This window comes from Burkholderia gladioli (assembly GCF_000959725.1).
In the GTDB taxonomy this organism is placed as follows: Bacteria; Pseudomonadota; Gammaproteobacteria; order Burkholderiales; family Burkholderiaceae; genus Burkholderia; species Burkholderia gladioli.
Map to the genome: position 1 here is coordinate 1 of NZ_CP009320.1, position 57,671 is coordinate 57,671.

The window sequence follows — 57,671 nt, forward strand, 5'->3', positions numbered from 1 at the left end:
GCTGCCGTCTCTCCGAGGCAGTCTGCCGCGAGGCGTGCAGAGGCAGTTCCTGCGCCGCATCCAGATTCATGCTGGTGGCTATCGCTCGGGTGCCGACGTGTGGCGCAGAGAGTGGAGACTGCTCTGCGCCAGCTGGCGCCGGTCGTCGTGATTAATGGGCGTGTGGGCGAAGAACGACACGCAGAACCTTGATTCCAGCACTAGTCGGGGTATTCGTACTTCGATACTGGTGCCACTGCCGATCACAGACCCCGAACGGCTTTCCGTCTTCCTCGTACATGCCCATGTATCCAGACAGCCACGCGCGATGCCAAGCGCTTCCCGCGAGAAGCCTGCGGAGACGACGCGACAGGCAAACCCCCTTGTACCCCACAAAGTAAAGACGTTCTTCTAACGAACCTGCTTGCAGGACTTCACGTATCAACGAGAACATGCGTTCCCTCGCTTTCTGAATTTACTCGTCACCGCCGTCACCCGATAGTCCTTACCGTCTTCGCTCTTGGCTATGCATGTGTGTGACGTCGGGAACAGCGACGATCAACCTTCATGACGTTTTCCTTTGTTACTTTAGTGCAGCCTTACCGGTTTCGGTTGCCACGTAGCCTCCCGTGCCAGTGGCGACGATCCATCCCTTTTCCAGGAGCGGCCTGACGGTTCTCGAAGAGAAGCATCGAATACGATCAACCTCGCCGCGTCCCCGCAGGCGGTATGCGCCCTTTGCCGGTGTGTAGATGTGCCCGGCTGTTGCCGCCATCATCGCCGCCCTCTGGAGAGGTGTCATCGATCTGTTCTCCTAGCTCTGCCTAATCAGCGCGGCATGGAAGTTCGCCGCTTCAATGCGCTGCCGGCGCTGCTCCGCTGTCACATACACCGAGGTCGTCTGTAGCGAGGCATGACCGAGCAGCTGCTGCACCACGTCCAGATTCATGCCGGTGGCCACCGCGTGGGTGCCGAACGTATGTCGCAGGGAGTGAGGGCTTGTTTGCGCCAGTTGGCGACGCTCCGGTTCGCTGAGATCCGTCATCGTGACCTGCAGGCGCTCGAGCAGCCACGTCAGCAACCCGGCTGCGCCACGCACGGAGTAACCGGCTGACGCCGCGTGGCCAGGCTCGTCGCCGAATTTTGCCGCCGCGCGCGGCGTCGGGGGCAACACCAGCGGCGCCAGCAGCGCGCCGGCGGCCTGCTCCGCATCGAACGCGGCGCCGCGGTCGGTCCAGTGCGCACGCAGTGCGTCGACGCACTCGGCCGACAGCACCACGAAGCGTTCCTTTTTCCCTTTGCCGATCACCTGCAGCCACCAGCTGGCCGGGACCTCGCCATCGCCGGGCAACCAGCGCAGCTGCTCGCGCGTCGCCGCGGCGGCTTCTGACACGCGCAGGCCTGAGTCACCCATCAGGAGCAGCAGCGCGCGCGCTACGCGCCAGCGTGCGGCCTCCGGTGCCGGGCTCTCGCTCCAACTGGCGACCTCGGCCCGCACGCGGGTCCACAAGTCGAGCGGTAATGCGCGCTCGATGCGCATCAACGACAGCCGCTTGACTGGCCGAGGGTCCGGCACGGCGGCCCAGGGATTGCCGGCCAGGTATCGGACTTTCACGAGCCAATCGAACGCGGCCCGAATCGTGCGCACGGCATAGAGCTGGCTCTGTAGAGACAGCGGCACGTCGCTGAACGGGCGCCAGCGCGGCGAGGCCCGCTCGACACGCGGCCCACAGAACGCGGCCGATGGGCACACCAGAAACGCCTTGTAGGCCTCGCAATCCTCCACCCGCATCGAGGATAAGGCGGTGCCGAGCTCCACCACGCACCACAGCAGCAGGCGCTCGAGCTCGCGGCGATAGCTCCGCAGCGTGTTGGGCGAATCGGTGTAGCGGTTGAGGTAGGCCGTGATCGCGTCCAGGTCGTGGTTTGCGTGAACGAACGAAAACGCGGCGTGGCGGTTCAGACCGCCCTGCCCCGACAGCGCGGAGGGCATGGCGATGCGCTCGAGCGGCACCAGCTGCGCGCGCGAGGGCGCCAGGATCTCGGCGGCCGGCGCGAGCGGATTGGCGGCCTCGATGTCGTGGTCGACAGTGGCACCGATCGACGCAGCATGCCGGCGAAGCCAGGCGACGAGCACGCGTGCGCGCGTGAGACCGATACGCGGCACGGAGCGCCACCAGCTGCCGCCGCGGCGGTTGCAGAACGCGACGAGCTCGGCGAGCGTGCGGATGCCCTCCCCGGCCAGGCGCTCGGCGACGAGCGGCCGAAACCACCGCCCGATCTCGTGGGCGCCGGCGGGCTTGGCTGCGGCCCAGGCGCCGGCGGCCTGCTCGATCATGTGCAGCGAGACGGGCGAGAGACGCGGCTCGCCATGCTTGCGGATACTGTCCTGCAGGTACTGCTTCAGGACGCTGGAGCCCTCGCGCAGCGAAAGCGCCACCAGGTCATCGCGCATCGTGCGCAGCAGCGCGTCGAGCTCGTGCGGCGCGTCGACGTAGGGCGTCGTCTCGCGATCGAAGTACAGGCGCGCGATCGTCGCTGTCGGCAGGCCTTTGACGCGAGCGCGCAGCGCCGTGAATTCGGTCCGGCTGTAGGTGCGCGGCTCGGGTAGCGCCAGCTGCTGAACTTGGTTCGTCATATGGCTTGACGCGCGCGGCCGAACGCCAGCTTCCATTGCGCAGATGTCATGCGTTCACGCGCGCGAACGGTCACGGTCTGGCCGGCTGCGGCTTGACGCGGGCCGCTTGTCCGTCGGCGGCAGGCCGCGCAGCTGATCCCGGCTCGACGCGGAAGACTGCCGGTCGGCAAGCGGCGCAGCGACAGGTCGCGCAGCGCTTCAACCATTGGTGGGCGCCGCGGCGCGCAGCTGCTCGATGAGTAGGTTGAGATGTGCGGCGTCGTCCTCGCATTGCTGGATCAACGCGTCGGGTGCATGACAGACGCCGAGCGTTTTGAACAGCAAGACGGCGCCGACGGCGAGCGAGGGTGAGGCATTCGGCCCATCCATCAAGTGCTCCACGGCTCTCTTGGTGCTGGTCAGTAGCGCGTCGTAGGTCAGGAAGGGTTGGTTGGTCATTGTCGTCTCGGGCTATGCGAGGTGCGGCCGGCTGGGCCTGCCGGGCAAGGTGTAGATGGCACTATAGGCGTTTTGGACCATTAAACGCAATGCCGATAATACGAATTATCGGCATTGACGACGCGCCAGAAAAAGCCCGGTCGCAGCCGGGCTACCGCTTACACAACTAAAGTTGTGTCTAAATTTCAACTAAAGATGTGTCTATCGACGGCCAGCTGGTTCGATAACCGCGCCGGAGCGGCCCCAACGGGTTTCCCGAGGCCCAGTTTTGAGGTCAAACTGAGCTGTCAAGATAAGAAGGGTTATCTTATCGGCCCATGCGATTCCAACCTCCCCGCTGGCGTCCCCACGCGACCCACGGCGAATCGCCGGGCGGTTCGCCGCGCGATGCCTGGGTGCGCTGGTAGTAGCGAGCCGCGTCCGCCAGTACCGCAGCGTCCCGCCAAAACCCTTTCTGACAGCGGATGAGCGCCACGAAATACCGGTAGTCCGCCGTCAAGCGAGCGTCCATATGTTCAGGCGCCACCAACGGGATTGGTCGGGCGACGGGTAGGTCGACCTGACAGACCCGCCGGTAATCGCGCGCGTATCGCCGCAGCGATGCAATGGCCGCCGCCGGCGTCCCATCCAGCACCTGCAGGCGCGCCCGATCCCAGCGCGCGACGAACCGCCCATCCTCGGCGCGATAGAGCCAGCACCATGGCCGACCTTCCTTCACGCCCAGCAGGCGTCGCCGTCGCACGTCGTCATCCGCAGGGGCGATCGCGTCGATCACATGCCAGCCGGCTTCGTCCGACCAGCTCAGGCAGGCACCACGACAGGCCGCCCACATTGCCTCGAGCCGCGCCTGTCGACGTGCGGCGTATTGCATCTGGCGGGCCGCCTTGTCGGTGCATCGCATCGGCGTCCAATGCTTCGTCGCCGGCGCTGCAAAATGCAGTCCATCTGGCTGGACGCGCGCCAGCCAGACGCGCTCGCACCTTGTCGTATCTTCCGTGATCGTGTCCCACGCGGCGATGCCCGAACAGGCGGCCGCCGTTGCCCGGGTTTCGGCAGCCTGCCAGATGGTCGCCAGATTGACGCGCGCCGCATGCCCTTCCAGCCACGCGCGCACAGGAGCCGTCAAGCCTTGGCCCCCGAGTACCTGGCTGCCTGCGGCCACATGCGCGGTAAAGCACGCCACCTCACCGTACGGTGGCGGCCGGTCCGGCCAGCGACGTCGTTCAACCTCGACCTCGATCGTGTGCGCCCAGACCATATCGGCAAACGCCCGTCGCGCGCGGTCACATGCGCGTACCTGCTCGCCAACCAGGAGCGGATCGCCGGAGTCAATGAAACGGGCGACCCACCGATTGCCGCCGGGCGCCAGATGCCGGCGAACGTGACGCGCGAACGCCCTGTATACCGTGGTAGTCGGCGAGGCTCGCCAGTACGACAACCGCCCGTCTTCTGGGCGCAGCGGCGCTGGATTCAAGGCGCCACCACCCGGGCGTGTCCCGAGCTGAACCAGCACGACCGGGGTTGATGGTGCGACGGGGCGCAGGCACGGGGGATAGGTCACGCCGAGCGTGCGCGCGGTGGTGACCAGCCAGCGCACACTATCGGGATCTCGCCGTAGCAACGCATCATCGAGCCGCCCCGGCCGAATCAATGTCGACAGGGCTTCCAGCCAGGCCGCCACAGGATCGAACGCGTGCGTCATCTCCGGTGCCAAGGTCGGCCGGCGACACGTTTCACGCGTAAAGAAGTGCAGCCGACCGCATCGGCAGGCGCCGGCTGTGCCGAAGTCGGCAATGGAGCGCAGCGTCGTATGAAACGGTGCACCGCAGTAGCACCGATCAACCAGCGGCGAGCCATGAAGGGGGCATGTGCGGAGCAGGTCGATGGAAAACAGCGCGGAATGGTATCCCGCCGTCAGGCATGCCAGGCATAGGCGCGGCCGTGCCTGAACGAGCGCGGCGCGCAGTGGCGATGGTAGCGGATCGAGTGTTGCCCACCGAAAGGCCGCGGACGACTCGCCGAGCTGATCGGCGAATGCGTGGACGTCAAGGTTGCCGGCGTGATTGTCCAGGAGGTGCACGGCTCTGGGCGAGGGTGTTTGCGTCGATGGCAGGTCGCGCGGATGGAGCGCGTTGAGCGTACAGGCACGCAGGACCGTGTGCCAGAGCGATGCGTAGGGCAGGACGCTGCCCGCATGCCAGGTCAGGCTGGGCTCAGGCATGAGGGCCCTCCTCGCGCGCGTGGGCGCCGCGCAACATCGCCGTGGCGGAGATGAGCGCCATCAGTTCTCGGTGCCCGCTGTCGCGGACGATCGAGCACCACGCGGGCGCCGTCGTCACGGCGTCGACGTCGGCACCGCCCGCGATGCGCAGCAGCACGTGTCGGCACGCCTGGGCGACGGTTTTCATCGGGAAGTCGATCGGCCCCGCGTAGCGCGGCGGCAGCGTATCGAGCATCGCCTGCATCAGCGCGGCGGCCTGGTGCTCCATTCGGAACCCGCCGACCCATGGGCGTGGCGCCAAGCCTGCGGTGAATGACCGCCCCGAACCGGGCGGCCATTCACTGCCGTCGTCGTACCCCCGCATCACGTAGGCGAGCTCGTCGGTCGTCCGCACGCCGTGAAACGGCTCGGCGGCCAACATGAAGCGCGCTGCGACGTGAGCACTCCCCGCAAGCGCAAGGCCGAACGGTTCGTCGAAGAACTGCAGCGACGCGATGGAAAACACACACAGCCGAATGCGTTGCTTCTCAAGCAAGCTGTGCAATTCGACCAGCCATAGCCACTCGCGCTGGCTCATGCCCTGCGCTTCGTCGATCACCAGCACCAGGAAGCGTCCGCCGCCCTGCGCGGCGAGCTCGATCCAGCGCTCGACAAGCATGGTTTGCCGCTCCAGCGGGCTGCGCCGCGCCTGAGCAAGTCGGTGGCCGCTCGCATCGAGCAGGTGCGCGTAAAAGCTGCCGACGGCCTGGCTGCTGCCGGAATCCGTGTGACTCCAGATCACCAGCGGCACAAAACCGCCATGGCGCTCGGATAGCAGGCGCTGCAGCCAGTGGTCGACGGCACTCGACTTGCCGAAGCGCGACGGCCCGAAAATGGTCGCGCCATCGATCTGGTCGTCCAGCCAACAGCCGATGCGTTCGACCATGTCGTGAATCGCGATCGTGAACAGCGAGTAGTCGCGCGTCACGACCGGATGATCACGAGACACGTGAGCCGCCACGAGCGGGTCCGGGATTCCGGCGGACGTTACCATTGCTGAGCTCGACGCATTGGGGGCAAAGGTAGGCTGCTGCGCGCGGGCGCGGCGGATACCACCTCGACGTTCGCGACCGGTGCCTCCTGGTGCTTAGCCGCGCTGACCATCGACTGCCCGGTCGTCCGCTCTGCATGCTGCTGCAGGATGCGTCGCGCCTCGAGATAGGCAGGATGAATTGGCAATTTGCCCCCGGGAGACGCCTCGGCATACTGGATCAGGGCTTCGACCGCGTCGCCGTGGGTCGCCAGATGCAGAAGCCGGCGTTTTTCGAGCGCGCGGATCGCCGTGCGTACGTACAGCGAATGCGGCGACAGATGCCACGGGGGTGCAGCGCGGACCACGCCGAGAAACAGGCCCCGCTGCGTCGAGACCGTCGCGTAACGCGCATCGTCCTCGTTGTCGAGCTGCAACCAGAAGGCCTGTCCTAGCAGATCGGTGCGCAGGCACAGCCACTCGGCCGAATACCGTGCATTGGCAAAATGGAAATGCGGTCGGCGCCCCGTTTTGATCCCGCCCAGCAAGGTACACAGCTTGCGCACGCCGACCAGGTGGCGCACCGCGCCTGGATCGGCCAAGCGGGGTGTCCACGCGTCGGTTCCCATCAGCCATCTCAACTGCTCGAGCGGGCTTCGGTAGCCCAGTCCCGAGTGCGGTGTGGCGTTGTAGTTGGCGATCAGGGTGTCGAGCAACTCCTGCGCGTACTCGAACTGAAACTGCGTCGCCATGGCTGCGGCGTCGGGATCGGCGCCGCGCCTGTCAGTGGGCGAGCCCCCAGTCGTTGTCGCCAGCCGGTGAAATCCTCCGGCCGCCAAACGCCCGAAAAACGATTCAACGAACGGCCGGTCGTCCTTGCTGCGCCGGCTGCTGTAGCTCGCAGCATCCTGCGGCTTGACGATCCTGGCGTCGACCACGTCGCGCAGCACGGTTTCGACGCGCGCGCAGATGTTGGCCAGCGCTCCGTCGACGCTGAATTCGTTCCAGCATGCGCCGGCGAGCTGCGGCAAAACATGCGACGGCAGGCCGGCACCCGGTACGTACGCGGCGTCGCTGAACTGCAGGTCGCGCGGAGTCCACTGTGTGAGGGCACAGCGCACCGCCCGCAGCACGTCTTCGGCCGAGCATTCGCGCCGCAAGCTAAGGTGATAGCCCAGCACCGCGCGCGAAACGACCTCGACCAGCACCACGACCCACAGACGATGGATCATGCGCGGCTCGGTGCCGCCGTGTGGCGATGGGATTAGCACGACCATGCGTGCATCGAGCTTGTGCGCATCGCATTCGACGCGCTCGAACGGGGCCCGCGGCGGCCGACGGGTACCATCGCCGGCGCGCGCCTTGCGGACGGCATCTTGCCCACCGACCAGCTCGCGCGCCCGTGCCGGATGCTCGGCGAGGACGCGATCGATGTAGCGAGCCAGTGTCACGTAGCCGCGCTTCTCGACGTTGAACGGCCATTCGCCGCGGCGCTCGAGGCCGCGTGCGCGCAGTTCGGCAAGGAACCAGCGAAACACTGCAATGCGCGGTCGGCGCGACGCTTCGAGTTCGGAGCGTTTGCCGAGAATGCGTTCGCGCAACTTGTCCTCGAATCCTCGCCCAGCAGGCGACTCGAACACCCATTGCAGGGCGCCGACGGCCCCGCCACTCCACGCGTTGAGCGCAAGTGGCGCCGTCCGTTCGTAGGCTTTCATGCGGGCATGTGGCAACAGGCCACGCCAGCCACAGACGTGTCCGTCAGGATGCGGCTTGAGGCAGCGTTCGGTCAGCAGCCGGTAAACCTGCCCGCGCCCCATCCCGCATGCCGATTTGATCTGAATGTTGGTCGCGCCCTCAAGGTAAAGGCGGATCGCGCGCTCGCGCCGCAGATACAGCGCGCTGTGCTCAGCGGACAATGCCAGCGGGTCGACTGCTGGCCAGCTCTCCAGATCGACGTCATCCGTCAGCTTAGCCTCGCCGTCCTTCGCCGGATTGCTTGCCCGCAACCGTGAGCGCCGTGTCATCCTGAGCCTCCGCCATCGCGTCGACCATTACGACACAAGATTAGTTGAAATCGCGCATTGCGCTACAACTTTTGTTGACGAGACTGGACGTGATAGACACAACTTTAGTTGAAATGAGATCGGGCTTCTCAGCCTTTCAGAGCAAGGCTTACGAGGAATTGCTGCGACGCAGCATGATGATTACAACATTAGTTGTGCAGGCGGCTACCGCTTGCACAACTAAAGTTGTAGCTATGTTTCAACTCATGTTGTGTCTATCGCCGGCCGGCGAGATCCGCAGACGACGGCCACGCCGGCGGACCGCCTGCCTCACCTGCTGGCGCAGCCGCCTCAGATGGTCTTCTGACCTGAGTCTCGCGGATGAACCGTGCCAGCGTGATAAGACCTCTTATCTTGCTAGCGCCGACCGCCGCGGGCACTGGCGGCCCTGCCGATCGTCCATAGCGACACAAAATTAGTTGAAATCGCGCATCGAGATACAACTTTAGTTGACGGCACAGCTCCGATAGCTCCAACTTTAGTTGACACGACATTCAGCCTCTCAGCCTTGCATGACAAGGGTTTCCGAGGGATATCGAGCGCGTCGCGGATAGCTACAACTTTACTTGCGTGAGCGGCTACCTAGCCATCACGCGTCGTGCCACATCTTCACGGCGAGCGGCACCCAGAAGCCGATTAACATGGCGAGCCCCGGATGTCCGGCACCGAAGGGCGCCGGCATCCCCAGGTACACCAAGCCGGCGAACGCCAAAACCATCCCGATCAACGCCAGCGCGAGCAGCATCGCGCTCGTCAGATCCGTTCTCCGCCCGCCTGCCTTGAACGGCTTCGCCTTCAGGTTCATGGTTGAGATCCTTTGGATTCACACGGTGAATCAATGGTGCCCCGCTGGCGACGCCCCGTCAACACGGCGCTGGCGGAACGAGGACGGCCCAATGTCGATGCAATGCGGGCACGGCTGCGGGATTCTCGCATGCGAGAATCGCTTGAAATCGGGGGCGGCGGCCTGCTCTCCCCTGCTGGAGATTTCTCGCATGCGAGAACCGCCCTAAAAAGGGGCAAAAGAAGGTGAAGAACGGACGTGGCGGTAGTGAGTTTTTGATGACCGACGCTTGTGTAACGCCGTATGGAGATTTCTCGCATGCGAGAATTGTTTGTGTTGACAAAGTGTTTACCGGAAAATAAGATGAAAACAGTTCGGCCAATGCCGATTCTGTTCAACCTGATTTCGTAAGGCTGATCCCTATGCGAGCAAATCACGCAATCAAGAAGCTGGTGCAAGCTCTCATGCAGACCGTGACCGTTGGCAACCAGAAAGGCGGTGTCGGTAAAAGCACGTTCAGTGTCCATCTGGCATTTCGCGCGGCCGAACTTGGCTATCGCGTTCTGCTGATTGACATCGATGAGGGCGACATATCCGAGGTGTTCGCGGAAATAGATGAAGGTGACGACACCGACTATTTGAAAGCGAGTCATCTTTTCACTGGCGCGATCGACGGTCGCCGTCCGAGGCAAGTGCATGAGCGCATCGCCCTGATCGAGGCCGATGTTGACGTTCTGGACGTAGATGACATGCCGCTCGAAGTTATCGAACAGCCGCGCGCATCACTCGCAAAGCTGGCCGCCGACTACGATCTGTGCATTATCGATACTCCTCCGAATTTGCAGCGCCGCATGCTTGGTGCACTTACAGCGTCGGATGCGATCGTATCTCCGTTCAACATCTCGCCATTTTCATTCGCACGCATGCCGAAGCTGCAAGCCACGATCGCCGGCGTAAAGGCGCAATACAACCCGGAACTACGCCACCTCGGCTTTCTGCCAAACATGGTCAACAGCAAGTCGGTGAACGAAGTCGAGGCGTTACCGGAGTTGCGCGAGGCATACGGCGATCTGATCTTTGATGAAGCGATAATTGCTCGCGCGTGCGTTGCTACTGCGCTGGCGCAAGGGCATGCGGTATGGCATCAGGCTCGTAGCGGTAACCAACGAGCAGCGGGGAAGGAAATGCGGCAAGCATGCGATGCAGTACTGTCGCGCCTTGGCCTGAACTAAGGGGAATGACGTGAGCGCTTTCGGAAACAAAATTAGCAAGTTGTCGGAAATTCAGAAGCAGGGCGCTGCGGCTGCTTTGCCTGGCGAGAGGATCGAAGAGATCGATCCGGATCTGGTCGATTGCGTCAAGCAAATGCGCGGTAAGGACAATCCTGGCTTCACAATCGAGTCATTGACTGAGCTCGGCAATGACATGAAGCGAGATGGTCAGCACGAGCCAGCTGTGCTGCGGAAGAATCTCAAGAAACCAGGGCGCTACCTCATGGTGGCGGGTGAGCGACGTTGGCGCGGGTGCAAGATCGTAGGTATCAAGCTCAAAGCCGTCGTGCGGGATATGGACGACGAGCAGGCACGCCGAGTACAGCGTGCTGAGAACATCCAACGGGAGAATCTGACGCAACTCGAAATAGCTACTGCGCTGCGAGACGATAAGGTGAAACTCGGTACATTAGAGAAAGTCGCGGCGGAGTGGAACAAGGGACTGAATTGGGTAGCAGAGCGCATCAAGTTTCTCGAAGTTGTGGAAGCGGGGGGGAGAGCCAGTCAAGCCGTTGCAGAAGGGGTAACCGCCGATATCACGACGATCAACGACTTACATCGTCTCGAAAAAATTGATGCGGCAAGCGCACAAGCCGTGATCGAACAAGCGAAGACCGATTCTGGATCGAATGTCCGGAAGACCATTCGCAACAAGTTGAAAGCGGCAAAGCCGAGTACAAAGGAGGGTGAGGATGATTCTCGCATGCGAGAATCATCGCAAGCTCGTGGTGAACGGGCGGAAGCAAAGAAGCCCAACGACACAGCTGATGCTGTCGCGCTAGTTACTGAAACGGTGTCGCAGGTGCATGCTCTGCGCGAGCAAATAGGGATGTTGTCGAAACTGTTCCAAGAACGACGTGACGTGTTTAGCGGAATGTCCCTGGACGTCGAGCAAAGTGTTGTCCTTGCGCGAAGCGAGCTTGATCGAACACATCAAGCGCTGATGAAATTGGTGGAATCCAAGTAAACCTGATATCTACGATCGGCAGATCGATCGGAGATATTGCATAAGGGATCTACATGCAACAGTTGGCCGATATGTACCGCTTGCCCGAAGACGATTTCAGGAGAGTAGCGGATCAAACTCGGATGAAGGAGCGCAGCCTAGAGGTTGCACGAGAGGTTTTGGTTGAGGGCAGGGGACTTTCGGAGGTCGGAGAGCGGCATGGAATGAAGCGCCAGCAAGTGCTGGCTATTCGTAACCGTTTTTTCGCTGAATACCTCCAGTCGTCGATGTTTCCGCCAAAATGGGTTAGAGCAACAGTTTGTGCCCCGCAAGATTTACTCGAAAAGTTCATGTTCGAGGTCGAGCAAGAGCGAATCAAATATTTCTCGCAGAAAGGGGAGCGTTAATTCGCTAGATTTCTCGCATGCGGGAAATTAGATCGTGTCCGTCGTCGGTCAGAAGATGTCACGCCTGTAGGGCCGGTTAGGCATATGTTCGTCGGGCTATGTCGGGATGGGGTTATGGGCCTCGATTGAGGGAGCACATCATGGATAATGTTAAGAACCAAGGTCGCGAGGTTTTCAATCAATATAATGGAGCGCATGCGCCGGCTTATGTAAGAGCGGATGCAAGTCGCCAACTGCGGTTTGTTCCTTCGACACTTGCTTGCATACCAGCCATGTTTCAAACATGGCTGCTGCTATTGGTTCTCGCCGCGGGATACGTCCATCTTCATTCTGACCATTTGTCTCCGATTGGGTCGCTGGTGTCGCAGCCTGGGCACGTTCACAAGTTGAAGCCACAAAGGGTCAACACATTTCCCAATGTTCCGATCTGGTGTTTCTTTGCCGCTGCTGGTGGCTTGGCCCTCGGACGTTTCGGATGGGTCCTGCTGGCCGTCAAAAGCAGGAGCATCACTATCGAGCCCGCTAGGCTTACCTTTAGTAGAGGTGTTCTCAATAGGGATGTGCATAGCCTGGAAATAACGCGGATAAAGAACGTGTCATCACATCAACGGTGGTGGCAACGCCCGTTCGGTATTGGCACTGTTGCCATCGAGACGACGGATTGGTCACGCCGGATCTTTCTAATGGAAGGAATGCAATATCCGCACGACCTGAGGGAGCGAATCATTCGAGCGGGTGTCGCATCGAGGCAATGCTATGGAACGACCGAAACCTGGGTCAGTACGTTGTGATGTGAGCGGCAATGTGCGGGAAATGGCAATCAAGGAAAATGTACCGACTTGCCGGTGCCCCAGTTTGAGATGACGGTAAATGTTGCTTTGTCGCAACGTGGGAAGTGGTGATGAAGGGAGTCAACAGCCGGAAAGGCTTGCGCTGTGGGGTAGCAGGCAATATGTAATATTTAACCCGTTATTTCTATCAGGGTATCTTTTTTCCAAAGGAGACTATATCGTCTGTGGGCATGGCGGTCTCGCCAGAAGTCGGGGGCGGCAATGGCAGAGATTGACGCTGAGGTTTGCATCGGGTGGTAGAGATTTCTGAACATGATAATTGATTTTGTGCCTCTAGAATCTGAGAGACGAGGCCCGGCTATAGGGAAATGGCTTTCGCGCGTTGGTTTATCAACGAACGATGCTGCCGCAGTGACGACGATTCCTAATAAGCTGTTGATAAGCTGGATCACATGCGAAGCAAAGATACCCGATGGAAGTTGGTCGGAGTTATCCTCATTCTTTTATACGCATGCAAACCAAAGTACCGACATTGCGGTGCTGAGGGATGCTGACGGCGTACATCCCCTCGAAATCGTGACTCGTGGTTGCTATGTAGATCACATAGTGGCTCGAGACAACCGATCGGGCGTGGTTTCAATATATTCTCAGGCCGATCAATTTCAACCTGAAGGGGTGAGTTACCAGCTTTTTGATGCGGGAGTAAATGCCGACGCACTCGCAAAAATGGAAGCGTGGGCTGTCGAACTGCGGACATGCGGTGACGAGGAAAAATTGCAGGCAGCGGAAATTAACCGGGGCCTTATACGAATGGCGCTTCAAAAGCACCTTCGGCAAAGCTTCGTGAAGATGATTATGGCTGCCGCTTCTGAACATAGAGATTGTGGGTAGTTTTTTTTGTACCCTGAGCGATACAGGCTGGTCTGTATTTTGATTGGTATACTGGCAGGGTGCCGGGAGTGCTTGGCGCATCTGCAGCGCTTTACAGCGGTGGTGACGTCGCGGGCAGCAGCTGGGTGAGCGAAAGGATCTTGGACCGAAGTCAAGTGGACGGAATTGGGGCTCGGCATAAATTGTTTGACAAATTACCCCAATTTGTCCATCATATTATGGATACTTGTTGAAAATTTGCTCAGAGAGTTCTTCTACATGGCGATACTTCACCCTTTACGCTTCAAGAAGAGGGGAAGAATGCAGGGGATCTCAGCTCAGGAGCTTGCTTTTGCGTACCGGACCGGTGAGCGATTGGAGGTCCAGGTGGTTGAGCGTAGTGAGGGTGAGGGACAAAGGTCAAGCTGGGAGGTTGTTGTTGTTTTCCCGGACAAGGAAAAGAGTTTTGTGCTTCAAAGTGTGAGAGGCACTAAGAGAACTTGGCGTGACTTCGTGCGAATGATGAATTTCATTCGTGATACATGTCCAGGGATCAGGCAGATTCTTATCAATTTTGTCTGAACACGTAGTGAGGCGGTTGAGGCTGGTGCGGACACACTAGCCTCAACCTGGCCACAAGCAGATTTGGGAACGTGGACCCATCGGGTCCGAGGACTACCTGTGGATACCGTTAGTATACCGCATAGAGGTGGCCGCAAGGCGGCCGCCGTCGCGCTCGCGTGCTTATCTTTGTTTCTCGGTGTAACCAACGTTTACGCCGATTGTCTCGACGCCGCCGCGTTATACCACGGCGTGGACCCTTCCCTTGTTCATGCGATCGCTTCCATAGAGTCGGGATTTAAGCCAACGGCGCTTAACCTCAATCGCAACGGCTCTGAAGATATCGGGCTGATGCAGATCAATTCGAGTTGGTTGCCAACGCTTGCGCGCTATGGCATCTCTCGCGCATCACTTTTCGATGCGTGCACCAATGCCTATGTCGGCACCTGGATTCTCGCTCAGAACTTTGCTCGCCTTGGCTTGACTTGGAACGCGGTCGGCGCATACAACGCGATGTCGGCGAACAAGCGTGTCCAGTACGCGCGGCGTGTTTACGCTGAACTCTTCAAAGTTATGCCGCGTGCAACGACTACTCAGCCGGTGAGCCCGGCGGTAGTTGCGCCGGTACCGCCAAGCAATACCGCCAGCGGTCTGTCCGTGGCCGAGACTGAATAGAGATTCAGATGAAGCCGCGCGAACTCAATTCTCTTGCATTTAGCATTAGTAATGCTAACTATTGTTGCAACTCTAGAGTAGTTGTCGCGACTGAACCATTTGCCAGCGGACGCGAGCACTCTCACTCGCGTCCTCCCGTCAGCCCGATCGCCCCTGATTCCGGGCATGACGGTTTCGCCGGGCGCGTTGGCCCCGCGTCCGGCTTTTTTTACAACCTACTCGGTGTCCTGTCCAAGCAGGCGATGCGATTCGACTCCTGCTGGCTTTGCACGTGCAGGGCGTGGATATCGGGTTCCAAGCAATCTGAGGCCGTTCGGTATCGATCATACGCACCACGCCATGCCTTGATAGGGGTAGGGAAAAAGAGTTTTCAGCGGCTGATGCAAGGGCGCACGGTTCTCGGACTCATATGCGCGTGCGTGGTCCTTCCTGCGTGTGGCTCACTGTCCTATCACTCGATTGGTGGCGCAACGCTCGAGCCGAGAACGGAAGCTGTTTCTTGGAGCGACGCATCGGCGTTTCACCCTTTAGGACAGACTTGGAGCGGCCGTATTCGTGTAAGCGGTCAGCCTGTTCATTCGGCAGGCATAGCACGTCGCGTTCGACGGCCGGTGATCGCAAATTTCGATATACGGCTGGCCGACCTGACACTCGCGAACACGATAGCGCGTTGGGCACTGGAGTCAGGAGCAACGATTCGCTGGTCCAGCTCCGTGACGGTTCCCGTTACGGCCAACAGTCAGCTACGCGGAACGGTTGCCGATGCGATGCATTCGGTGGCGCAGGCTCTGGACGCGGGAGGATATCCACTGGTGGTCGCGGAAGCTCCTGCACATCATTTCTGGATCATTGTCGATGCGCCGATAGTTAAGTCGGTGTATGGCGAGACGGACATTGTTGCGAACTTGGGTTTGACGTCGAACGCGAATGCAGCGCAAGACATGTCTGAAAAGCGAGGTACGGATGAGACCGTCTCCGGAGCGTCAAACTGGAGGCTGCTTCTTGCCGATCGCGACATCCGGCAGGCGCTCGCCCGGTGGGGGGAGGCGTCGGGCAATCCTGTTCGGTGGGATAGCGCGATCGTCGCACCGATCACAGCCGACTCTACGCTGACCGGCACATTCGACACGGCCATCAAATCAGTCGTCCGCGCGCTGCAAGAAGCGGGCTACCCCCTTGCGGTTAGCGGCCCCGATCCCACTACACGGACATACCGGGTTTTCCAAACTACCTCTCATACGGCGCTTGCCGAGGTCTTCCCATGATGCGCTTGCCCCTTCAACAACGTGTGCAGTCGTTCGCGCTTGGGCTGATCGTGCTCGCGAGCATGGTGCATGCCGCTAACGCCGCTGATAGCGACTTGTCATCTGCAGTCCACATCGCACCATATCACCCAATTCAGCCAGCAGCGCCGTCTACCAAAATGCCAGTGACGAAGCCTGAACCGGGTGTGTCGCCAGCTGCGGTATCCGCAACTGCGCCGGCGTCCGCCGGCTCGAACGCTGCGCCTATTGTTCCGCCGGCATCGCTGTACCCATCCGAAACGGTTGTGACGGCTGCGCCGGTTCAGTCTCAAGATTTCGACAGCTCATATCGGCTTGCCGCAGGCACGTCGTTGCAGACGCAGCTACGTGAATGGGCACAAAAAAGCGGCTGGAATGTGATCTGGAATTTACCGCGTGATTGGATCGTTCCGGGTGATGCAGCCTACGGGCCTGATTTTCAGACGGCAGCAACACGTGTGATCCAGGATCTGGCGGCCACTGGAATCGACGTGCGCGCGGATCTGTTCACGGGTAACAAGACGCTGGTTGTGCACGAAGCAGGGGAGAGCGAGTAATGAGAAAGAGCCAAATTATGCTGGGCGTACTGGTCGCTGCTTCACTCGCCGGCTGCGCTCTCCGAGATGTACGCAACGAACAGGTACTCGATGTCCAGGCGGCACGCGACCAAGCGAGCAATGCCAATCCTTCGCGGCCGATTGTGCTGACACACGCATCGAATTGGTTGCGTGGCGAAGAGATCGCGGCGAGCAAGCCGCAACCGGCAATTTTCGACAAACCGATTCGTTATGCGTATCAGGCGGGATCGCTAGCGGACCTCGCGGCACGTTTTACGAAACAGACGGGTATCCCAGCGATTGTCGATTCGTCCGCGACCGACGCCGCAGTATCGACGCTTTCAGCGGCATCGTCGTTCGCTCGGATGCCGCTTGGTGCGCCGGGTGCTGCCGGTGGACCGCTGCCCCCAGGCGGATTGAACGAGCTAGCGCGGGGTGGTTCGCCGTCCAGCTCAGGCATTCCTGGTATGGGCACGTGGCCGTCCACGAGCGCACCGAGTTACTTGGTCTATGACGGCTATGTCAGAGGTTTTCTTGATGTGGTCAACAGTCATTACGGCGTTTGGTCCGCGTATAAGGACGGCGTGATTACGTTCTTTCGTAACGAGACACGCGTGTTTGCCCTTCCCGGCCTAAACGAAGGAGGGCGACTGGAGGGATCGATCTCAACGGGTAATGGCGACAGCGCTAGTGGATCGGGTAGCAGTGGTTCATTTTCGGGTACCGGCTCGGGGGGCAATAGCGCGAGTAGTCAAAAACTGACGATGACGGCGGACATCAATCCGTGGAAAAACTTGCAAGCGACCGCGAAGGCGATCTCGGGTGGTGGCCAGGTAGTAGCCGATCCGGATGCAGGCATCCTAACCGTTACCGGAACGCCGCCGATGTGCGATCGCGTGGAGGCATGGATCAAGACACTGAACGCGACCTACGCAAAGCGTATCGAGATCGATGTCCACGTGTACGAAGTACGTCTGTCTCGTGAAGACAATTATGGGCTGGATCTTGCACTTGCGTACAAGAGCAAGAGCGGACATACGAGCGTCGGGATCTCTGGCGCTTCGGTACCGAAGATCCTGGGAACGGCTACGCCGTTTTCATTTGGCGCGAACATCCTGTCAGGCCCGTTCTCTGGAACGAAGGGGGCGATTCAAGCGCTTTCTTCGTTGGGCGATGTTACGACGGTGCTTTCCAAGGCGGGAGTCACGCAGAACGGCAAGCTGATGTCGCTCCAGGATGCTCGCCAGCAGGGATATGTTCCGCAAACGCAAAGCACGCTCGCATCAAACGTCGGTTCCACCACGTCGATGCAGAGCGCAACATTGACGACGGGATTTACGTCCGGGTTCCTGCCTAAGCTAGTGAACGGCAACATCCTTATCGATTTCAACCTGACGCTGAGCCAGCTGATCGACATACAGACATTTCCTCCGGGCTGTACCGCGGGCCAGTCGTGCGTGCAGACACCGACGACACAAAACACGCAGCTGCAACAGAGCGTGACGCTCAAGCCTGGTGACACGTTGGTATTGACGGGCATGCAGCAAAAGACCTTGAGCACAACGGGGAACGGTGTTGGCTCGCCGTGGGTGCCGTTGCTTGGCGGCGGTGCTGACGCGCAGAAGAACGACACGGTCATTGCAATCGTGTTGTCGGCCCGCCTTCTGTAACAGGGGATGATCGAGATGAACTTGCCGAATTTCCTTCCGGTTTCTTCGCGAGCGTCGATCCGGGTCGCGGTGGCATCTGGTGCGACGATCGCATTCGTGAGTCTCACTATGCTGCACGCACATGCGTCAAACGTCAGTTCGTTAACCAGCTCCAAGCATGTGAGCGCAACTGCTCTGAGTGCGTCAGCGCCGGGAGGAGCGTCGAGCATCGGGCTCGTTAATGGGTCTTCTCCTACGGTGGTTGCGCCGCTTCAGGGTGCGGCTTCTCAAGCGAGTGTTGCGAAGTCGACGGTAGTACAACCGGAAAACGCCGAACTTGATGGGCTTGTTCGCGAAACCCTGGTGTTGGAAGCTCGCTTGAAGAACGAGACGCTGAAGCGCGATATTCGCAAGGTACAGCGCGATTTCAGTTCGAGTGCGATCGTCTCTGGTATGCCGCCGGCCGAAGCGATCCCATCGAACACTGCGGTGGGGGCGCCGACCGCACCGCCGAAGGTCGCGAGCGACTGGGTGCTGATCGGCACCGGCGCATTTGATGGTCGACAGAGCGCGACGATTTCCGTGAACGGCGCTGCACGTGACGTGCGCGTGGGCGACACGATTGATGGCTGGACTGTCAAAAGCATCCTTGCCGAGCGTGTGACGCTTGGGCGCGGGCGTGCGATCAAGACCGTGGGTATGTAATCACATGGCCGAGATCCTGACACTATCGAACGACAATCCGACGCTATACGCGGTCGGGCTCACTTGGCTCGTGGAGCCGGTAATGCCGAAGCCCGCGCAACTGCGCGAATTGTCACGCGTGCGTGGGATCTGGGGTGTGGCGCGGAAGACGACCGCCGGTGTGCAATTGGGGTTTGGCGACCTGCCGCACGACACGCGTCGTCCGACGGCCATTCGCGCGCTTGCAAGCGTTGTTGCCGATTATCATCCGGCTCCCTGGCTCGGTGTCTATCGGCTCAACGACGAACTGTCGTGGCTCATAGCCGTGCGCGCTGACGGGATCGCGCCGAATGGCGATCTGGTTGGTTCGCACGACGAGATCAAGGCGGCAGCTGCAGCGCTCAAGGCGGGTGAGCACTGGAAGAGTGTTTCCGGGTTGCCGGCCGATCTTGCCGAGATGGTCCGGTTGGCTGGGAAGCAACCAGGTCTGCGCGACTGGCGCGCAAAGATTTCACCGGTGGTGCGCAATGGGTTGATCGCGGCCGCAGCCGGGGCCGTTGTGATCGCCGGTGTGACGGCGTGGACGTGGCGGCAGAATCTGAAGCAGGAAGCCGCGGTGGTGGCTGCGCAGCGTGCGCAGCTCGAGGCAGCGCATGCTAAGCGCGCGCGCTTGCTCGCGTCGCCGCCGTGGAAGGTAGCCGCTGCACCTGCGCAGCTGATTGATGCGTGCCATCAGGTATGGCTCGCACAGCCGCTAGCCCAAGATGGATGGAAGTTGGCAGTCTGGCAGTGTAGGCAAGTCGGTGAGAACCTGGCTCTGACGATGAATTGGGTGAGTGCGGGTGGCTCGCCCATGGACGCTCCAGGCCGGCTGCTTGATGGCGCACATTCGCAAAGCAGTGGTAGCCGCCGCGGCCTCGGTGTCGCGGTGAACGCTGCAGCAGGCAATAACGAAGAGGCGCAGCGATCGATCTGGGCATTAGCCAATGAGGTAAGCGGGCAACTGTCGCTCGGTACGATTTCAGCACTGCCGTGCGACGTGCAGATGTTGAAGGATCTCCCGCCTTGGCAGACGCAGGCCGTGTTACTCACGAACTCTGTGCCTCCGTGGGCATATCGATTGTCGGCGGTCGCGGGTGAATTATCCCTTGATGCCCCGATCGGTCACGACGGCCGATCATGGAACAGTGTACCGGGCTTTGTACTGGATACTTTGACGTGGAGGGTCGGAAAGGATTGGCAGGCGAGTGGCACGCTCTATAGCTGGCGGCCAAGTGGCGCGATCGAACAGCAGATGATGAGCTGCAGGCAGCCTACACATGCCGTGGGAGCGAAAGCATGAAACTTCCCGGCAATTTTCTTCCCCTTGGTCGATTTACTCCTGCGACCGACACCGCGTCGTCTAGTGACGGAAGCTCTCCGTCGCATGCGTCGCTCGCTTCAGCTCCGATCGTACCTGATCACCTGGTAGACCACGTGGTTTGCGTCCAGGTTGGTGACGCGCTGACCGTCTATGTCGACGTGCGCAAGCGCAGCACGTCGGTGTTTGATTCATGGCTTCATCACTTGAAGCATGCGGGCCACGATCCGGTGCTTGTGTCGTTGCCCGCCGACGAGCTGCAAGCGATGCGCCGTCAGCATCGGCGCGTCGAGGCGCTGGCGGCCGACGCACCAGAGATTCATCGCGAAATCCAGCGGCTCCTCATGTATGCGCGAGCGGTGAACGCATCCGATATACACGTCATTCGTCGCGCCGAGCACACCGATATGGAATTACGTATCGACGGCGAGATTTATCGGGTGAACGCGAAAATGATGACGGCTCAAGAGGGCGATGCATTCATTCTTGCAATCTACAACGCACTCGCGAGCAATAAGCCCGCGCAGTTCGCACAGCGCCAATTTCAGACGGCTCAGATTGACGGCGATAAGCTGGCCGAGACCGGTATCGAAATGGTGCGGATTATTCGAGGTCCGTGCGAGCCCGTATCAAAGGGTGGCCATTTTCTCGTTGCCCGACTGCAAGACCAGCCCGACTTCAAGTGCGTGTTAACGGCCCAGGAGGCATGGCGGGCACTAGATCTGATGGCGCCGAAAAAGCCAGATGGAGGGTGGGATATCGATGGCTATTCGCCGGAACAAATGGCGCTCCTAGAGCGGATTGCACGGCGAGATCACGGAATCGTAATAGCCTGTGCTCCGACTGGCGCGGGTAAGTCACGAACGATTCGGGCCGTGATGCGTCGTCAGGCGCAGCTTTTCCCATGGTTGAAACAGATCACGATGGAGGACCCGCCTGAATTCAAGATGTCGTGGGCAGTGCAGCTGGTGGTCAACGAAGCGCCGGAGAAAGAGGAAGAACGCCATACACATCTAAAACTTCTCAAGCACACGATGCGGATGGACCCCGACATTCTTCTTACTGGGGAGGTGCGGGACGCACCTGAAACGCACGCGATGCGGGGTGCGGCTGAGACCGGCCATTTCGTTTTGTCGACGCTGCACGAAGGGGACCTGTACCGTTTTGCGGTGCGGTTTGAGGGCTTCGACTTTGATCGCCTGTCACCGCGAGTGACGTGCGACGCTGGTTCGGTGATTGGCCTTATCGGACAGCGCCTGGTCCCGATTCTTTGCGACGACTGTAAACAACCGCTGGACACGGCGAGCGAGGAAGTAGTGCCAATGTACCTACGCGACGCGCTGCACTCGTGGGACGTTGACCTTGCAAACGTGTGTGTACAGGGCAGCGATCGTGCTTGTCCGACATGCTTGGGCAGGGGGACTGTCAAGCGTGTGGCGATCGCCGAAGTAGTTGAGACGAATGAGACGCTGATGTCGTTGCTAAAGCGCGGCGAAATTGCTGAAGCGAAGCGATATCAGCGTTCGCGGAAGGGCGCGGACAAATCAATGTTGGAACACGCGCTGGCGCTGGTGGCGAAGGGTGAGCTAGCACCGGACAAGGCGCATAGCTCAGTGACGATCGTTGACAGGATCGAAGCCAACGGAGATCACCTGTAATGCCGAACTTCACGATTCCGTTTCTGGAGCGCTGGCGCGCATTCGGCGATGTATTGTCAACTAAACGCGCTTTGCCGAGGTTGGTCGACTCCGAGAATGTGAGACTGCCGTGGCGACTGCGAAAGCTCGTCTACGAAAACATGTTGGACCTGCTGCCACAGGGGGAGGATGAAACAGCGATCCTGGGTGCGCTGCGCTCTAATCTCCAAAAGCGCAAGAAGATAGCCGATGCGCAGGCTATTCATCGGGTATATCTCGCGGTCGTGAGCGGCAAAACGCTGCTTGTGGCAATGGGGAAGCTGCCACCGACTGAAGCGTCGATGATGGCAGCTGGGGCGGCCACTGGTGCTTATCCGAAGGCGATGCAGCAGATTCTGGAGCTGCGGGAGCGGGTCGGTCGTATCACGGGCCTGATAGCGCGAGCAGTGACCGAACCATCAGTGTACTTAGCTGGGCTCTACGGATTCTGTTACGTGATTGGCTCGCAGGTGACGCCGACCTTAGTTGATGCGATACCACCTGAGAACTGGTCTGCCTCGACCCGAACGCTGTACGTGCTCGGGTGGGCTGCCACCAGTTGGTTCGCGCCAGTTGCTGGTGCGGTCGCGTTGGCTTTGGGGCTCGCGTGCGTCATTGCGTTGCCGCGATGGACCGGACCGGGCAGGGCATTTTTCGACGAGTATGTATTTCCGTTCACGCTCTATCGCGAGCTGAACGGAGCCGCTTGGCTCGATACATTTTCTAGACAGATCAAGTCAGGAATTGCTGAAGCCAGCGCGCTCGAGCAGCAGACGAAGTTTGCTAATCCCTGGCTCGCGTCTCGCCTACGACCACTCTGGCAGGGCATTCGACGTGGCGAAAAACTCTCCGTGGCGATGCGTGCGACGGGGCATGGGTTCCCCTCTATGGACCTGATCGAACGTATCGCGATGCTGCAAGGTAAAAGCAACTTCGCAAATGTGATCGAGGTTGCCGCGCAGCAATTCGGCGAGAAGGTTGAGCGCCGAATTCTTCGTGTCAGTGTGATTCTTGGAACTGTGTTCACGTTTTTCGTTTTGGCTGTTGGCTTGATGATCAACGCGAGTGTCAACAGTTTGATGTCGGACGTGGCACGTGCAGTGGGCTTCTAGGCGAGCCCGATACTTTGATTAGTAAAGGAGCAGGTCATGCGTGAATTCTTCGGGTCGCTTTACGGGCAAATCATTACTGTGTTCGGCATCATCGCGATCATTGCGTTGGGTAACAACATATTCACCACGGACAAAGCACTTTCTCAGGCAAGCGACGTGGGGGTGTTTGTAACGAACGCGCGGCAGATGCTGGGGGCTTCGCCCAATGGCTACATAAATCTCACCGATGCGAACGTTGCCGATCTGATTCGGGGCGGCGTCATTCCGGGGACTATGGTCCGAAATGGCGCCCTGGTCGATCGATGGAAAGGGGTTATCAATCTCTCGAATCAGGCGAATGGCGGGCAAGGCGTCGTCACGTTGAATGGGATAACCACAACGACCGATTGCGCGAAACTTGTGACGACGTTGGGAAACGGGTACGACGGTGTGACAGTGGGCGGTACGACCTTCAACAAGGATAACCCGTCGGATGGCCAGACTGCGGCGGCTGCCTGCAATGGGCAGACCGCTGTAACAATTATTTTCTCTTAACCGTTAGGCGGACCGCCGGCGGAGATATGAATGGCACACGACGAAATACACGACGCTGCGCACACGGCGACGGACTTTGACGTAGCACAAATTGATTGTGCTAGCACGTCTGAGACCGAAGCTTTTGCCAGTCTCCCGTTCTCCGATCTTTATCTTGAGCCGGGCGAGAGAGCATGGTTCAAGACGTATTCAGGTGACTCCGAGCGACACGAGTTATCCGGGGCCGCGCTTTGGGCTGCAAGGAATCTGCGTGCACGGGCCCAAGCCTTTAAGAAGGAGGAATTTCGTATTCAGTACGCAGGTGTGCCGATGCGTGGAGCATTGGTCAATACGACGCGAGGCCCGTTGTATGTGTTCCGCCGACATCAAGTAGGGGCGCTTGAGTTTGGATCATTGGGTTACGGACGACGGCTCGAAGCAGCGCTACTGGCAAGGGAACTATGCAGCGGCGGTTTGGTTCTGCTAACGGGTGGAACGTCAAGCGGTAAGACGGTTGGCGCAACGTCGTTCTGCGTCGAATTTTTGAAGCGCTACGGTGGCTGCGGCTACACGATCGAGAATCCGGTCGAGGTCGACATCGAGGGTGAGTACGAGGGGGAAGACGGAGTAACCGGGACGCTCTATCAGACCGAAGTTGATAGCGATGAGCAGTTCGCCCCGGAAATACGTCGTCGTCTGCGCGGTGCTCCGAACGTTCTCATGATCGGAGAACTGCGCACGGCCGATGCGGTGGCGCAAGCGTTCCTCGCGGCGACCAGCGGTGTCCTTGTGATTGCGACGTATCACACTGACGATCAGATGAAGGGCTTGCAGCGGCTGTCGAGCATGTTGCGTGACGCGGGTTATGACGCGGGGTTGTTTGCGAGTGGTCTAGCGGCTGTTGTACATCAACGCCTCAAGGTGCGGTGGCAGGACGACGTGTTGATACACGAGCTGGAGGAGGTGTCGCCGCTCGTTATAAAAGGCGCCGAGGACGAGCGCGGGATTCGTTCTCAGCTGCATGGGACGGACTTCCGACAAATGATTTCGGAGATCGAGAGGCAACAGCGCGTGTTGCACAACCCTGACCCGAGTTTGTCTTTCTGAAATGGGATACGCGCTGTTACCGATCGTTGTGCTTATGACATTCACCGGATTGATTGTGCAGGTTGCGCAGTGGGCAATCTCGGTGCCAGGCGCCGGTCTTTCGGGCCGGCTCACGGTACTCGCGATGGAGCGGGCAACGCAGGCCGAAGTATTTGCGAACTCGTGCCGGACCGCCGCGCAGCAGCAGCCCGGCATGGTCAACGATTCGATCACGGTGACATTGCCAGCAGGAGTCACCCCGATTGTTGGGTCTCGATGTGCAACAGTGCGGAACGGTACCGCGCGACTGATTTATGCCGGTGTGCCGAGTGTGCCGGGCGCATCGTCAACGTTAGAACGGGTATTGAAGGGCAGCGCGCTTTGGTATCAGGTATCGAATCCAGGGCAAGCAGTTGCCGTGGGGAGTGGGCAGTTGATCAGTGTGCCGGCATCATTTTCATCGGGCACGCTGTTGTATCAGGTTCGTATCGAGCCGTGACCGCCCTGCGAAAACTGTTGACAAACTGTTTACCGGTAAATATGCTGACAAATATACCGGAAGCGCGTACTTCTTGATGGATTGAATTTATGTCTTCGTTCTTCGGCGGGTTGTTCGCAATGTTGATCTCCGTTACGGCGATGGCGGGCCTATACGCGTGGTCGAAGATCGGTTTTGCAAACGTCCAAGCAGCGGTGATCGCGAATCAAGGCGTCTTGATCGGCCAGGCGATGAACAAGTACCTGAGCGATACAAGCACAGCTCTTGCGCAAATCGCTACGCCGACTGCGCCGGCGACGGTAACGGTTGACCAGCTGGCACAAGCTGGCTATCTCCCGAAGAGCGTGTCGATGCGCAACGCTTACGGGCAGGACTGGCAGATGCAGGTATTGCAGCCTGTTCCGGGCCAATTGCAGGCACTTTTGTTTACTACGGGAGGGCGTCAGATTCCTCCTTCGGTGCTAGTCCCCAGCGCTGCACAAACAAGTGCGCAAGGGATGTTGGGTGGCTTTGTGCCGTATGCAAATCAGTTCGGCGACACGTCGATGCAGCCTACAGTGGCAGTGGGCGCGAATGGGACGTTCCGCCAGTCCCTAGAGGGTTATGGAAATCCGGGTAGTGGCCACCTTGCGGCGATGCTCGGGATGGCGAATGCGCAGGCAGATAACGGTTTCCTATACCGCGTAGACATGAAGCCATCGCGGCCGGACCTGAATTCGATGCAGACAGATTTAGGGATGACTGATGCCGCAGGGAATAAGCACGATATCACTGGCGCTGGGACTGTGAATGCGGTTGCCGGCCGGTTCAGCGGCAACATCGGCACGGCTGGCTTTGACCCGCAGTCGGGCTTGCCTGCAGGTTATGCCGGTGGCGTCCATACATGGGACGTGTACGCAGAAGGGACGATCGCTGCTGGTAACCAAGGAAAGCTCAACGCGTCCATGGATTATCAAGGCCACATCGTGGGGCAGCTGTTGTCACTTGCGAATGCATCAGTACCCAACACGGCTTGTACGAACTACGGGGTCAACGTCACTTCGGTTTCGGCTAACGCTGATGGGTCTGGGCAGATGCTGTCGTGTCAGTTGACCGACCAAGGGCCACGATGGCTGCCGATTGGAGGTCGGTGGTTGCGCTACGGCTACTACACGGTGGCAGATTCGTGGTCGGTGCCCGCGCCGAGCTGTCCTAATGGCGGGGCGATGAAGATTCAAGTCACTTTGCAGAATTTCTCGGTGAACGACACGACTGTCGTGAATTCTGGTCCAGCAACCTGGAACGGCAATGGATGGACAGTTCATCTGACAGATGGAAGCGGTAACGCGATTCCCGGCGCGCAGGGCATTGCGGCGACGTACTGCGCGTATTGATGTTAGGGGAGTGTGGCCATGTTTTGCACCAGCAGCGCCGTAGTGTCGCGTGAGGTGAAGCGTTTATTCCAACGCATCGTATGGAGCTTGCTTGCGCTGATTTCCATATTGTTTGCCGCAGGCCTGTTTGCTCAAAACGGGCATGCAGCTCCAACGCAGTGCTCGTCAGGCTATCAGGACAACACGTGTTTGACGCCGGTCTATCACGCTCCGATCTCTGCGCCGATGTGTCCGACTGATCCGGGTTGGATTACGACGGGAAATGCTGTCTGGCAAGGCGCGCATTGGAGTCAGCCGCAATGCAGCTATCTATCGCCGCCTACCTGTCCAACCGGCTTGCAGCAGACGGTGGCGCCAACGTGGACGGGTGCGCAGTGGACACCCCCGAGCTGCCAGCAGCCTATCTTGCCACCGGTTGATCCGATCTCCCAATGCGCGCAAGCCATTGAACAGCGACAGGCGGGCTACGGCATTACCGATGCAAACGCGGCTACGGACTCTCCGGTGCTCGAGGAGAACAACACGCTGCGTTGGCATTACTGGACGGCAGATCATTACAGCGACTGGAAATTGACGTGGACGGGCGTTTTTGCGTCGCCGAAGCAACAGGGCAATCTCTTTTCGTTCACGTCCAATGGGCATTTTCTTGTTGTGAAGGGAACTCGTTGGGACGGTGGTGTTGATCCGGGTTCTGGTACCGAACTGCAGAACTTTGTGGCAGCAGTTTGCGAGGCCAATCCAACAACAGGTGCCGTTATTAGCGTCCAAAAGGAGAGTGGGTTTGCCCGTTGTGGAGGCAAGCAGCCAGAAGGCTCGACAGGGCCGTGTGGAGGGGGGTGATGTAGGGCGGCCGGGCATTTCAGTTTGCCAGGCGCTCGTGAGGCAAGGCAGGGCATTGCAATATTGTGCAAAACAACCATTCGAGGGGCATTCATGAAGACCGAAAAGAAAATCATCACGCTGGTAGCAATTTCTGTTGTAGCGACTTTTGTATTGACCGCGTGTGGAGGGGGAGGTGATGGCGGGGGCGGCTCTGCATCTTCTGGTGCGAGTCAGTCAACCACGCCGACATCGCCCCCCACGTCGCCGTCCTCGCAGTCGGTTCCTCCTCAAACCAGCGTGCCGGCGTCGACTTATCCAAGTGATTCGCCGAGCGCTGCTTTGTTCGCACAGATCAACGCCTATCGCCTCGCGCTGGGTGTGGGGCTGATGAAGCAAGACGCTGCGCTGGATAAAGCCGCGACTGCGCATGCGAGCTACGGATTGCAAAACGTTCCGAATGGGACGATCACGTTCCTGGGCCACGATGAAAACGCATCGTTGCCGGGATTTACTGGGGCGTGGCCGCTCCAGCGAGCACAGGCCGCTGGAGCTCCGGCCGCGGAATGGGTAGGCGAGGTTATCTCGGGTAGCTTTGGCCCGGTGGTACAGACTACCGGGACGGATTGCGGAAGCACCTGGATCAATAGCGTCTATCACCTGCAGGGCGTGACGGCGAATTCAGAAAGCATGGGGGTGGGGGTCGCCACGACGGTTACGACACCGCCGGCCGGGCAGCAGCCGGCGATGTGGGCGTTCTGCGTCGTTGACATGGGAACGGCGACGGGTGTGCCGGGTGCTCCGGATGCAAATCAGGCATCGCAAGTCAATTCGATTCCGACGAGCGGCGGGCAGCAGTTTGCTACGGACCTGGTTGTCCACGCGCCGTATAGCGATGAGACCGGGGTAGCGCTGGCCATCGCAGCGGGTGAGAGTCCCAACCCCGCGCCGGATCTGAGTGCACCGGGGCGGCCGATCATGGTCCGCGTCAATGCCGCGAACAACGACACGCTGACGGTTTCGAGCTTTCAGCTGGTCGACGGCACCGGCGCGGTAGTGCCGGCGCGCGTTCTCGTGTCCCAGACCGCAGTGTCGGGATCAACCGCTGCGGTAACAGCCGATCCGAACAACATGCTGTCACCGGGCGTCGCGTTCCTGCTACCTCTTGCACCGTTGAAGCAAAGCACGCAGTACACGGCCACGTTTGCAGGCGCTCGTGACGGCAAGCCGTTGTCAACCACCTGGTCGTTCACGACCGGTACGAAATAACGGAGCAGATCATGCCCGCCAAGGTCAGCAAAGTCACGATCGAGCACGTTGAAATGAAGATCAATGGTCTCAAGGCGAAGCGCCGATTTGTCGCTGTCGATATTGCCGTTGAGATGAAGCTTGTGACATTGAGTGAACTTTATAGCCAGATGCTTTGCAAGCAGGCGACCGCAGTTGACCTCCGTGATTTAACGGAGGAGCAACGGCGCCTTCTGACTGAGGCGGCATGAACGCGTGGAGAATCGACATGAGCAAGAGAGGCCAGGGGCGTTCGTCTTTCAACGGTGGACAGGTAATGCGCGTGGGTGAGCTAATCGCGCACTCAACCGAGTATTTCGCCCTGGAGAAAGACGAGCCGATAGGCGAGACGAATCGCAGAGGCGAAAGTTACGCGACGATCACGCCGTCACAGAGCGCTCCGGATGTGCATCGAGTAGTCGACCCGGTAATCGCTGTCGCTCAGCTCGAGGTCGCTATCAATCGGCTGCGCCGCCGCCGATTCGACGTGGATGGGAACGGGACCGTGATCGATTTCCACGATCGTCAACGTGAGCAGTTGACGTGTTTGTATCGCCACATGATTCAGAACCGAATCGGTGGCGTTGCTTTATCAAAACTATCGCCCGGCGCGCGTTTCGCTCTACAAGTTGCCGAACAGATCTGACCGTTTTTAATTAATAGAGGACCGACCATGAACCCGCTGGCTATCACTTTGCAATACCGTCTGCTCGCCATCTATCAGAAGCACCAACGGATGGTGCGAGAAATTATCAGCATGTTTGTGGCGTGCATATTTATCGGCGCAATGCCGATGACTGCTTACGCCGCTGATTACTCGACGGCGACTGGAATCCTCAAGGCGTTCTTGCAATGGATTTTCTTTGATGGGGGGCCGTATATCTGGATGGCCATCGCCGGCGTCTTGGTCCTCGGCGTACCGAAAGGCTGGGTGCAGATGAAGACTGCGGTCATCACGATCATTGTCTGCTTCGTGTTTTTCTGTATTCCGGCGATCGTGCGGTACATGTCCCAGCAAGCAGCCGCGAGCCTTTGAGCAATGCGTACCGTCGACCACATCCCCGTCGCGAATGTTCGACCATTTATGGTTGCGGATATTCATTGGGTGTTGTTTTTCGGGTCTATCTTGGCGCCGGCCGTGGCTTGGGTGATTACGCGCGTTCTATGGGTGGGATTGGCGATTCCGTTCTTGTTGTACCTGTCGTATCAGGCTACGGCGAAGGACATGTTCAAGATCGAAGTGTTCTCGACGAATCGGGCAAGGATGGCGAGCGTCCGAAGCCGCGAAAACTGGGAAGGGGCCAAGACCTATGAACCTCGGTGAGTTTCTGGAACGAAAGTTCGATGCGCCGCTTTTCGAACCGAAGGTGGACGCCGATCGAGATGTCGAGGAAAACCTTCGCACCACGTCGGAGATCCCGTTCGGAATCGACGCGTATGTGAATGACCATACGCTCAATACGCTCGATGGGACGAAGCTCCAGATTATCAAGGTCGAAGGACTGTACGCGGAGATGCTGAATGACGACGATATCGACAACTACAAGTTGCGTCGCGACACGGCGCTTCAGTCTATATCGAGTCCGGACCTGGGGATCTACGTACATGAAATTCGCCGCGAAAGCGACGAGTGGCCGAGCGGTAGTTACAAGAACTGGTTTCCGAACTATTTGAACGAACGCTTGAAGGGCCGGCATCAGCAGAAAGATCGCAAGCTATATCGGCACGATATCTACATCACATTGTGTCGCTACCGGCATATGTCGGGAGCAGTCGGTGCGATCGGGAAGGTGTTGGGCAAGCTCTCCTCAAGCATGGGCGGAATGGATAGCGATCGCCGGCAGTTGCGCGACCTCGATGAGAAGGTTGCGTCGATCATGAAGTCGTTGAGGGTGTACGGGCCGCGGCGTTTGTCACGGGTGACTACGGAGCGAGGCACCTTTTGTGAGATGGCTCGCTTTCTACGCTATCTGATCAATCTCGAGGACGGGCCGGTTCGTGCCGATGCGTACCACCTGGGCCGTGCTCTCTCGACGGCGTACCTGTCATTCGACAAGAACGTGGTGCTTGGACGCGACGTGTTCGAGGTGAAGGGCATCAATCACTGGCGTATCGGTCAAGTGATGGCGATGTCGCAGTGGCCGAGCGGCACCTTCGCTGGGATGGCGGACCCGTTTCAGAAGGTCAAGGCGGAAGTGATCGTCACGCAGAAGTTTTTCCCGGTCAACAAGCTAGATACGAATCGGGATTCGGCGATGCGCGAGCGCCGGGCATCGCACGATTCAGTGCAGTCGGAAGTCCAGGCGGAGATGAGTAGTTTTCGTAAGCGGATGTTGATGGGCCGCACGATTGCTGGTGATCATCACATGAGCGTGCTGGTACACGTCGCGGTCGATCCGGCGAATGTTGACGACACGCTAGATCGATTGGATCTCGCGACGGGCCATGTAGGCGAGTGCTTCAAAGCGTGGGGCGTGCCGCCGATCATCGAGACGGTTGGCATGGAGCGCGCGGTGTGGTCCCAAGTTCCGGGCGCATCAAAGAGGCATAACGGCCGCGTCGGCAAGGTCGAAGCGCTGAATTTTGCGTCGTTTGCTTCATTGCATAGTTTCCCCAAGGGAAAGATGTCGGGAAATCTTTGGGGCGATTGCCTACTCTTGCTCGAAACGGAAGGGCGAACTGGCTACGCGCTCAACTTTCATGAAGAACGTCCTGGAATGGTTCCTGGTCACGTCAATATTTGTGCGCTGACGGGCCGAGGCAAGACTTTGCTTATGGCGATATTGGTTTCGCAAGCGGATAAGGTTGAGCCGCGTGTCCTGTGGTTTGACCGTGAGAACGGCGCGACCGTTTTCGTTGAAGCGATGAACGGGCATGAGATTGTCCTGTCGACGGAAACGCCGCTGGGCAATCCCTGCAAGATGCCCGACTCGGTAGAAAACCGCGCAACTTTGCGCGAAATGCTGATGATGATGGCAACGTGCTACGGCTATACGTTGACCGAGAGTGACATAGGACGGATTGCTAAGGTCGTCGAAGACAACTTCGACGACGAGAAGACGCCGTTCGCCGATCGGAAGCTTAGTTCGCACGCTTGGCGGTTTGGACTGCCTGACTCTGGTCTCTATCAGGCCATGGCCATTTGGCATTCGAATGGCGCTAATGCCGCAGTGTTCGACAACGATGAGGATGGCGTTGATCTGGCTCGTTATCGACACATTCGTGTAGAGATGCGTCACCTGATGAAGGACAACCAGGCGCGTCCCGAGTTGCCGGTGCTCGCGTACTACCTGACACATCGCTTCGAGCAATCTCTCGATGGTACGCCGGCGATGGTTGTATGGGATGAGGCACAGCTGTTGGTGCGCAATCGATTCTGGGCGGCAAAGATCGAGGCGTACCGGGAGACTTTCCGTCGCCGAAATTGCGTGACCGTGTTCATCACACCTGAGCCGAATGCGCTCTACAACCCGGTGTTGGCCGTGAAGAATCAGGCCGTCGTATCGATCTACCTGGGTAACGACAAGGCCAGCACGACCGACTACGTAGCAAATCTCGACTGTACGGAGAGCGAGCGTCAATACATCCGATCGATGCCGGATTTCTGGATGTTGATTAAGCGCGCGGGTGGCGCTTCCGTGCATGCATCGTTTGACATGTCCGACATGCCGGATTTGATTCCCGTTCTTTCGTCGAACGACAAGTCTGTGACTGTGATGCGCGAGGTGAAGAAAGAACTTGGCACCAGTGATCCGGAAACCTGGGTTCCGGTGTTCATGAAACGGGCGACGGCGGCAGGAACGCACAACCAGGGGCCAAAGAAATGAGGCATGCGACGGCGATTGTAATGGTGCTGACGGCGATCGGCGTTGCGGCTTGTGGCAAGCGCGAGTCGAAGACGATGGATTACTTCTTGCAGCATCCGACGGAAATCGAGGATACCCAGAAGGATTGCAGGAGTAAGGGTATCAGCTTGCTTGCAGACACGCCCGAAGCTCGGACTTGCAACGCAGCTGACAGCGCCATGCGAGCGCGATTCTTTGAACACTCAGCATCGGGAGTTCAGCAATGAAAATCACTACCTCTTTCGCTTTACATCAACGCGCGATCGCCGCCGCCGGCATTGCGTTCGTCCTGTTTGCGCAGACCGCTCATGCGGATGGCGTTCCTGTCATCAGCCCGACCGAGATTGCGCAGTTGACGGCGCAGCTGGACACGCTGAAGAAGGCGCTCGCGCAGGCCCAGGATCAGTTCAAGGCCGTGACGGGTTCGTATCAGCGCGGCGCGGCCTATGTGCAGGACACGATCAATGCAGTCAAGGCGATCCCTGGTAGCTGGCAGGAGATGGTTCAGCAACAGAAGGACGGCGTGTATGGGCAGCTGCAATCTAAGTATGAACAGGTAATGCAGACCATCGATCCGAAGACTTTCACGGACCAATTGCGCGGATCGACGTACAAGCTCAATACGGATACGACGCGAACGGCGCTTGCAGGCAGCGACGCACTCTTTAGCGAGGCCCAGTCGCACATCGACAATTTCACGTCGCTGCTTAAGCAAGTCGATTCAACGGTGAATGTGAAGGATGCCGCGGATCTGCAAAACCGCATGGCGGGCGAGATCGGGCTTGCGCAGGCTGCGCAGGTCAAGATGACGGGGCTGGTGGCGCAGGTTCTAGCTGCGCAAGCGAATCGTGATAACCAGGCCGAGGCCACGCGCGCGAAGTTCTTCGGCAGTGCGACATCCGGGGGCACGCAATGATCCGCCGATTGAAGTTCGCGCGTAATTGCGCATTTTGGGTAGGTTCGGCCGTGATGCTTTGCGCCTTTGCTGGGTGCGCGCATGTGGGTGCGATTCCAAAGTCGCCGTGCGCATGCGTCTTTCACCCGCTGACTACCGCGTCGGCAACCCCGGCGCGCGCACGCGCGTAAGTTGCGCAACAGGAGAGGTAATCATGGCTGGCCCTGATGCGAACGGCACGACGCTTGGTGGAATAGCCAGTGCCTTCGACAAATTGTTTAGTCGAATTCCGCAGGTTGCACACGATTTCGTGTTCAACAACTACGACAAGCTTGCGCACAGCGTGTATCCGGTCGTGCTGTCGTTGATGATCGCGTGGTGGGCCTGGCGTGTCCTCAAGATGTACAGCGGCCGCGTGCCGATGGACGGCAGCACCATTGTGGGGATGATGCTCGTCACGCTTTGGATCTTCTGGTGTCTCTCGTGGGGCGGCATGGGCTACCAGGTCTATTCGTTTTTCACGGAGCTCCGTGACGATACGATAACCGCCTTGCTCGGGTCGAAGGACGTTCATACCTACATTGCGAATCAGATCACTAGTTACGACACGGCGGCAGCTCAGCTGATGAATCAGTCGTGGACGAGTATCAGCATGATCGTGCTCGGGGCATTCTTGATGATCTTGAACACGCTAATTGTCGCGGTCGTGTTGTTGCTGAAGATTACTTCCGATCTGGGGCTTGCCATGACGATGGTGTTGTTTCCATTATTTGTGCCGTGCCTGGCATGGGAGCAAACGCGAGGTTATGGGATGAGTTGGGTGGGGGCGATGGTTAAGTTTGCGTTGGTCGGTATCTTGTTGATGGTGTCGCTCAAGATCAATTACGAATTCGTTGGCGATCTGATTACGCAGAACGGCAACTTCATCGAGAAAGTTTCGGATGCTGCGCTTGCTATCGCGCTTGAAATCTTCTCGCTGATCTTCGTTGCGTTTGGCCTGCGACCGCTTGCATCGGCGCTGGCATCGAGCGGTGCAGCCGGAAACGGCGTTGCAGGAGCGATCGGCGGGATGGCACTCGGAGCGGCGGGGCGTGCGCTTGGGACGGTGCTTGGTGTCGGCGGCGGTGCGTCGCCGGCGGCCCAAGCCGCTACTGCAATGCAGCAGATGGGCCGGTCGATGGAGTCGATGTCCAGGGATATCGAGGCGCTGAACAAGCACCTGGGCGTTGAGGGCGGCTCATCGCACGGCGCGCTTGGGCGTGAGCCGTCGAGTGCTGGTCAACCTGGTGGGTCGATGAGCAACGCCGTGACTCAGGAGGCTTCGTCGTGAAACGCGAAACCCTGACTCCCACGACAACCCGGTTGAGTTCTGGTCGAGCGCCGATCCGTGTTGGCGGAAGCGATGTGCCCGTTCAAGAGGCGGTGCGTCCGGTCCCGCCGGTACAACCGTTCGCTCGAACTGATGATGCACCCGAGCGTGCTGAAACAGGTGGTCGCCGAGCCGATCGTGAAGCAGCCCGTGCGGAGGTGTCGAGCAAGACGCCTGGCCGATTCGGCGCTCTGAAGAGAAAACAGGTGACGCCCGCGCCGGCGGACGGTAATGGTCCTCCGGTGGAGTCGTATCAGGCGATGCGCGTGTCGCGCGCTCGCGCATGGGTGCTGGCCATCGCAGCGTGGCCGATCGCTGGCCTATCTATTCTCGGGAACGTGATCCTGAGCGCGAACGCGAACTATGTACCGCCGGTCGTGCTCACCATCGGAGCTGACAATCACGTTCAGAAGAGCGAGATCGGTACGCCCGAGGTGATCCTATCCAAAGACGCCATCATCGACGGCGAGATCGCCCGTTACCTGACGGAGCGGTTTTCGCTTAACCGGGCGTTTCGCGACGACATGGTGCGTTATGTCGATTTGCACTCGACTCCCGACGTTGCAGCTGCATTCGATCACGAGATGGATGTCAACAATCGCGACAACCCGTACTACAAGCTACCTCAAGGCGTGAGTCGCAAAGTCAAAGATGTACGCGTGCGCGTGTTCGACCGCGATGCGAAGAAGGGAGAGGCAACGCTGGTGACGGTGGAAGACGGGTCGGGTGCCGACAACAAGCCAATCTATTGGCACGTTCGCTTTCAGTACGACGTGGTGAAGCAGGCTCTGTCACCAGCCGACCGCTACATCAACAGCACTGGCTTCGTGATGACGGCCTATCAACCGAATACCGAACCGGGGCCCAGCAGTCTGACCGCGGGCGAATGAAACGAGCGAATTAGATGAGGACTGACATGGTCAAAGATCGACCCATCATGAGAGCGGCGGTGGCGCGTGGGAATTTCCAGCGACTGGCTGCAGTCGCTTTGGTTGTGATCGGCATGCTGACGTCTAGTGCATCCGCCCAGGCGGCTGTTGTACCTCCTCCCGGCCAACAAGATCCCCGCGTACAGCGTGTGCCCTACGATCCTCAACAGGTCTACAGCGTTACGGGGGTGTATGGGTATGTGTCGCGCATTGATTTTCCACGCGGTGAAGTAGTACTCAAGCGCGTCCTCGGCGACACGCTTGGGTGGCAAGTGCGATATTTCAAGAATCACGTGTTCGCCAAACCGGTGCTGCCTAATGCAAAGACAAACCTGATGGTGACGACGACGCGTGGGGTTTATCAGTTTGATTTGACGAGCTCGACTGACCCGTCACGGCTGACTTACGCGCTTGATGTGATGTCATCCGACGAAGACGGCGACATGAACGGCGACGCGAGCGGTGCGATGGCGGGTGTGGGTGCCTCGACGGATGCCGGCGATGGATTCCAGCAGCCGCGCGTTGTGAACCAGGACTATCAAGCTGCAGGTGATGAGCGCAAGTTTGGCTTGCAGCGTGTGTTCGATGACGGTCAATTCACGTATTTCCTGTTTGTCGGAAATTATCCAAAGCCCGAGGTGTATTCGGTTGGTCCGGACGGCACGGAGTTGCTGTTGGATACGCGTCGTGAAGGGCCGTATTTGGTGGCCACACAATTATCCGATCGATTCACGGTGCGGGATGGCAGCCGCACGCTGTGCATTGCGCGTGGTTCGGTATTGACGAGTGCCCGTCAAGGTACGCCGGGAGCGCTGTAATGAGCGATTTGCAAGACGAAAATCAACCGGAACGACGAGACCACCCGCGCGAAGTGAATGCAGCCGAGCGGGATGACGTTCGAGCTGCGCGTGCACGCGAGCGCGCTGCTATGGGTGGCAGGATGATGTCGGGCGATCCCAAGCGGGTCCAGGCGCAGAGGATGTTGATTAGCGGCGCAGTGGTCGCGTTTATCTTCGGCGTGGGGCTGGTTTGGTTTCTCAAGCATTCAGCGCCTGCGCCAGTGGCGCCAGTGCAGAGCGCACCGAAGGTAGCGGAGCGTCCAAATTCACCCGGCCAGCTGAATCCGGAATTGCAGCAACAGGGTGCGGCGTCTACTCCTCGCATGACATCGGCTCCGATCAATGTGCAACCGGATAGTGATGCTGTGCGTGAAGCGCGGCGGCAGGCCGAAGACCGAGCGATGGCTGAAGAAAAGGCTCGGCTGTTAGCCGAGCAGCAAGCTGATCAGCGCCGAAAGTCCTCAGTCTTTGCTGACGATGCGAGCCTCGATGGCGACAAAGACAGCGGTGGGGTAGCGGGGGGAAGTGACGCCTCTAGTTCGTCAGCAACGGCTTCAGGCAGCAGTAGCGGAAGTGGGCGACCTGTTAACGATCCGAATTCAGCATTCCAGCGCGCGGTCGAAGGGCAGGGCGTAGAGGTGAACAAGGTGCAGAAGTTCACGAACCTCGCCTGCATGATCAAACCAGGGCGCGTTATCAATGGGTACTTGCGGCCGCGGGTGATTTCGGATCTGCCAGGCATGCTGACGATCGACGTTAGCCAGGACGTGTACGGCGAGAGTGGGCGGATTCCTCTTATGCCGTGGGGAACGACGATCACGGGGCGCGCGAACCCTGTGACGAAGGCTGGTCAAGAGCGCAATTTCATCGCATCGGCTGAAGCATATCTGCCGAACGGCGAACATATTGCGCTCGACTCAGGCGTGGCGGATCAGCTGGGCTCGGCCGGCATCGACGGCGACGTAGATCGTCATCTCGGGCAGGTGCTTGGCGTTGGTGCGGTGATGGCGTTGTTGGGCGCAGGGGCTGCAACTGGTGGCGTGAGCGCGAGTGATCAGAACAACTCTATATCGAATTATCGCCAGAGCGTGCAAAGTTCTCTCGCACAAGGTGCTCAACAGCAACTGAATGGTTACGCGAACATTCCACCGACCATCAAGAATGCTCAAGGGACACGCGTGCGGATCATCGTTGAAAAGGTATTGGATTTTTCGGAAACGTGCGCGAGTAAGCGTATTGCGTTGGAAGAATGATGAGCGCAAATAAATCCGGTAAGGGCTTCGTTCTGCAATGTCCAAAATCACTGCGCGCCGAGTTGGATGAGGCGCTTTTGGAACAGCTGCAGGCGCGGATGGTCGTTGACGTGACAGGTAAAGGCGAGCATCGCTTGCAGTTGGCAAGTGCACGTGTCGCGGACGTTGCAAGGCGTTGTTACGATGCAGGCCAGTGCTTGGAATCGAACGCGGTGCGAGCGGCCGGCGCCCGTGCTCGAGCCGAGCATTTGAAACGAGGGCGCTAATGTCGATCTTGCCTGCTTTCCTGAATCGGACCGCTGCCCTGAAACCATTCTTCGAGGACGACACGATAACCGAGATCGAGGTGAACGGTCCTAGCGACGTTTGGATCATGCGGCAAGGGTCACGTTATGCGACGCGTGCCGCTCTGACGCGCCCCTTGGCGACTGATACGTTGCATGACATCGCTGACCTGATCGCGCACCACTCGAAGCAACAAACGAGCGCGACGCATCCGTTGCTTGCTGCGACGATCCCAGCTGATTTGACCGGAGCCGAAGGCTGGGACTATCGATTCCAATATGTTCAGCCACCCGCGGTGCCAGCCGGCACGGTTTCGATAACGATTCGCAAGCCGTCCAGACTGGAATTCGACCTGGACTATTACGTGAAGTCTGGAGCCTTCAGCCGAATTAATGAACAGCTTCCTGAGCAAGAGGATGATGAGCGATTAGTTCGTGCAGCGTATGAGGGTAAGGACTGGCCTACCTTCTTCAAATTGATCATGAAGGCACGTAAGAACATCTTGGTTTCGGCCGCAACCAATACCGGCAAGTCAGCGTTCATCAACATGTTGATGACGCTTGCGAATCCTGATGAGCGAGTTGTGACCCTCGAAGACGCTCGGGAAATTCGCCTACAAAAGCAGATGAACGTTGTGAATTTGCTGTATTCGCGCGGTCAACAAGGCGTCGCGAAGGTAACGCCTGTCGAGTTGATGGAAGCGACGTTGCGGATGTCCCCAGACCGAGTGATTCCAGGCGAACTGCGCGGTGCCGAAGCCTACGTGGCGCTGGAGATGTTGAATTCCGGACACGACGGGTGGTTGTCTACGATTCATGCGAAAAGCCCAGCGCACATGTGGGACCGCCTCGCGCAGATGGTTATGCGTTTCGGTACACCGATGATGCGCGCCGAGATCATCGAATACGCGAAGGGGTTGATCGACGTGGTGATTCAGATGCATCGCTTTGATGATGGCCTGCGTGGTGTACGGGAGGTGTGGTATGCGAAGCACTAGTGGTAATCGTGTGCGTGCGAGCGTAGCCGCCGCGGGCGGGACGATGATCTTGTTTGCGATGTTCGGCTGGGCATGTGATGCGCTTGCAGGTGTGTTGATAAAGGCGCCGACGTCGGAACCGTTTGGCGAAGGTGGATTTTCGGCAATTGCCCAGGCGTGCGCTCCCGGCGTCCATCCGGAACTGATGGGCCGGATTGGACGGATCGAGAGCAGCGGCAATCCTTATGCGATCGGCGTGGTCGGGGGGCACCTGGTGCGGCAGCCGACGAACCGCGCCGAAGCACTCGCGACGGTGAAAGCCCTTAATGCTGGTGGCTGGAATTACAGCCTCGGCATCGTGCAGGTCAACGTGCATAACTTCGGCCGGTACGGGGTGCGTGCCGAGGACATGTTTGATCCGTGTCGCAACCTGAAAATCGGAGCCGCGATCCTGACGGAATGCTACTCGCGAGCCCGAGAAGCTGATCCAAGCAACGAGCAGCGCGCAGTGCATGCGGCGCTGTCTTGCTACTACTCGGGCGACTTGAAGTCAGGGCGTGATTACGCGCTGAAGGTTTCGGCCGCCGCGCCGATCGATTCGATACGCGTGCCGGATGCGATTGGGATTGTGTCGGATGGTGTTGCACCCCGCGCATCGTCTCGCGGCGCCCGTTCATCCGGGCGGACGCTGGCAGAGCGGCGGGTATTGAGCGCTGCCGATGACTGGTTCGATGGTGGCGACGATGAGACTCGCTCCTCGCCGAACGTGCGTCGACGTCAAGTGAGCGTGGCTGATCAAGACGGACGGTTGGCGAACTCGTCGGCGGGCGAAACGAGTTTGGGCAGTACCGTCCGAGTACGCAAATTGGATGACAGCGCGGCATCGGCCGCGAGGGAGAGCGGCGATGACTGATGCGCCTGAATGCCGGAAAGCGTGGCGGAAGATGCTGTTCTGGTTGATCGTGGTGACTGGCCTCGGCGTGACCCTCGTACCGATGCTTCGCAACCAATCGCCGCTCGGGGGATTGTTCCTGACCTTCGCGATGATCGCCGGTGGCGGATTGATCGCGCACGCTGCGCCGCGCACCTCGCCGCTCTTGGGCCTTCTGTTGCTGCCGGTGTGGTTTGTTGGCGGGGCAATTGCCGCGCCGTTCATTTTCGCGAATGCGCTTGGCGATTGGCGACTGATTCGCCGCCAGCGAAACAATGGAGTGTGGAAATGAAAGTCTCTTTCGATCCGGACGTCGCGATGCTATTGCGCCGCGTGGCGCCGGCAGGCGTCGTGTGGGTTTTACTTGCCCTACCATCGCAGTCCGTTTATGCGGACGACTACCCGTGCCGAGTGGCCTTGTGTGTGCCGTCGCCGACGAACCCTTGGAGTATCGCGGCGTGTGTCCCGGCGCTCGAGCGTTTGTTCGACGACCTGGCCCACGGACGCGGATGGCCGACGTGCGAAGGCTCGGGCGTCAGCATGAACTACGTGAATACACCATTTGACCCGTGCCAGGGCGGTTTGAATGAGGCGGGTCCGGGCGCGTGGGTGATCGAAGGCAAGAAGCAACCGAATCACCCGACGTGGTTCTACACCGATCCAGCGTCCTACGGAATTTCGCCGTCAGCGTCTCCGCAGCAATCTGCGGGTGGAGACGCAGTAGCGAACGCCTCTCTTGCGTGTGTTGGCAAGTTGATGGGTACGTACCGCACATATGTTGGCCAGTACAACAGAGACTACCAAGAAGTCAATGTGGCCGTGTACGACCAGATTGTGTGGCAAAAACCACAATCGCCGTGGGCGATCGATGTATATCAGAACGGCCAGTTTTCGCGTCGCGTTCACTGGAAATAGTAATGATGGTCTGTGACGCAGGGGACCGTTAATGATCCATGTCCACGGTATTCGTATGCGTTGGTCGTGTGGCGTCGTCGCGGCTGCATTGTTTTCCATTGCTATTCAACCGGCGAGCGCGGCTGACGTATTTGATTGGGCGGTTCCGGTTGCGAAATTCGATGCGCAGCGAATGCAATCGGTAGGCGTAACGTCGGATGGATACGGCTCGTGTCGGGTCGATGTCGGCTTTGCTCCGGATGGCGCGGCCGCGCGACTTGTTGTTGCTGCGATCGATAGCGCGCGCGCATCGGTGAAGGTGGCCGCCTACGCGTTCACGTCTACCGAGATCGCGCGTCGACTGGTGGCAGCCCAGGCGCGCGGCGTGAAGGTCGACATGCTGGTTGACGCGAAGGAAACGCGGGATTTGAGCGCGCGTGGCTACGCGAATAGCGCGATGCGAATGGTGTTGCAGGCAGGAATCCCGGTGCGCGCCGTGTCGGCTTACAAAACGAGTCACGACAAATTCTTGGTGGTGGACAACGAGTCAATCGAGACCGGCAGCTTCAATTACACCAGTGCCGCAACCAAGAATTCCGAGAACGCGCTGTGGATTGAGTCGTGCCCGTCTATCGCCCATGCGTTCATGCGGCATTGGCAGTCTCGATGGGATCAGGGGGTGGCACTAGGGCGTGCGGACTATTGAGGAAGAAGCTATGGAGCAAGGCTTGATGGAGGAGGGGAAGTGTCCTCGTTTGGCTCGTCGCTTGCTTCGCTATGGAGTGAAGCTCGCAATGGTTTACGGGATTGCTCGCGTAATTCCACTTGTTGTGTTGGTAGCAGATCAAGGTGGATTTGGAGGGCAGGCGCGATGCGCGATTGCGGTTATCTGGATCGTGCTTTTGTTCGTTGCTGCGCGCATCGTGCGGTGTGCGTGGAATGAAATCAGTGAGGCCTGTGAATCGCGGTTGACGAAGTTTTTGCGAAAGGTGATGGGAAATAACAAGCCGCGAAAGGTTTCGGGCCAATCGGCGGGTGGTGCGCCAGTGAGGTAACCCCACCGTATGCAACAACGGTGGCAAGGCCGTGAATCAACAATCTGAATGGAGATTTTCATGTTTGAAAACACAGTGCTTCGGATGTCGAATCAGCAACGCCAACAGCAACTTGCCGAAGACGAACAACGGCTTCGCGATCGCAAGGCAGAGATCGTCGTGCGGCAGCGCAATCTTACGCATCGGCTGGAGCAAGCCAAGCTCGATCCTCGCGGTGTCAAGACGGCGATGGAAGTTGAGTCTGCGGCGCGGGAGCAGGACAAGGAGCTCGATGAGAAAACGCGCAAGATCCAGCAAACCTTCGGCCTGAATGCGGCCGACAAGATTGATACGCCGCAGATGCGCGCGGCGCTGGAGTCCGCCCTTGCCGAGAAGGAAGTGGAGCTGAAGGAGCGCGCGCAGCGTGTGCAGGATCGTGCGGCCATGCTGGCGGGCTTACAGCAACTTGCGATGCTCGACGCGAAACGCACGGCTGAACTTCTGCGCGATTTCAGTGATCGGCCCGCGTTGAATCGGCAGCCCGAGGAAGTCACGGCGCTTTTCAAGGGGGCGATCGATCGGAGAGAGAACGGCACCGGCCGCTCGTATCCGAAATCGTTGGACGGCTGGGCTGAGTCGATCGCCGATCGAACACGGGAACTGGACGCAGCGGAGCGGAAGCTCGAGGCAAGCGAGAAGGCACTGCTGCGACAGGTCGAGCAGGCGATCGAAAGAGCCGAACGTCAGGTCGTGACTCCTTCCGAGCAAGCCGTAACGATTGCGCGCGAGGTCGAAGCAGCGCGCGTTGCAGCGGAGAAGGTCGCGCAGGCGGTGCCGTCGCTAGGCGCCGTGGAGCAAGCGACGCAAGCTGATCGGACCGGACCGGAGGCCGGCAATGCCCCGGCTGGCCTATCTCGCGACACTTCTCTCGCCGGCAAAGACCAGGTCGATTTGTCGCCACAGGCGCTGACGCCTGAGCGCTTCGAGGCGACCGTGAAGGCGTATGCCGCGGCGACCGGCATAGATATCGCAATGGCGACGGAAACGCTCCAAGGAATTCGCGAAGCGCGTGACGAAGTGGCGATCCGTGAGGCTCGGGAGAAGTTCTTCGTGCGTGGAACCGAGAGAGAGACCCCGGTGGCCGACAGTAAAGCTGCTGGCGCGGAGCGGCCGGATGCCGGCAACGCGATGCGCGGAACGGTTGTCGCGGCCGCTGACTTGTTCAACAAGGCGAGCGTGAGGGATTCGAAAGCGATCGTCGAGGCCGGGGAGGCGGCGCAGCGGGCAACACAAAAGACCGTCGGGCAGACGCAGGAAGCGAAGACAACCAAGCAGCGGCGAGCGCCACAAAGGAAAGCAGCCGAGCAGAAAGCGCCGGCGGTTGAGAAGGATGGTAAGGCCGCCGACGGTAGTGCGAAGGTCCAGAAGATGCAGCGCAAATCGCATCAAGCGATGACACCTGCAGAGCGAGTTGCACGACGTGAAGAGTTCTTCAGCAACCTTAACGAGCAGGCGGGGCTCACGCGAGACGGGAAGGAGATCCAGCAGGAGCGTGGCCGTTCGACTGGGCGTGCCGCGAAAGGGGACGGCTACGGTATCGGGTGATATCGGATCGACGTGACGACCATCGATGACGCGGTGGGCGTCACGCCAGGTATCGGTCTGAGCTTTTTCGCGCTAACCGTCTCAAGGATTGATCATGCAGAAGCACGAAGTCGTAATGATGCAGTGGGTGGCGGCCGTCGTAGCGCTGGTGCTCGGTCTGCTGCTGTCGTTTACGATCGCCGGCTATCCGCCGTTGCCGTTTCCGGCTGGAATCGTGCATGGTGCGATGGCGGCGTTCGCGAATCCGTTGATACTTTGGGGATTGATCCCCGGTGCTTTGTTGGCCATTGCCCTGTGTTTGGCTTGCCGCGAATATCTGTTCAGCGGCTTCGAGGGCTATCGGTACGAGAAGTACATCCGCGGCACGAAGATGGAGAACCGGCACCAGCTGAACGGCCGAATCCATCAGTACAACAACAAGTATCGTCGGCGCGCGAAGCCGCCGCACGATTACCCGCGGCCGCCGGTGTCGGTTGCCGGCATCGAGTTTCCAACCGATCTGGAAACGCAGGGCATCATCCTCGTCGGCTCGCCCGGTACCGGCAAGAGCCAGGCTATCCAGGGGCTCGTTGCGGCCGCGTTCAATCGGGAAGACCGGATGGTGGTGGTCGACCCGAACGGCACGCTGTGTTCACGCTTTTACTTGCCGGGCGATCACATCATCAATCCCTACGATGAACGCTGCATCGGCTGGTCTCTCTTCAACGAAGTGGCGGAAGGGTATGACTTCGAGCGCCTCTCACGCTCGGCGATTCCGCCGCAAAAGGGCGATCACGAAGAGTGGGCGGGGTTTGCGCGCGACGTGCTGGCCGACACAATGAAGAAGATGCAGATGAATGGATTGCGCGACGTCGACGTGTTGATCGATCTGTTGGTGCGCCGCGATCGTCGGTTGCTTCAGGCGTATTTGCGCGATACGGACTCGGCGGGCTTCTTCGCGAAGGACGCAGATCGTGCCACGGCCAGCATCATTTTCACGCTGAACAAATACATCCGGCCGCTGCGTCGCATCCCGGAAGGCGATTTTTCGATTCGCCAATGGATGTCTGACGAAGACGGCGGAAACATCTGGATCACGTGGCGCGAGGATCAACGCATGGCGCTCGAGCCCACCATTCCGATCTGGCTGGATCTCGTGTACGCAATGATTCTGTCGGAAGCGCCGACCTTCAACCGGCGCCTCTGGGTGTTCAAGGACGAACTGGCGTCGATCGGCCGACTGAACAGCTTCCAGGGCGCGATGCAGAAGGGCCGGAAGCACGGTTTGTGCGATGTGGGTGGCATTCAGGGTTTCGTTCAACTCGACCAGATGCTGGGCATCGAGGGTGCGAAGGACGTGCTCGACTGTTACCGCAGCATGTTGGTTCTTGGTGGCGCGAACGCAGAGGCGACGGAACGTGCCTCGGTGATGCTCGGCAAGCACGAAGTCGAGCGGCATCCGCTGCCGGTGCAGGGCGGTTGGCGGACCAACCAGCGTGAACGGCGTCACGAATCGGAGCAGATCGTGATCGCCTCCGAGATCTCGACGCTGCCGGACCTGCAAGGCTATTTGAAGTACGGGAAGGACTGGCCCGTGACCAAGGTCAAGATGAAGGTGCGCAATTTTCCCGAGCGCGTCGAGCCGTTCATCGAACGTTCGCGCATGGAAGAGATGCGGCTCGTCGACGAACGAGGCGTCGAGTACGAAATCGTGGACGACGAGCCAGAAGACGACGTTGCGCCGGTGGATACCGAAGATGGTGACGGAATCGATACGGATACGGTGGGCGTCGCGCATGCCGGCGAAGTCGCCGTAACGAATACGGCCGAGCCGCAGGCGCCGGGACGTGGCGCGTAACGCGCATCAGGAGAAATCATGCAGGAATTTCAATTCGACGACGTGATCGTGTCGGCCGACGCCGACGATCTACAGGCATATCTTCAGGATGTGCACGGCGGGGCCGAACGGCCGCTGTGCCTGTGCCAGCCGGAAGGCGTGCCGATGTACGTGGCGAAGGTCGGCGCGCGCTACGTGATCAAGCGCATGCCGAGCACGGGTGGTCACCACACCCCGGACTGCGCATCCTACGAGCCGCCGGCGGAGCTGTCCGGCTTCGGCGAAGTCAAGGATCGTGCGATCCAGGAAGACGAGACGACCGGCACCACGACGTTGCGCCTCGACTTCAGCCTGACAAAAATGGGCAAGCGCGCGGCAACGCCGTCGGCCGGCACCGAACACGATACGGTGCGCACCGATGGTGCGAAGCTGACGCTGCGCGGCTTGTTGCATTACCTGTGGGACCAGGCGGCGTTGAATCGTTGGACGCCGGGGATGGAAGGCAAGCGCAACTGGTACGTTATCCGAAAGTATTTGCTGCACGCCGCGCTCGGTAAGAAGGCGAAGGACATGGCGCTGGCCGAGCAGCTGTATATCCCGGAGGTGTTCGCGGTCGAGCGCGAGGCCGAGATCACGCAGCGGCGCGTGGCGCGGCTCGCGACGCTGGTGTCGGGCGACAACAAGGCGCGCAAGCTGATGATCGCGATCGGCGAGGTGAAGGAGATCGGCCCGTCGCGATACGGGTTCAAGCTGGTGGCGAAGCACCTGCCGAGCTTCCCGTTCATGATCGACGAAGAGCTGCACAAGAAGCTGGACAAGCGCTTTGGCGACGAGCTGGCGCTCTGGAACGGCGTGGAAGGCGCGCACCTGGTGTTCATCGGAACGTTCTGGCTCACGCGCGCAGGGTATGCGACGCTCGAAACGCTGTCGCTGATGGTGACGACCGCGAATTGGATTCCGATCGAGCACGGCTTCGACGTGATGCTGCTCGACACGCTTGCGGCACAGAAGCGCAAGTACCTGAAGGGTTTGCGCTACAACCTGGCGCGCAACAAGCCGCTGGCCAGCGCCGTGCTGACGGATACGTCGCCGCCCACGGCGCTGTATCTGGATCTGCCGGTCGACAGCGACGAAGATCCGGTCGCGCAGACGATTGAGCACGTGATCGAAGCGAGCGAGTTGCCGTCGTGGATCTGGCCGGTGCTGGAAGCGATGCCGCCGCTGCCGGCACCGAGCGCATCGGCACACCCGATGCGCCGGCCGGCCGCGTCTCCGGCACTGCCGTCGCCGTCACGATACGAGCGGCCGGATGATGAAGCGGGCTATGGGGAGTCGGCGTGGTGATCAATCAGCGCGACGCATTCACCGTTGGGATGACGGCGGCCGGCGTGACGCGTAGCCGTCACGTCGTCAATTCGGCGCAATTCGAATGGTGAGCGGGGAAAAGATGCGAAATTTCACCGTTCACGCTTCCGTAACATCGGGCGAGCGGCTAGAATCTGACAAATTTGCGTCCGTTTGTTCGGACCTGGAGAAAGTACTTGAAGAACGAACCGTAAAACCGTTCGCACAAAAGAAAAACCCCCGTCTGCAAACGGGGGCTTGTTCTTGATGACGCGCAACAGAGTGAAGGTCGCGGGGCATCGAATTACGTCAGAGGTGTCGTGATTCTAGCCCATCGAAACTCTCTGTCAAGCGTCGTCTGTCCGAACTCGTCTCTAAAAAATGGGCGACAGATGATTCCAATGGCTACTGGCTGGCACATTGGGCGTTTTGCATACCAAAACGCCCCACGTTTTATCCTTTTAAATCAGCGTGTTAACCCGAGATGTGGCGGATTTTTTACGAATCCCGGTCATGCCTCGCCTAGCCGGTTGACGGCTGACACCAGCCAAAACTTTTTCCGGCCGCCGGCCGGATCGGAGCGCGGACCCGCTTAAGGCCGCGCCGTGGAATACCCCCTCGCCGCATCGCTGCCGCCTGATCCATTCGGTCAGGCAGGCACGGTCGCGCACGCGCACGTTGACGCCGCCGCGCCGGAACAGGATCTGTTCGGCGGCTTTGTCGCGGCCGCGCTCGACGCGCACGCTGCGCTGCGCGCGCAAGGCGCAGGACTGAAGGGGGCACCGAAGCCGGCGGCTGCGCTGCCGGAGCGGATCTGGCCAGAAGACATCCCACAACCAGCGCCGGCGAGCGCGCCGAAGCTACTGCGCGAGCTGAAGGTGCGGCTCGGCCGCTACCTTGACACACCGCAAGCGTGGTTGCCCAGGTTGAACATCGCGAACGGTAGCGCGCGCCAGCAGCGCAGCGAGCGCCGCGTGGCGTGCGTGCAGCTGATGCGTGCGCTGGTGAAGTTCTGCGACCTCGTGACGCTGCGCGTCGCGGTGCCGGGCAAGGATGGCTGGATCGACTTCACGCTGCCGTACCTGGCGGAACAGGCGGGTTTGTCGCTGCGTCGCGCCGAGCGCGCGTTGCGCGATCTGATCCGCGCCCGCCTGATCAAGAGCCGCCCGCAGTGCGAAGTGCAGGAAAGTGAGCAGGGCGTGCGCTATCGTGGCTTCGCCGCAATCAAATACCTGACGCCGGCGCTGTTCGAACAGTTCGGCCTCGGCAAGTGGCTGAATCACGAGCGCACACGCGCACACCTGCGCGCGCAGCGTCGGCGCGACGTGCAACGCAAGCGCGATCGCAAGGGCGACGCCGCGGCCGCGCAGCTGGCCGAGCAGCTTGGCGATAAACTCAAAGAGATCCAGTCGAGGACGAAGCGCCGGCCGCAGCCGGCCGACGTCGACCGCCAGGCCGAGCTCGAGCGCGCGATTCAGCTGCGCATGGGCGAGCTGAAGATGCAATATCCCGACTGGGATCGCGACCGGTGCTACCGAGTCGCGCGACAGCAGCTGGTGCCGCCCGGCGACTAGGCAAACCTCCCCCATAGACGTGCACCTATCGCGCAAGCGAGGGGGGCGCTCGTCCGTGCACAGAATTCCGAGCGATTTCTCTTCGCTGCGCGCGTGATTTTGCGTCGCTGGCCATGGTTTTGCCCCGCCGTCGCGCCGTCGACCATCAAGGATGTGTGGATAACTTAAATTAATTGTCGGGCCGGATCGCATTTAATTGTCGGGACTTAACCAGAAGCTTTCTCTGACTAGAAGCAACTCCACCGGCGGCTGTGCCGCCGTGTCACGCGGGCTACGCCCGCTTGCATGAATAACCCCCGTGGACCACCACCGACACCCTCCGGCTGGCACTAAGCCGCTGACGGCCTACGGCCGCCATCGGCCAAGTGCGCGGAAATCACGCGCGGCCGACAAGTCGGCCGCCCGCTCACCGCGCTCGCTCCGCTCGCCAGTCGCCTGAACCGACATCGAGCACGACCCGCCCACTTGTCTACAGGAAGGGGGCCTTGATACTGTATGGATGTACAGCCATTCCGTGAGGACATCATGCGCCCTACAACCGACGAAGACACCAACCACGCTTTTGTATTCCCGGGCTGGGAACGGCTGATGACGGATCTCGCGGCCGTGGCCGCGAGCCTGATTGATGAGCACCGGCAGAGCTACGCCGGGCGACCGCTGACCTGGCGCATGCTGCACGACCTTGAAAACCGTGCGATCGCGCAGCTGAAGACGTCGCGCAAACACGCCCCGACGCTGTTGCACCTGATCCGGAACGATCCCGGCGTGTTTGCCTATCCTGTTTCCGACGCGCCAGCCGATGGCGCGATGCCGGTCGTGATGGCCGAACTCTGGTCGGCCTGGCGGCGGTTGCACTGATCGCTGATCAGTCGCCGCGGCCGTAGCCTTTCTTGCCGCGATCAATACCGCGACCCTGCTCGCGTAGCAGACGGTCGCGCTCGTCGGTCGATTGCGCCTGTTGTTCCACGTTTGTCATGAACTCGTCGCGACGCGCGACACGCTCGGCCGGCGTCATCGACTGATACGGCTTGCGGCCCTCGCGCTCGAGGCCGTGCTGTTGCTCGTCGGTCGCTCGCCCGTGCTGCCGTTCGTGTTCGCGCTGCGCGGCTCGCTCGATGCCGGTGATCATTGCCTCCGCACGCGGCTTTCCGCTCGGCAGGGCTAACGCGCGCTGCGTGTCGCGATCGCTCTCGATCGCCCGCAGAAGATGGACGTGTGACCGTGGCCACATCGCATCCAGGCGCCGACCGTTCTCCGTCAGTTCATTCGTCCACTTCGGCGGGCTCGCGATTCCGCTGCGTTGGATGCGCTTCAGGTCGTTCCAGCTGTCGACGTACCGGTTGACCGACAACGAGAACTGGTCGCGCTGCGCGGCTGGCAACCTGGGCGGTCCGATCTCGACCGGTGCGGCCGGCACCGCGATCGCAGCCTCGCGCGCTTCGGCGCGCTTTGACAACCGCTGCTCGAATTCGCCGGCGATCGACAGCGGCCGCTCGACCGCACGGTAGCGGGCGGCGGTTTCGCGCTCGCGTCGCGCGGTGGCCGCGTCGACCAGCTCACGCGCGCGCGTTTCGCCCGACAGCGCGACCAGCGCATCCCACGCGCGTCCGTCGTAGGACACGCCGGGCTGAACCTGATCGCGCCGGCGCAGCGCCGTTGTGAGCTGACGGATGCGGGCCTGTTCGCTCGCGAGTATCGGCCCGTCTTTCGCGGAAACCTTCGCGAGCGTGGCGCCCAGCTCGGCACGCAAGCCGGTCGGCGAGCGATCGCGCCGGCGCTCGGCTGCGGCTTCGAATGCGATTTCCCGGCGCTTCGCAAAGGTCTGACGGTGCGTGTATTCCGGGTTGTCGCGAATCACCGGCCGCACGTCGTGCGCCGCGCTGAACGCTTTTTCGACCGGTTTGCCAAGGCTGCGCACCAGCGATTTCGCGTCGGGAAATACATCCTTGCCAGAGGCGATGACGAGCCCTTTCTTGTGCCGCGTCATCCCGACATAAGACAGTTCGGCGTCCATCGAAGACGTCGCCAGCAGATACGCACGATCGACCGTGACACCCTGGCTCTTGTGGATCGTCAGCGCGTAGCCGTAATCGAGATCCGCGTATCGCCCGGTGTCGACGACAATGTGCTTGCCACTGTCCAGGCGCACCGACAGCAGTGAGCCCGGCTCGGGTAGCGTTGCACCGTCGAGCTGCCGCGATGCAATTCCCTCAATCACGCCAAGCGTGCCGTTGCGAACATCCAGTCCGTAATCGTTGCGGCCGAACACCACGCGCTCGCCGACGGCGAACGGTACGACCGTGACGGACCGCTCGCCGTCGACCTCGGCCACCAGCGAAACAGGCTGATCGGCGCCCAGTTCGCCACGTGCGGAAAGCGCCGCGCGCATCGCCGTGTTCAGGCCAGCGCGCTGCGCATTGGTGTGCGCGATCAGCAGCTGGGAATCTTCCGGGTGGGCGTCGCGCGCCTCGAGCGCGAACGCGACCAGGCCGTCGCTCGCCGCGGCCAGCGATTCGGGCAGGAATACCGACCCGTGCATGATGTACGCGTTCAGTGCAGTGCTGACATCATGCTTGGACAGCGCAAGCGACGCTTCGCGTTGCCAGTCGTCTTTCTGCCGGACGATATCTGTCAGCCCGGCGAGCGCGCCGGCATTTCCCGCTGCCTTCGAGACGGCCCGGAATGCGTCACCAGCCTCGACCGCGTGCAGCTGCCACGCATCACCGACCAGGCGCACGCGTGCGCCATTCGTTTCCGCATGCCCCAGCATTTTTTCCAGCTGGCGCGATCCGACCATCCCGGCTTCGTCGATGAACACCACGGTTTGCGGATCGAGCGTCAAACGTCCCTTCTCGATCGCCGTCAAAAAGCTGGCGAGCGTGCGCGACGAAATGCCGGCGTCGCGCTGCATGTCCTCGGCCGTCTTGCCCTGCAACGCCGCGCCGAGCACCCGAAAACCCTCACCTTCGAATGCTTCGCGTGCGGCACCCATCACATAGCTTTTGCCGGTGCCGGCCGCGCCGTTCACCACACCGAGTTGCCGATTCCCGACCAGAAGTTCAAACGCCGACAATTGCGTCGGCTTCAGATTTCGCGCGTCGCGCACCTGGTCGGCCGTAGCTGCGGCGACCGGATCGACCTCGATCCCGGCCATGCGCTCGGCGCGCGATACCAGCCGGGTTTCAACCGCACGCAGTTCGGCCGACGTGAACCATTCGCCCTCCTTGCCCGGTGCCGCAAGTGCGAGCAATTCTTTCGAGTTGAGCATGCGCGCCAGCACCTGTTGGTACTGATCGGCTGAATCCGTGTTCCGGAACACAAACTGCTCGACGTCGTGCCGCGAGAAAATCGAATTGAGCGTCGACAGTGCATGCACGCCGATCGCCGGATTCAGCAGCAGCCGATCGCCGTTGCGTTTGGCGATCGCCCGATTCTGCGCCAGCGTCTCGGCCATAGCGACGCGCTCGCCCGCGTACTTGGCGATACCCACCTTTCGAGTCGGTTCCAGTTCGATACCGAGCGTCTTGTAGCTGCGGTGATCGATCCGCGCCTCGATACCGTGGCGTGACATGAAGTGGTTCGCGGTGATCGCCCATTCCTCCCGAACCTCACGCACGAATGCCTTCGTGTTGAAATACCGATCCTTGCCGGCACCGCCTTGGTCGGGATTGGCCGCGTTGTAGCGGCTGAAGAATTTTTCTGGATCGCGTTCGATCCCATCGTTCACGCGCTCGCTGAACATCAGGTGAACGTGCGGTTGCTCCAGGCCGTCGCTGGCAAGCGGTGCGTGAATCGCCCAGGAATAGGCATGTCGCTCACCGAGCACATTTTGGACGAACTCGCGTGCCAGCTCGACGCGCTGTTCGGCGCTGAGTTCACGCGGGAGCGAGAAGACGATTTCCGTGTAGGTCCGGCCGTTGGCCCGCTCGTAGCGATCGGCCATATCCCAGAATACGGTCGGATCGTTGGCCGCCCATTCCGGCATGTTGCCGCTTTCGCTGAGTTCGAGATCGCCACGCTCTTCAAACCGGCCCTCTCGGGCAATGTAAGCGTAGTGCTCTTCCCGATCCTGATAGCGCTTGTGTTGTCCGGCTTGCCCTTTCTTGCCGTGCTTCACTTCCATGCGATACATGCGAGCGTGGATTCCTTGCGCTTTGGGCGGTTTGATGTGCCGACGCTTCGGCGGCACGGTGTTTCGTGTCGTTTCTATGCTAGCATAGAAACGAGTAACCGCGCGTAGTGCCGAAATGGTCTTCGACCGTTTCGGCACTACGATCCTCCCTGGAAGCGCCTTTGCCTCTCGCTCCCTGCTGGCTGGCGCGCGGATTCTGGGCTGTTAGCTTGCAGGAAGGGGGTCTTCGGGGTGCCGATGTCGTCGCCATTGCCGCTGTCGTCGTTGATCAGTCGTCCGCCTGTGAGATCGTGGGATGATGTGCATCCGATGTTTGGCGATGCGTTTTTTTCGTTCGACGGCGTACCTCTGTTCAGAGGGGATCAGCCGTCCGATGCCTTCATGCAGCGTTGCCCGGTGTTGTTCGATGACGAGAAAATCGTCTGTGGTGATCTGATACCGGAGACGTCGTGGGGAGCCAGTTTGGCGAATCTGCTTACCGCGCGATCTTGGGAAACTGTGCGTGAGTTGATCCTCGAACGAAACCACCTCGTCTGTCAGTGCTGTGGGGTTCAGCGAACTTCGCTCGACGTGCACGAACTGTGGTCTTACGCGTTTCCCGATCAGGATGAGATTGACCGGTGCCACGATGGCGGCTGCTACGTGATGGGTGTTCAGAAGCTCGAAAACTTGATTTCAGTGTGCTCGGCCTGCCATCTCTGCTTTCATCTCGGCTTCGCAAATTCGTGTGGCCGTGGTAAGCAAACGTTGGCTCGGCTGCGGGCGCTGAACAACTGGTCGGTGGACGAAATTTTCCGGTATGAGCAACTGGTGTACGATCGATGGCACGCGGCCAATGAGATCGGTTGGCAACTGGATTTCACGCGGCTCGTCCATCCGGACGGCGGATTGGAGGTCAACGGCCAGTGGGAGTTGATGCCCGGTTCCGATCTTTTCCTTCAGCGCACGCGTTCCGGGTTGAACGATTTTCCAACCGTCCTGCTCAATACGACGTGGTGCTTTCGACACGAAACCGAGTGGCGAGCTCCGAATCCATTTCCTGAAAATTCTCACCTTTGAGGTAATCATGCCGATCGATCAATGGCTCACCAAGCGTATCGCTTTCATCAACGCCCTGAAGGCTCCGACTGAATCACAGCGGATGCTGGTCGAACTTGCCGGTATTGCGGAACCGACCAAACAGGAATCGCGCGATCTCGACGCATTGGTCAAGCTGGAGAAGTTGAACGAGCGGGCCGAAGAGGCAAAGGTGGCAGCGCTCAAGGTGGTGGCAGAGCGGAAGGAAGCCGCTCGCAAGGCCCGCACCCGCCAGTTGATCGAACTCGGCGGGATTGTCGAAATGCTCGATTTCCCGGTGGATCGTGGCACGCTGTGCGGCGCGTTGCTGTGGGCGCTCGATCAGGCCAAGGCCGACCCTTCCGCGCTCAAGCAACTCAAAACGCGTGGCGACACGTTCATTGCCGACCGCGAAGCGGCGAATAAATCCAGTGGCAGCAATGGCGGGCAAGTTGCCGATGAGCGCCTTCCGGAAAATGTCGCTGGCTAACGCCATTCGATATCGCAGAGAGAACGCCCGTGGCTAGATCGTCGCCGCCGTTTTCGCGGATTCGACAAGCGGCATCGGCACGCAAAAGCAAGCGTTGGTGGTCGCCCATGACCCGGCGCGACGCCGACGATCTGTCGATCCGCTATCACGCGTCGCTCGCCGCTTTGCGCAATCGGCAGGGAACGCATGAGCACCTGCGTACCTTGCTGGTCATGATCGTGCTGACCGGGTTCATTGGCGACGCCTACGTTTCTCCCATTCGGCCCGAAGTGCTCATCGCCGCCGAACAGGCGATCATCGCGGCAATCGATCACGGGCAGGACAGAAGCGAATGGGCGCTCGATGCCGATGCGGTCGAACTGTGCGCCGCCATCCTCACGCATCACGATCACCAACTGCGCACCGCGCCGATTGCCGCGATCAACAGCGCGAAGGAGCGACTGGATCGGCTCATTGCCGACCAGAGCTATCATTCCGTCCAACCTATCTGGCAGCAGCGGAAATGAATTTACTCAAGCGACGCGTCGCCGCGACCGACGACAAAGTGAAGGAATTCAAGGAAGCGCGCAAGGTCGCCGCTAAGGCCCAGCGTCAGCAGGTCAAGCAAACGCGCGCGGATCGCGAGCGGCGGATTGTTCTGGTCGGTGAGGCCGTGCTTCGCCGTGTCGAACTGGGGGAATGGGACGACGCGGATTTCCGCGCGATGATGGATGAGGCGTTGTCCCGGCCAGCAGACCGGGCGCTGTTCGACCTGGACGACTAGGCTTGACGTTGTGTTGGCGTGACAGTGAGGTTGAGGCCGAGCGCTCGAACAACGCTCAGGATCGTTGCGAACTCGGGATTGCCACGTTCGTCCAGCGCCTTGTACAAGCTTTGTCGGCCAACGCCTGCCGCTAGAGCGACCTGAGCCATGCCCCGCGCTCGGGCAACCGTTCCGATCGCTTCTTGGATGTCGGCCGAGTCTCCGGATTCAAACGACTCGCGGAGATATTCCGTTTGCGCCTCGGGCGAGTCGAGATAATCCGCTGGGTCGAATGGTGTCGTCTTGATTGCCATAGTCATTCCTCCAATTCGGACGCAAGCGCCCATGCTCGTTGAATATCTCTTTGCTGAGTGGATTTATCGCCGCCGCACAGCAGCACAATGATCGTGGAACCACGCTGCGCGAAATACACCCTGTATCCTGGCCCTGTATGAACCCGTAACTCGCTAACACCAGCGCCGACCGACTTGACATCGCCATACTGCCCGTGGGCGAGTCGTTGAATCCGTTTGGCGATTTGCGCACGCGCGATGTGGTCGCGCAATCCGCGCAGCCACTTCGCAAAATCGTCTGTCTGTTCGATTACCATGTCTCATTGTCTCCCATGGGAGACATGGGTGTCAAGTAAAAACCGCCCGGATTTGCATCCAGGCGGCCCCTCTGTTACTCGGCGTCTGTTTCCATTTCCTCAAGGTCTGCCGATTCAGTCTCTTCCGGATTGTCCCCAAGGTCGTCATTCTGCATGCTCTCGCTCAGGTCGCGATGGCGCAGCGGCTCGGGCAACCAGCCCGTTTCTGATACCGCGCGCTCGGCGGCGGCAATCAGTTCCTGCTTTTTCAGCTTCTCCAGCGGCGCGGCCGTCTCGGCTGACGTGGCTTCTTTCACCACGTCGAGGATTCGGGCCTTCGGTACGTGCTGGAAATAGCTAGCGGCCGTCGCCTTCCAGTAGACCCGATAGTCCACGTTCAGCGCTTGCGCTACGCGCTCGATGTTGTGCGGCCGATCGAAGCTAGTGATGCTATCCACCGTGCCCGCCACGCAGAAGGCGAACAAGTCGCGCAGCGTCTCGCCGTCCTGGCCGAGCAGCCAGCCGAACAAGTCGCCTTTCGCTTCCCCATCGATGCGCTTTTGCCAATACTTCGTGCGCTCGGCGTAAGCCTTCCATGCCGGGCTGTCGGTCATGTCGTCGGCCGCGCCCGCCATCTTCTCGGCGGAATGGATCGAAACGATGTTGAGCATATCTCGGGTGTCCCGACCGAAATGCCCCGGCAGCGCGGCCGGCACCATCCTGGCCAGCAGCGTCACCAAGGCGATTTCCGGCCGACGGCTCAATTCGTGCCGAAGGATGGCCGTGCGATGCGCGGTAAGGCGTTCGCATAGGCTTTCGCTGTGCAGCGGCTTTTGGCGCTCCGGCTGCTGCGCGGCGCGGCGCAATGCCGGCGGTGCTTCATCGCCTAGCGCCTTGCCTGCCGTTTTCAAGTTCGAGCGCTTCACCAGCCCATATTCGCGCGCCAGGTCGCCGCTTTGCGACAGGCTCACCAGCACGCCCGACACGGCTTTTTGCTCCGGCGACCAACCCTCGAAACGTTCGTCGTAGCGTTCTACGGCTTCCTCGGCCTCCTGCAAGGCCTGTTCTAGCGCGTCGGTGTCGATATCTTCGTCGTCGCTTTCCATTGCCTCGTTCAGCGCATCGCTTGCCTTTGTGGCTCGCTCGGCAAGCTCGGCGCGCTCCTTCTTCTCGGCCTTGGTCGGCTTCCGACGAGTCGCCGGCAGTCTGGTGCATGCATACAGTGTTTTGTGATCCAGATCCGGGTTCGCCTCGACCCAGGACCAGCCATCGGCGCGCAGCGCGTCGGCCGCTTGTTCCAGCTTCGCGCGCCCGAGCTCGTGCAACAACTCGACATTGATCAGGTAGCCTGCGCCGTCTTCCGCGAACAGGTCGCGGCGCACGTCGCCGCCGGCGGCCTCGTAGTCTTGCAGACCGACGAATCGCGCCATCCGGCTCGCGCTCGACACTTCCTCGCTCGTGATGATTGTGCGGAGATTTTGAGCAGTTCGGCCCCACTCCGGGCCGGCTTTTGCCCGCGTCCAGATCCGCTCTTGCTCGGCAGGGTCCGGGCACAGAGCCAGCGCTTGCAACTGGCCCAGGTCGATTTCGTCGTTGCGGAAGGCTTCGAACAGGACCGGGGACAGGTGGACCAGTTTCAAGCGGCGTTGAACCGTCAACACGGAAATCGAAAACACCTCGGCGATATGCTCGATCGTGCGCCCCTCGGCGTGCAGGTCGCGGATCGCCTCGCAGACGTCGGCAAGGTGCATTTCCTCGCGCTCGGTGTTCTCCATCAGTGACATTAACCGGGCTTCGCCGTCCGTGACGATCACGACATTGATTGGTGCCTCGGCCGAGGCTTCGCCCAGGTCGACCAGGAGCCCGTAGCCGGCTTTGCGTCGACGGCCTGCGGCCACCCCATAGCTGACCTTGTTTCCGCGTTTGGCCTTCACCTCATGCACGATCAAGTTTTGCAGGATGCCGCCAGCGCTGCGGATCGCCTGAGCCATCCCTTCGACGTTCTGCGGCTCGCGCCGGCGCACGTTAAACGGCGACTCGACAAGCGCGGAGAAAGGCACGGTGGTTGCAGTGCGACTGCCGATGATTTGCTCGACTACGGCTTGCTGCTTCTGGTTCTCACTCAAGATAACGCTCCTGAAAGCGGCCAAGCGGGTGCTCGGCCATGACTATATAATATGCCTTTAAGGCCGAAAAGGCAAGAAAATGAGTTGTCTTTAGTGCCTTAAAGGCATATACTTCTTTCATGGCCGAGCACCCGCTTGGCCGCTTTCAGGAGTAACGCCGTGGATCAAGCCGAAGCAATCATCAAGTCATCGTTGGTCATCGATGAGCAACGTATGGAGTTTCTTCCTAAGCATTTTGGCCGTGCATTTCTAATTGGCGAGCAATTGTTGTACAAATGGGCGGGTGTGCTTTCGACGGAATATCACGGCGGTCTCTGGTTGTTCTTCGAACTGGACAACGGTGGCTTTTATGCTGCCCCGGCGGGTGACGGCAAGCTGTACGTCCAATGGCACCTG

General features: G+C 59.9%; 56 protein-coding genes (1 of these 56 running past the window's edge). 46 read left to right on the plus strand and 10 right to left on the minus strand.

The features are described from left to right. Window positions 1-793: 793 nt before the first annotated feature. The 6 genes from BM43_RS00160 to BM43_RS00185 all read right to left on the minus strand — a co-directional run bounded on the left by BM43_RS00160 (window position 794) and on the right by BM43_RS00185 (window position 9,153). Complete coding sequence (locus tag BM43_RS00160; protein ID WP_036057747.1) at window positions 794-2,617, minus strand: site-specific integrase; 1,824 nt, start codon at window positions 2,615-2,617, stop codon at window positions 794-796. A gap of 198 nt (window positions 2,618-2,815) precedes the next feature. After that, window positions 2,816-3,055, minus strand: coding sequence for a hypothetical protein (locus BM43_RS00165; RefSeq protein ID WP_036057748.1), 240 nt, complete (start codon window positions 3,053-3,055; stop codon window positions 2,816-2,818). 307 nt (window positions 3,056-3,362) lie between these two features. Further along, entirely contained in the window at window positions 3,363-5,276 is a 1,914-nt protein-coding gene (locus BM43_RS39910; protein ID WP_144417591.1) for a hypothetical protein, read from the minus strand. Beyond that, complete coding sequence (locus BM43_RS00175) at window positions 5,269-6,309, minus strand: ATP-binding protein (RefSeq protein WP_120513448.1); 1,041 nt, start codon at window positions 6,307-6,309, stop codon at window positions 5,269-5,271. The genes BM43_RS39910 and BM43_RS00175 overlap by 8 nt, the downstream gene beginning before the upstream one ends. Then, window positions 6,303-8,309: a hypothetical protein gene (locus BM43_RS42055; RefSeq protein WP_045577405.1), complete on the minus strand. Its 2,007-nt coding sequence runs from the start codon at window positions 8,307-8,309 to the stop codon at window positions 6,303-6,305. The genes BM43_RS00175 and BM43_RS42055 overlap by 7 nt, the downstream gene beginning before the upstream one ends. A gap of 628 nt (window positions 8,310-8,937) precedes the next feature. After that, window positions 8,938-9,153 carry a hypothetical protein gene (locus tag BM43_RS00185; RefSeq protein ID WP_036057749.1) on the minus strand — a complete coding sequence of 72 codons (216 nt, stop codon included), beginning with the start codon at window positions 9,151-9,153 and terminating at the stop codon, window positions 8,938-8,940. Between the two features lie 443 nt (window positions 9,154-9,596). On the opposite strand from BM43_RS00185, the gene BM43_RS00190 reads away from it, so the two are divergent. From BM43_RS00190 to BM43_RS00340, 41 genes are all read left to right on the plus strand, one after another. Beyond that, entirely contained in the window at window positions 9,597-10,364 is a 768-nt protein-coding gene (locus tag BM43_RS00190; protein ID WP_036057814.1) for a ParA family protein, read from the plus strand. Between the two features lie 10 nt (window positions 10,365-10,374). Beyond that, entirely contained in the window at window positions 10,375-11,370 is a 996-nt protein-coding gene (locus tag BM43_RS37925; protein ID WP_036057750.1) for a ParB/RepB/Spo0J family partition protein, read from the plus strand. A 53-nt stretch (window positions 11,371-11,423) separates the two neighbouring features. Next, window positions 11,424-11,756: a TrfB-related DNA-binding protein gene (locus BM43_RS00200; protein WP_036057752.1), complete on the plus strand. Its 333-nt coding sequence runs from the start codon at window positions 11,424-11,426 to the stop codon at window positions 11,754-11,756. 140 nt (window positions 11,757-11,896) lie between these two features. Next, a complete protein-coding gene (locus BM43_RS37930) occupies window positions 11,897-12,547 on the plus strand; it encodes a PH domain-containing protein (protein ID WP_158380912.1) in 651 nt (216 codons plus the stop codon). A 411-nt stretch (window positions 12,548-12,958) separates the two neighbouring features. After that, the gene (locus BM43_RS39915) at window positions 12,959-13,438 is read left to right on the plus strand and encodes a hypothetical protein (protein WP_144417592.1); all 480 of its coding nucleotides are present in this window, start codon (window positions 12,959-12,961) and stop codon (window positions 13,436-13,438) included. A gap of 660 nt (window positions 13,439-14,098) precedes the next feature. Continuing rightward, window positions 14,099-14,653 carry a lytic transglycosylase domain-containing protein gene (locus BM43_RS37935; protein WP_080752316.1) on the plus strand — a complete coding sequence of 185 codons (555 nt, stop codon included), beginning with the start codon at window positions 14,099-14,101 and terminating at the stop codon, window positions 14,651-14,653. A 611-nt stretch (window positions 14,654-15,264) separates the two neighbouring features. Next, window positions 15,265-15,918, plus strand: a complete 654-nt coding sequence (locus tag BM43_RS41180; RefSeq protein WP_158380913.1) for a TcpQ domain-containing protein — start codon at window positions 15,265-15,267, stop codon at window positions 15,916-15,918. Continuing rightward, window positions 15,915-16,493 carry a toxin co-regulated pilus biosynthesis Q family protein gene (locus BM43_RS37945; protein WP_148563158.1) on the plus strand — a complete coding sequence of 193 codons (579 nt, stop codon included), beginning with the start codon at window positions 15,915-15,917 and terminating at the stop codon, window positions 16,491-16,493. Before BM43_RS41180 ends, BM43_RS37945 begins: the two co-directional genes overlap by 4 nt. Next, on the plus strand, window positions 16,493-18,163 hold the full coding sequence (locus BM43_RS39920; protein WP_045577407.1) for a type II secretion system protein GspD: 1,671 nt from the start codon (window positions 16,493-16,495) through the stop codon (window positions 18,161-18,163). Before BM43_RS37945 ends, BM43_RS39920 begins: the two co-directional genes overlap by 1 nt. 6 nt (window positions 18,164-18,169) lie before the next feature. Continuing rightward, window positions 18,170-18,847, plus strand: a complete 678-nt coding sequence (gene pilP / locus BM43_RS37955) for a type IV pilus biogenesis protein PilP (protein WP_080752318.1) — start codon at window positions 18,170-18,172, stop codon at window positions 18,845-18,847. Between the two features lie 4 nt (window positions 18,848-18,851). After that, window positions 18,852-20,168 (plus strand): type 4b pilus protein PilO2, encoded by a 1,317-nt coding sequence (gene pilO2 / locus BM43_RS37960; RefSeq protein WP_036057757.1) that lies wholly within the window; start codon window positions 18,852-18,854, stop codon window positions 20,166-20,168. Next, a complete protein-coding gene (locus tag BM43_RS00230) occupies window positions 20,165-21,844 on the plus strand; it encodes an ATPase, T2SS/T4P/T4SS family (RefSeq protein ID WP_080752319.1) in 1,680 nt (559 codons plus the stop codon). The genes pilO2 and BM43_RS00230 overlap by 4 nt, the downstream gene beginning before the upstream one ends. Further along, on the plus strand, window positions 21,844-22,974 hold the full coding sequence (locus tag BM43_RS00235) for a type II secretion system F family protein (protein ID WP_036057764.1): 1,131 nt from the start codon (window positions 21,844-21,846) through the stop codon (window positions 22,972-22,974). The genes BM43_RS00230 and BM43_RS00235 overlap by 1 nt, the downstream gene beginning before the upstream one ends. 36 nt (window positions 22,975-23,010) lie before the next feature. Next, window positions 23,011-23,508 (plus strand): type 4 pilus major pilin, encoded by a 498-nt coding sequence (locus BM43_RS00240; RefSeq protein WP_052710544.1) that lies wholly within the window; start codon window positions 23,011-23,013, stop codon window positions 23,506-23,508. A gap of 30 nt (window positions 23,509-23,538) precedes the next feature. Continuing rightward, entirely contained in the window at window positions 23,539-24,594 is a 1,056-nt protein-coding gene (locus BM43_RS37965) for an ATPase, T2SS/T4P/T4SS family (protein ID WP_080752320.1), read from the plus strand. A gap of 34 nt (window positions 24,595-24,628) precedes the next feature. Then, a complete protein-coding gene (locus tag BM43_RS39925; protein WP_185767464.1) occupies window positions 24,629-25,072 on the plus strand; it encodes a hypothetical protein in 444 nt (147 codons plus the stop codon). Window positions 25,073-25,161: 89 nt separating this feature from the next. After that, a complete protein-coding gene (gene pilV / locus BM43_RS37970) occupies window positions 25,162-26,445 on the plus strand; it encodes a shufflon system plasmid conjugative transfer pilus tip adhesin PilV (protein ID WP_059443249.1) in 1,284 nt (427 codons plus the stop codon). An 18-nt stretch (window positions 26,446-26,463) separates the two neighbouring features. Beyond that, on the plus strand, window positions 26,464-27,285 hold the full coding sequence (locus BM43_RS39930) for a hypothetical protein (RefSeq protein ID WP_144417594.1): 822 nt from the start codon (window positions 26,464-26,466) through the stop codon (window positions 27,283-27,285). Window positions 27,286-27,378: 93 nt separating this feature from the next. Next, a complete protein-coding gene (locus tag BM43_RS00250) occupies window positions 27,379-28,533 on the plus strand; it encodes a CAP domain-containing protein (RefSeq protein WP_045577408.1) in 1,155 nt (384 codons plus the stop codon). Window positions 28,534-28,544: 11 nt separating this feature from the next. Beyond that, a complete protein-coding gene (locus BM43_RS00255) occupies window positions 28,545-28,763 on the plus strand; it encodes a DUF3717 domain-containing protein (protein WP_036057772.1) in 219 nt (72 codons plus the stop codon). Window positions 28,764-28,780: 17 nt separating this feature from the next. After that, complete coding sequence (locus tag BM43_RS39935) at window positions 28,781-29,197, plus strand: hypothetical protein (RefSeq protein WP_144417595.1); 417 nt, start codon at window positions 28,781-28,783, stop codon at window positions 29,195-29,197. A 27-nt stretch (window positions 29,198-29,224) separates the two neighbouring features. Beyond that, a complete protein-coding gene (locus BM43_RS00260) occupies window positions 29,225-29,587 on the plus strand; it encodes a hypothetical protein (protein WP_036057775.1) in 363 nt (120 codons plus the stop codon). 3 nt (window positions 29,588-29,590) lie between these two features. Next, entirely contained in the window at window positions 29,591-29,875 is a 285-nt protein-coding gene (locus BM43_RS00265) for a VirB3 family type IV secretion system protein (RefSeq protein ID WP_080752321.1), read from the plus strand. Further along, window positions 29,862-32,378, plus strand: coding sequence for a VirB4 family type IV secretion/conjugal transfer ATPase (locus BM43_RS00270; RefSeq protein ID WP_036057777.1), 2,517 nt, complete (start codon window positions 29,862-29,864; stop codon window positions 32,376-32,378). The genes BM43_RS00265 and BM43_RS00270 overlap by 14 nt, the downstream gene beginning before the upstream one ends. Window positions 32,379-32,398: 20 nt before the next feature. Then, window positions 32,399-32,623, plus strand: coding sequence for an EexN family lipoprotein (locus tag BM43_RS42640; protein WP_158380914.1), 225 nt, complete (start codon window positions 32,399-32,401; stop codon window positions 32,621-32,623). Then, entirely contained in the window at window positions 32,620-33,312 is a 693-nt protein-coding gene (locus tag BM43_RS00280; RefSeq protein WP_036057783.1) for a TrbJ/VirB5 family protein, read from the plus strand. Before BM43_RS42640 ends, BM43_RS00280 begins: the two co-directional genes overlap by 4 nt. A gap of 193 nt (window positions 33,313-33,505) precedes the next feature. Beyond that, entirely contained in the window at window positions 33,506-34,621 is a 1,116-nt protein-coding gene (locus BM43_RS00285) for a TrbL/VirB6 family protein (RefSeq protein ID WP_036057785.1), read from the plus strand. Next, the gene (locus tag BM43_RS00290) at window positions 34,618-35,550 is read left to right on the plus strand and encodes a VirB8 family type IV secretion system protein (RefSeq protein WP_230676485.1); all 933 of its coding nucleotides are present in this window, start codon (window positions 34,618-34,620) and stop codon (window positions 35,548-35,550) included. Before BM43_RS00285 ends, BM43_RS00290 begins: the two co-directional genes overlap by 4 nt. A 26-nt stretch (window positions 35,551-35,576) precedes the next feature. Next, the gene (locus BM43_RS37800; protein ID WP_158380915.1) at window positions 35,577-36,407 is read left to right on the plus strand and encodes a TrbG/VirB9 family P-type conjugative transfer protein; all 831 of its coding nucleotides are present in this window, start codon (window positions 35,577-35,579) and stop codon (window positions 36,405-36,407) included. Further along, window positions 36,407-37,681 carry a TrbI/VirB10 family protein gene (locus tag BM43_RS37975; protein WP_080752324.1) on the plus strand — a complete coding sequence of 425 codons (1,275 nt, stop codon included), beginning with the start codon at window positions 36,407-36,409 and terminating at the stop codon, window positions 37,679-37,681. Before BM43_RS37800 ends, BM43_RS37975 begins: the two co-directional genes overlap by 1 nt. Beyond that, on the plus strand, window positions 37,681-37,947 hold the full coding sequence (locus tag BM43_RS39940) for a hypothetical protein (RefSeq protein ID WP_144417596.1): 267 nt from the start codon (window positions 37,681-37,683) through the stop codon (window positions 37,945-37,947). Before BM43_RS37975 ends, BM43_RS39940 begins: the two co-directional genes overlap by 1 nt. Next, window positions 37,947-38,963, plus strand: a complete 1,017-nt coding sequence (gene virB11 / locus BM43_RS00305) for a P-type DNA transfer ATPase VirB11 (RefSeq protein ID WP_045577409.1) — start codon at window positions 37,947-37,949, stop codon at window positions 38,961-38,963. The genes BM43_RS39940 and virB11 overlap by 1 nt, the downstream gene beginning before the upstream one ends. A gap of 58 nt (window positions 38,964-39,021) precedes the next feature. Next, a complete protein-coding gene (locus BM43_RS37980) occupies window positions 39,022-39,855 on the plus strand; it encodes a lytic transglycosylase domain-containing protein (RefSeq protein WP_080752329.1) in 834 nt (277 codons plus the stop codon). Further along, window positions 39,848-40,165: a hypothetical protein gene (locus BM43_RS00310; RefSeq protein ID WP_144417597.1), complete on the plus strand. Its 318-nt coding sequence runs from the start codon at window positions 39,848-39,850 to the stop codon at window positions 40,163-40,165. Before BM43_RS37980 ends, BM43_RS00310 begins: the two co-directional genes overlap by 8 nt. Continuing rightward, entirely contained in the window at window positions 40,162-40,788 is a 627-nt protein-coding gene (locus BM43_RS39945; RefSeq protein WP_144417598.1) for a hypothetical protein, read from the plus strand. Before BM43_RS00310 ends, BM43_RS39945 begins: the two co-directional genes overlap by 4 nt. A 31-nt stretch (window positions 40,789-40,819) precedes the next feature. After that, the gene (locus BM43_RS00315; protein ID WP_230676486.1) at window positions 40,820-41,473 is read left to right on the plus strand and encodes a phospholipase D family nuclease; all 654 of its coding nucleotides are present in this window, start codon (window positions 40,820-40,822) and stop codon (window positions 41,471-41,473) included. A 409-nt stretch (window positions 41,474-41,882) separates the two neighbouring features. Next, the gene (locus tag BM43_RS00320) at window positions 41,883-43,406 is read left to right on the plus strand and encodes a coiled-coil domain-containing protein (RefSeq protein ID WP_036057790.1); all 1,524 of its coding nucleotides are present in this window, start codon (window positions 41,883-41,885) and stop codon (window positions 43,404-43,406) included. Window positions 43,407-43,500: 94 nt separating this feature from the next. Then, window positions 43,501-45,243 carry a type IV secretion system DNA-binding domain-containing protein gene (locus BM43_RS00325; protein WP_080752325.1) on the plus strand — a complete coding sequence of 581 codons (1,743 nt, stop codon included), beginning with the start codon at window positions 43,501-43,503 and terminating at the stop codon, window positions 45,241-45,243. An 18-nt stretch (window positions 45,244-45,261) separates the two neighbouring features. Beyond that, window positions 45,262-46,566 carry a DUF1173 domain-containing protein gene (locus tag BM43_RS00330; protein ID WP_036057792.1) on the plus strand — a complete coding sequence of 435 codons (1,305 nt, stop codon included), beginning with the start codon at window positions 45,262-45,264 and terminating at the stop codon, window positions 46,564-46,566. Window positions 46,567-47,171: 605 nt separating this feature from the next. After that, window positions 47,172-48,140 carry a Crp/Fnr family transcriptional regulator gene (locus BM43_RS00335; protein ID WP_230676487.1) on the plus strand — a complete coding sequence of 323 codons (969 nt, stop codon included), beginning with the start codon at window positions 47,172-47,174 and terminating at the stop codon, window positions 48,138-48,140. Between the two features lie 495 nt (window positions 48,141-48,635). Next, on the plus strand, window positions 48,636-48,998 hold the full coding sequence (locus tag BM43_RS00340) for a DUF2471 family protein (protein WP_120513454.1): 363 nt from the start codon (window positions 48,636-48,638) through the stop codon (window positions 48,996-48,998). 7 nt (window positions 48,999-49,005) lie between these two features. Here BM43_RS00340 and BM43_RS00345 read toward each other — a convergent pair whose 3' ends face one another. Continuing rightward, window positions 49,006-52,272, minus strand: a complete 3,267-nt coding sequence (locus tag BM43_RS00345) for an AAA family ATPase (protein ID WP_036057797.1) — start codon at window positions 52,270-52,272, stop codon at window positions 49,006-49,008. A gap of 237 nt (window positions 52,273-52,509) precedes the next feature. Between BM43_RS00345 and BM43_RS00350 the strand changes: the two genes are divergently transcribed. The 4 genes from BM43_RS00350 to BM43_RS00365 all read left to right on the plus strand — a co-directional run bounded on the left by BM43_RS00350 (window position 52,510) and on the right by BM43_RS00365 (window position 54,581). Further along, complete coding sequence (locus BM43_RS00350; protein ID WP_144417599.1) at window positions 52,510-53,331, plus strand: HNH endonuclease; 822 nt, start codon at window positions 52,510-52,512, stop codon at window positions 53,329-53,331. Between the two features lie 7 nt (window positions 53,332-53,338). Further along, window positions 53,339-53,818 carry a conjugal transfer protein TraD gene (locus BM43_RS00355; protein WP_052710549.1) on the plus strand — a complete coding sequence of 160 codons (480 nt, stop codon included), beginning with the start codon at window positions 53,339-53,341 and terminating at the stop codon, window positions 53,816-53,818. Window positions 53,819-53,925: 107 nt separating this feature from the next. Next, on the plus strand, window positions 53,926-54,324 hold the full coding sequence (locus tag BM43_RS00360; protein WP_052710550.1) for a hypothetical protein: 399 nt from the start codon (window positions 53,926-53,928) through the stop codon (window positions 54,322-54,324). Beyond that, window positions 54,321-54,581, plus strand: coding sequence for a hypothetical protein (locus BM43_RS00365; protein ID WP_036057801.1), 261 nt, complete (start codon window positions 54,321-54,323; stop codon window positions 54,579-54,581). The genes BM43_RS00360 and BM43_RS00365 overlap by 4 nt, the downstream gene beginning before the upstream one ends. Here the strand turns inward: BM43_RS00365 and BM43_RS00370 are convergent. The 3 genes from BM43_RS00370 to BM43_RS00380 form a co-directional block, all read right to left on the minus strand. Next, window positions 54,578-54,874, minus strand: a complete 297-nt coding sequence (locus tag BM43_RS00370; protein WP_080752326.1) for an addiction module antidote protein — start codon at window positions 54,872-54,874, stop codon at window positions 54,578-54,580. The two genes, BM43_RS00365 and BM43_RS00370, sit on opposite strands and share 4 nt — an antisense overlap. 2 nt (window positions 54,875-54,876) lie before the next feature. Continuing rightward, window positions 54,877-55,170 (minus strand): type II toxin-antitoxin system RelE/ParE family toxin, encoded by a 294-nt coding sequence (locus BM43_RS37985; RefSeq protein WP_036057804.1) that lies wholly within the window; start codon window positions 55,168-55,170, stop codon window positions 54,877-54,879. A gap of 74 nt (window positions 55,171-55,244) precedes the next feature. Continuing rightward, entirely contained in the window at window positions 55,245-57,275 is a 2,031-nt protein-coding gene (locus BM43_RS00380) for a ParB/RepB/Spo0J family partition protein (protein WP_158380916.1), read from the minus strand. Between the two features lie 159 nt (window positions 57,276-57,434). Between BM43_RS00380 and BM43_RS00385 the strand changes: the two genes are divergently transcribed. Next, a protein-coding gene (locus BM43_RS00385) for an antirestriction protein (RefSeq protein ID WP_036057805.1) crosses the window boundary here: on the plus strand, window positions 57,435-57,671 show its 5' portion. Its footprint extends 174 nt past the window's final position; only the first 237 of its 411 coding nucleotides appear in the window; it begins with the start codon at window positions 57,435-57,437; its stop codon lies beyond the right edge, outside the window.

Bases quoted from the DNA above. Each gene is read 5' to 3' on its own strand.
- BM43_RS00235 (WP_036057764.1), top strand. From the start codon at position 21,844: ATGCCGAACTTCACGATTCCGTTTCTGGAGCGCTGGCGCGCATTCGGC.
- BM43_RS37980 (WP_080752329.1), top strand. From the start codon at position 39,022: ATGTTCGGCTGGGCATGTGATGCGCTTGCAGGTGTGTTGATAAAGGCG.
- BM43_RS00345 (WP_036057797.1), bottom strand. From the start codon at position 52,272: ATGTATCGCATGGAAGTGAAGCACGGCAAGAAAGGGCAAGCCGGACAA.
- BM43_RS00185 (WP_036057749.1), bottom strand. From the start codon at position 9,153: ATGAACCTGAAGGCGAAGCCGTTCAAGGCAGGCGGGCGGAGAACGGAT.
- BM43_RS00285 (WP_036057785.1), top strand. From the start codon at position 33,506: ATGGCTGGCCCTGATGCGAACGGCACGACGCTTGGTGGAATAGCCAGT.
- BM43_RS00270 (WP_036057777.1), top strand. From the start codon at position 29,862: ATGAACCTCGGTGAGTTTCTGGAACGAAAGTTCGATGCGCCGCTTTTC.
- BM43_RS39920 (WP_045577407.1), top strand. From the start codon at position 16,493: ATGAGAAAGAGCCAAATTATGCTGGGCGTACTGGTCGCTGCTTCACTC.
- BM43_RS00370 (WP_080752326.1), bottom strand. From the start codon at position 54,874: ATGGCAATCAAGACGACACCATTCGACCCAGCGGATTATCTCGACTCG.
- BM43_RS39940 (WP_144417596.1), top strand. From the start codon at position 37,681: ATGAGCGCAAATAAATCCGGTAAGGGCTTCGTTCTGCAATGTCCAAAA.
- BM43_RS37945 (WP_148563158.1), top strand. From the start codon at position 15,915: ATGATGCGCTTGCCCCTTCAACAACGTGTGCAGTCGTTCGCGCTTGGG.
- BM43_RS37965 (WP_080752320.1), top strand. From the start codon at position 23,539: ATGGCACACGACGAAATACACGACGCTGCGCACACGGCGACGGACTTT.
- BM43_RS39930 (WP_144417594.1), top strand. From the start codon at position 26,464: ATGTTTTGCACCAGCAGCGCCGTAGTGTCGCGTGAGGTGAAGCGTTTA.
- BM43_RS00255 (WP_036057772.1), top strand. From the start codon at position 28,545: ATGCCCGCCAAGGTCAGCAAAGTCACGATCGAGCACGTTGAAATGAAG.
- BM43_RS00325 (WP_080752325.1), top strand. From the start codon at position 43,501: ATGCAGAAGCACGAAGTCGTAATGATGCAGTGGGTGGCGGCCGTCGTA.
- BM43_RS00350 (WP_144417599.1), top strand. From the start codon at position 52,510: ATGTCGTCGCCATTGCCGCTGTCGTCGTTGATCAGTCGTCCGCCTGTG.
- BM43_RS00320 (WP_036057790.1), top strand. From the start codon at position 41,883: ATGTTTGAAAACACAGTGCTTCGGATGTCGAATCAGCAACGCCAACAG.
- BM43_RS42640 (WP_158380914.1), top strand. From the start codon at position 32,399: ATGGTGCTGACGGCGATCGGCGTTGCGGCTTGTGGCAAGCGCGAGTCG.
- BM43_RS00265 (WP_080752321.1), top strand. From the start codon at position 29,591: ATGCGTACCGTCGACCACATCCCCGTCGCGAATGTTCGACCATTTATG.
- pilP (WP_080752318.1), top strand. From the start codon at position 18,170: ATGATCGAGATGAACTTGCCGAATTTCCTTCCGGTTTCTTCGCGAGCG.
- BM43_RS00175 (WP_120513448.1), bottom strand. From the start codon at position 6,309: ATGGTAACGTCCGCCGGAATCCCGGACCCGCTCGTGGCGGCTCACGTG.
- BM43_RS00280 (WP_036057783.1), top strand. From the start codon at position 32,620: ATGAAAATCACTACCTCTTTCGCTTTACATCAACGCGCGATCGCCGCC.
- BM43_RS00355 (WP_052710549.1), top strand. From the start codon at position 53,339: ATGCCGATCGATCAATGGCTCACCAAGCGTATCGCTTTCATCAACGCC.
- BM43_RS00310 (WP_144417597.1), top strand. From the start codon at position 39,848: ATGACTGATGCGCCTGAATGCCGGAAAGCGTGGCGGAAGATGCTGTTC.
- BM43_RS37985 (WP_036057804.1), bottom strand. From the start codon at position 55,170: ATGGTAATCGAACAGACAGACGATTTTGCGAAGTGGCTGCGCGGATTG.
- pilV (WP_059443249.1), top strand. From the start codon at position 25,162: ATGTCTTCGTTCTTCGGCGGGTTGTTCGCAATGTTGATCTCCGTTACG.
- BM43_RS39925 (WP_185767464.1), top strand. From the start codon at position 24,629: ATGACATTCACCGGATTGATTGTGCAGGTTGCGCAGTGGGCAATCTCG.
- BM43_RS00200 (WP_036057752.1), top strand. From the start codon at position 11,424: ATGCAACAGTTGGCCGATATGTACCGCTTGCCCGAAGACGATTTCAGG.
- BM43_RS00230 (WP_080752319.1), top strand. From the start codon at position 20,165: ATGAAACTTCCCGGCAATTTTCTTCCCCTTGGTCGATTTACTCCTGCG.
- BM43_RS00330 (WP_036057792.1), top strand. From the start codon at position 45,262: ATGCAGGAATTTCAATTCGACGACGTGATCGTGTCGGCCGACGCCGAC.
- BM43_RS42055 (WP_045577405.1), bottom strand. From the start codon at position 8,309: ATGACACGGCGCTCACGGTTGCGGGCAAGCAATCCGGCGAAGGACGGC.
- BM43_RS00260 (WP_036057775.1), top strand. From the start codon at position 29,225: ATGAACCCGCTGGCTATCACTTTGCAATACCGTCTGCTCGCCATCTAT.
- BM43_RS39935 (WP_144417595.1), top strand. From the start codon at position 28,781: ATGAGCAAGAGAGGCCAGGGGCGTTCGTCTTTCAACGGTGGACAGGTA.
- BM43_RS00340 (WP_120513454.1), top strand. From the start codon at position 48,636: ATGGATGTACAGCCATTCCGTGAGGACATCATGCGCCCTACAACCGAC.
- BM43_RS00250 (WP_045577408.1), top strand. From the start codon at position 27,379: ATGAAGACCGAAAAGAAAATCATCACGCTGGTAGCAATTTCTGTTGTA.
- BM43_RS00360 (WP_052710550.1), top strand. From the start codon at position 53,926: ATGACCCGGCGCGACGCCGACGATCTGTCGATCCGCTATCACGCGTCG.
- BM43_RS37930 (WP_158380912.1), top strand. From the start codon at position 11,897: ATGGATAATGTTAAGAACCAAGGTCGCGAGGTTTTCAATCAATATAAT.
- BM43_RS00190 (WP_036057814.1), top strand. From the start codon at position 9,597: ATGCAGACCGTGACCGTTGGCAACCAGAAAGGCGGTGTCGGTAAAAGC.
- BM43_RS39910 (WP_144417591.1), bottom strand. From the start codon at position 5,276: ATGCCTGAGCCCAGCCTGACCTGGCATGCGGGCAGCGTCCTGCCCTAC.
- BM43_RS37975 (WP_080752324.1), top strand. From the start codon at position 36,407: ATGAGCGATTTGCAAGACGAAAATCAACCGGAACGACGAGACCACCCG.
- BM43_RS00165 (WP_036057748.1), bottom strand. From the start codon at position 3,055: ATGACCAACCAACCCTTCCTGACCTACGACGCGCTACTGACCAGCACC.
- BM43_RS37800 (WP_158380915.1), top strand. From the start codon at position 35,577: ATGGTCAAAGATCGACCCATCATGAGAGCGGCGGTGGCGCGTGGGAAT.
- BM43_RS39945 (WP_144417598.1), top strand. From the start codon at position 40,162: ATGAAAGTCTCTTTCGATCCGGACGTCGCGATGCTATTGCGCCGCGTG.
- BM43_RS00365 (WP_036057801.1), top strand. From the start codon at position 54,321: ATGAATTTACTCAAGCGACGCGTCGCCGCGACCGACGACAAAGTGAAG.
- pilO2 (WP_036057757.1), top strand. From the start codon at position 18,852: ATGGCCGAGATCCTGACACTATCGAACGACAATCCGACGCTATACGCG.
- BM43_RS00240 (WP_052710544.1), top strand. From the start codon at position 23,011: ATGCGTGAATTCTTCGGGTCGCTTTACGGGCAAATCATTACTGTGTTC.
- BM43_RS00315 (WP_230676486.1), top strand. From the start codon at position 40,820: ATGATCCATGTCCACGGTATTCGTATGCGTTGGTCGTGTGGCGTCGTC.
- virB11 (WP_045577409.1), top strand. From the start codon at position 37,947: ATGTCGATCTTGCCTGCTTTCCTGAATCGGACCGCTGCCCTGAAACCA.
- BM43_RS00160 (WP_036057747.1), bottom strand. From the start codon at position 2,617: ATGACGAACCAAGTTCAGCAGCTGGCGCTACCCGAGCCGCGCACCTAC.